This is a genomic window from Marinobacter zhanjiangensis, assembly GCF_014651935.1.
GTDB lineage: Bacteria > Pseudomonadota > Gammaproteobacteria > Pseudomonadales > Oleiphilaceae > Marinobacter > Marinobacter zhanjiangensis.
The window spans coordinates 55,141-111,192 of the sequence record NZ_BMXV01000009.1 but is presented as its reverse complement, the minus strand read 5'-3'; the positions used below and the strand labels follow the sequence as shown (position 1 = coordinate 111,192).

At 61.5% G+C, this 56,052-nt stretch carries 54 protein-coding genes (2 of these 54 cut by a window edge); 28 read left to right on the top strand and 26 right to left on the bottom strand.

Translation table 11 applies throughout. The annotated features are described in order from the left end of the window. A protein-coding gene (locus tag IE079_RS17115) for an ATP-binding protein (protein WP_189578072.1) crosses the window boundary here: on the top strand, positions 1-2,402 show its 3' portion. Its footprint begins 379 nt before the window's first position; the window shows 2,402 of its 2,781 coding nt (coding positions 380-2,781); its start codon lies beyond the left edge, outside the window; the stop codon is at positions 2,400-2,402. 18 nt (positions 2,403-2,420) lie between these two features. Here the strand turns inward: IE079_RS17115 and IE079_RS17110 are convergent, their stop codons facing one another. Then, positions 2,421-2,786, bottom strand: a complete 366-nt coding sequence (locus IE079_RS17110; RefSeq protein ID WP_189578071.1) for a hypothetical protein — start codon at positions 2,784-2,786, stop codon at positions 2,421-2,423. A 217-nt stretch (positions 2,787-3,003) separates the two neighbouring features. Here IE079_RS17110 and IE079_RS17105 point away from each other — a divergent pair, with 217 nt between their 5' ends. Then, entirely contained in the window at positions 3,004-3,627 is a 624-nt protein-coding gene (locus IE079_RS17105) for a hypothetical protein (protein WP_189578070.1), read from the top strand. Between the two features lie 59 nt (positions 3,628-3,686). Here IE079_RS17105 and cls read toward each other — a convergent pair whose 3' ends face one another. Continuing rightward, positions 3,687-5,117, bottom strand: coding sequence for a cardiolipin synthase (gene cls / locus IE079_RS17100; RefSeq protein ID WP_189578069.1), 1,431 nt, complete (start codon positions 5,115-5,117; stop codon positions 3,687-3,689). Positions 5,118-5,238: 121 nt separating this feature from the next. Between cls and IE079_RS17095 the strand changes: the two genes are divergently transcribed. The 4 genes from IE079_RS17095 (at position 5,239) to IE079_RS17080 (ending at position 8,783) form a co-directional block, all read left to right on the top strand. Then, on the top strand, positions 5,239-6,033 hold the full coding sequence (locus IE079_RS17095) for an alpha/beta fold hydrolase (RefSeq protein WP_189578068.1): 795 nt from the start codon (positions 5,239-5,241) through the stop codon (positions 6,031-6,033). A gap of 43 nt (positions 6,034-6,076) precedes the next feature. Beyond that, positions 6,077-7,189 carry an SMP-30/gluconolactonase/LRE family protein gene (locus IE079_RS17090; RefSeq protein ID WP_189578067.1) on the top strand — a complete coding sequence of 371 codons (1,113 nt, stop codon included), beginning with the start codon at positions 6,077-6,079 and terminating at the stop codon, positions 7,187-7,189. A 20-nt stretch (positions 7,190-7,209) separates the two neighbouring features. Continuing rightward, positions 7,210-7,695, top strand: coding sequence for an acyl-CoA thioesterase (locus tag IE079_RS17085; RefSeq protein ID WP_189578066.1), 486 nt, complete (start codon positions 7,210-7,212; stop codon positions 7,693-7,695). A gap of 110 nt (positions 7,696-7,805) precedes the next feature. Beyond that, positions 7,806-8,783, top strand: coding sequence for an NADP-dependent oxidoreductase (locus IE079_RS17080; RefSeq protein WP_189578065.1), 978 nt, complete (start codon positions 7,806-7,808; stop codon positions 8,781-8,783). Here the strand turns inward: IE079_RS17080 and tcdA are convergent. The 4 genes from tcdA to speA form a co-directional block, all read right to left on the bottom strand. After that, complete coding sequence (gene tcdA / locus IE079_RS17075) at positions 8,771-9,568, bottom strand: tRNA cyclic N6-threonylcarbamoyladenosine(37) synthase TcdA (RefSeq protein WP_189578064.1); 798 nt, start codon at positions 9,566-9,568, stop codon at positions 8,771-8,773. The genes IE079_RS17080 and tcdA overlap by 13 nt on opposite strands. Positions 9,569-9,689: 121 nt before the next feature. Further along, complete coding sequence (locus IE079_RS17070) at positions 9,690-10,325, bottom strand: ChrR family anti-sigma-E factor (protein WP_189578063.1); 636 nt, start codon at positions 10,323-10,325, stop codon at positions 9,690-9,692. Further along, entirely contained in the window at positions 10,322-10,921 is a 600-nt protein-coding gene (locus tag IE079_RS17065; RefSeq protein WP_189578136.1) for a sigma-70 family RNA polymerase sigma factor, read from the bottom strand. Before IE079_RS17065 ends, IE079_RS17070 begins: the two co-directional genes overlap by 4 nt. Positions 10,922-11,069: 148 nt before the next feature. Next, positions 11,070-12,971: a biosynthetic arginine decarboxylase gene (gene speA / locus IE079_RS17060; protein ID WP_227712573.1), complete on the bottom strand. Its 1,902-nt coding sequence runs from the start codon at positions 12,969-12,971 to the stop codon at positions 11,070-11,072. Positions 12,972-13,141: 170 nt separating this feature from the next. Between speA and speE the strand changes: the two genes are divergently transcribed. Then, positions 13,142-14,023 (top strand): polyamine aminopropyltransferase, encoded by an 882-nt coding sequence (gene speE, locus IE079_RS17055; RefSeq protein WP_189578062.1) that lies wholly within the window; start codon positions 13,142-13,144, stop codon positions 14,021-14,023. 110 nt (positions 14,024-14,133) lie between these two features. On the opposite strand, the gene amtB is transcribed toward speE, so the two are convergent. Beyond that, positions 14,134-15,399 (bottom strand): ammonium transporter AmtB, encoded by a 1,266-nt coding sequence (amtB, locus tag IE079_RS17050; protein WP_189578061.1) that lies wholly within the window; start codon positions 15,397-15,399, stop codon positions 14,134-14,136. Between the two features lie 73 nt (positions 15,400-15,472). After that, entirely contained in the window at positions 15,473-15,811 is a 339-nt protein-coding gene (glnK, locus tag IE079_RS17045) for a P-II family nitrogen regulator (protein WP_008173268.1), read from the bottom strand. A gap of 420 nt (positions 15,812-16,231) precedes the next feature. On the opposite strand from glnK, the gene IE079_RS17040 reads away from it, so the two are divergent. The 3 genes from IE079_RS17040 to trmB all read left to right on the top strand — a co-directional run bounded on the left by IE079_RS17040 (position 16,232) and on the right by trmB (position 18,927). Next, a complete protein-coding gene (locus IE079_RS17040) occupies positions 16,232-16,498 on the top strand; it encodes an accessory factor UbiK family protein (protein WP_189578060.1) in 267 nt (88 codons plus the stop codon). Between the two features lie 66 nt (positions 16,499-16,564). Then, positions 16,565-18,082, top strand: a complete 1,518-nt coding sequence (locus IE079_RS17035) for a YifB family Mg chelatase-like AAA ATPase (protein WP_189578059.1) — start codon at positions 16,565-16,567, stop codon at positions 18,080-18,082. 119 nt (positions 18,083-18,201) lie between these two features. Continuing rightward, on the top strand, positions 18,202-18,927 hold the full coding sequence (gene trmB / locus IE079_RS17030; RefSeq protein WP_189578058.1) for a tRNA (guanosine(46)-N7)-methyltransferase TrmB: 726 nt from the start codon (positions 18,202-18,204) through the stop codon (positions 18,925-18,927). Positions 18,928-18,952: 25 nt separating this feature from the next. Here the strand turns inward: trmB and IE079_RS17025 are convergent, their stop codons facing one another. From IE079_RS17025 to IE079_RS16980, 10 genes are all read right to left on the bottom strand, one after another. Further along, positions 18,953-19,489, bottom strand: a complete 537-nt coding sequence (locus IE079_RS17025; RefSeq protein ID WP_189578057.1) for a hypothetical protein — start codon at positions 19,487-19,489, stop codon at positions 18,953-18,955. Then, positions 19,486-20,631 carry a radical SAM family heme chaperone HemW gene (gene hemW, locus IE079_RS17020; RefSeq protein ID WP_189578056.1) on the bottom strand — a complete coding sequence of 382 codons (1,146 nt, stop codon included), beginning with the start codon at positions 20,629-20,631 and terminating at the stop codon, positions 19,486-19,488. The genes IE079_RS17025 and hemW overlap by 4 nt, the downstream gene beginning before the upstream one ends. Then, complete coding sequence (gene rdgB, locus IE079_RS17015) at positions 20,631-21,227, bottom strand: RdgB/HAM1 family non-canonical purine NTP pyrophosphatase (RefSeq protein ID WP_189578055.1); 597 nt, start codon at positions 21,225-21,227, stop codon at positions 20,631-20,633. Before rdgB ends, hemW begins: the two co-directional genes overlap by 1 nt. Positions 21,228-21,246: 19 nt before the next feature. Beyond that, positions 21,247-21,687 (bottom strand): DUF4426 domain-containing protein, encoded by a 441-nt coding sequence (locus IE079_RS17010; RefSeq protein WP_189578054.1) that lies wholly within the window; start codon positions 21,685-21,687, stop codon positions 21,247-21,249. 2 nt (positions 21,688-21,689) lie between these two features. After that, positions 21,690-22,289, bottom strand: coding sequence for a methionine biosynthesis protein MetW (metW, locus tag IE079_RS17005; RefSeq protein WP_189578053.1), 600 nt, complete (start codon positions 22,287-22,289; stop codon positions 21,690-21,692). Next, positions 22,286-23,434 carry a homoserine O-succinyltransferase MetX gene (metX, locus tag IE079_RS17000; RefSeq protein WP_189578052.1) on the bottom strand — a complete coding sequence of 383 codons (1,149 nt, stop codon included), beginning with the start codon at positions 23,432-23,434 and terminating at the stop codon, positions 22,286-22,288. Before metX ends, metW begins: the two co-directional genes overlap by 4 nt. Before the next feature lie 124 nt (positions 23,435-23,558). Further along, positions 23,559-25,523 (bottom strand): dynamin family protein, encoded by a 1,965-nt coding sequence (locus tag IE079_RS16995; protein ID WP_189578051.1) that lies wholly within the window; start codon positions 25,521-25,523, stop codon positions 23,559-23,561. Positions 25,524-25,785: 262 nt separating this feature from the next. Next, the gene (locus tag IE079_RS16990) at positions 25,786-26,355 is read right to left on the bottom strand and encodes a YggT family protein (RefSeq protein WP_189578050.1); all 570 of its coding nucleotides are present in this window, start codon (positions 26,353-26,355) and stop codon (positions 25,786-25,788) included. Between the two features lie 48 nt (positions 26,356-26,403). Next, a complete protein-coding gene (gene proC / locus IE079_RS16985; protein WP_189578049.1) occupies positions 26,404-27,240 on the bottom strand; it encodes a pyrroline-5-carboxylate reductase in 837 nt (278 codons plus the stop codon). Between the two features lie 56 nt (positions 27,241-27,296). Beyond that, positions 27,297-28,007, bottom strand: a complete 711-nt coding sequence (locus IE079_RS16980) for a YggS family pyridoxal phosphate-dependent enzyme (protein WP_189578048.1) — start codon at positions 28,005-28,007, stop codon at positions 27,297-27,299. 112 nt (positions 28,008-28,119) lie between these two features. Here IE079_RS16980 and IE079_RS16975 point away from each other — a divergent pair, with 112 nt between their 5' ends. The 3 genes from IE079_RS16975 to IE079_RS16965 all read left to right on the top strand — a co-directional run bounded on the left by IE079_RS16975 (position 28,120) and on the right by IE079_RS16965 (position 31,908). Then, the gene (locus tag IE079_RS16975) at positions 28,120-29,154 is read left to right on the top strand and encodes a type IV pilus twitching motility protein PilT (protein WP_189578047.1); all 1,035 of its coding nucleotides are present in this window, start codon (positions 28,120-28,122) and stop codon (positions 29,152-29,154) included. Between the two features lie 68 nt (positions 29,155-29,222). Next, positions 29,223-30,344, top strand: a complete 1,122-nt coding sequence (locus IE079_RS16970; RefSeq protein WP_189578046.1) for a PilT/PilU family type 4a pilus ATPase — start codon at positions 29,223-29,225, stop codon at positions 30,342-30,344. Between the two features lie 190 nt (positions 30,345-30,534). Continuing rightward, on the top strand, positions 30,535-31,908 hold the full coding sequence (locus IE079_RS16965; protein ID WP_189578045.1) for an OmpP1/FadL family transporter: 1,374 nt from the start codon (positions 30,535-30,537) through the stop codon (positions 31,906-31,908). Between the two features lie 7 nt (positions 31,909-31,915). Here the strand turns inward: IE079_RS16965 and IE079_RS16960 are convergent, their stop codons facing one another. After that, positions 31,916-32,290: a hypothetical protein gene (locus IE079_RS16960; RefSeq protein WP_189578044.1), complete on the bottom strand. Its 375-nt coding sequence runs from the start codon at positions 32,288-32,290 to the stop codon at positions 31,916-31,918. Between the two features lie 226 nt (positions 32,291-32,516). After that, positions 32,517-35,240, bottom strand: a complete 2,724-nt coding sequence (gene polA / locus IE079_RS16955) for a DNA polymerase I (protein ID WP_189578043.1) — start codon at positions 35,238-35,240, stop codon at positions 32,517-32,519. A gap of 87 nt (positions 35,241-35,327) precedes the next feature. Between polA and IE079_RS16950 the strand changes: the two genes are divergently transcribed. Together IE079_RS16950 and IE079_RS16945 are read left to right on the top strand one after the other, a co-directional pair. Beyond that, positions 35,328-35,678, top strand: a complete 351-nt coding sequence (locus IE079_RS16950; protein WP_189578042.1) for a DUF2782 domain-containing protein — start codon at positions 35,328-35,330, stop codon at positions 35,676-35,678. 379 nt (positions 35,679-36,057) lie between these two features. Beyond that, on the top strand, positions 36,058-36,606 hold the full coding sequence (locus IE079_RS16945; protein ID WP_189578041.1) for a hypothetical protein: 549 nt from the start codon (positions 36,058-36,060) through the stop codon (positions 36,604-36,606). Positions 36,607-36,702: 96 nt separating this feature from the next. Here the strand turns inward: IE079_RS16945 and IE079_RS16940 are convergent, their stop codons facing one another. Both IE079_RS16940 and pyrE read right to left on the bottom strand, forming a co-directional pair. Continuing rightward, positions 36,703-37,353 (bottom strand): DUF4124 domain-containing protein, encoded by a 651-nt coding sequence (locus IE079_RS16940; protein ID WP_227712572.1) that lies wholly within the window; start codon positions 37,351-37,353, stop codon positions 36,703-36,705. Between the two features lie 128 nt (positions 37,354-37,481). After that, complete coding sequence (pyrE, locus tag IE079_RS16935) at positions 37,482-38,120, bottom strand: orotate phosphoribosyltransferase (RefSeq protein WP_189578040.1); 639 nt, start codon at positions 38,118-38,120, stop codon at positions 37,482-37,484. An 82-nt stretch (positions 38,121-38,202) separates the two neighbouring features. On the opposite strand from pyrE, the gene IE079_RS16930 reads away from it, so the two are divergent. Then, complete coding sequence (locus IE079_RS16930; protein WP_189578039.1) at positions 38,203-39,012, top strand: exodeoxyribonuclease III; 810 nt, start codon at positions 38,203-38,205, stop codon at positions 39,010-39,012. Positions 39,013-39,141: 129 nt separating this feature from the next. Here IE079_RS16930 and rph read toward each other — a convergent pair whose 3' ends face one another. Next, on the bottom strand, positions 39,142-39,858 hold the full coding sequence (gene rph / locus IE079_RS16925) for a ribonuclease PH (RefSeq protein WP_189578038.1): 717 nt from the start codon (positions 39,856-39,858) through the stop codon (positions 39,142-39,144). A gap of 186 nt (positions 39,859-40,044) precedes the next feature. Here rph and IE079_RS16920 point away from each other — a divergent pair, with 186 nt between their 5' ends. The 5 genes from IE079_RS16920 (at position 40,045) to ridA (ending at position 44,863) form a co-directional block, all read left to right on the top strand. Further along, entirely contained in the window at positions 40,045-40,911 is an 867-nt protein-coding gene (locus IE079_RS16920; protein ID WP_189578037.1) for a YicC/YloC family endoribonuclease, read from the top strand. A gap of 130 nt (positions 40,912-41,041) precedes the next feature. Beyond that, positions 41,042-41,689: a guanylate kinase gene (gene gmk, locus IE079_RS16915; RefSeq protein ID WP_189578036.1), complete on the top strand. Its 648-nt coding sequence runs from the start codon at positions 41,042-41,044 to the stop codon at positions 41,687-41,689. 100 nt (positions 41,690-41,789) lie between these two features. Next, entirely contained in the window at positions 41,790-42,002 is a 213-nt protein-coding gene (rpoZ, locus tag IE079_RS16910; protein WP_189578035.1) for a DNA-directed RNA polymerase subunit omega, read from the top strand. A 196-nt stretch (positions 42,003-42,198) separates the two neighbouring features. After that, positions 42,199-44,364 carry a RelA/SpoT family protein gene (locus tag IE079_RS16905; RefSeq protein WP_189578034.1) on the top strand — a complete coding sequence of 722 codons (2,166 nt, stop codon included), beginning with the start codon at positions 42,199-42,201 and terminating at the stop codon, positions 44,362-44,364. A 112-nt stretch (positions 44,365-44,476) separates the two neighbouring features. Beyond that, positions 44,477-44,863, top strand: coding sequence for a deaminase RidA (ridA, locus tag IE079_RS16900; protein ID WP_189578033.1), 387 nt, complete (start codon positions 44,477-44,479; stop codon positions 44,861-44,863). A gap of 43 nt (positions 44,864-44,906) precedes the next feature. On the opposite strand, the gene IE079_RS16895 is transcribed toward ridA, so the two are convergent. Further along, positions 44,907-45,782, bottom strand: a complete 876-nt coding sequence (locus IE079_RS16895) for an NAD-dependent epimerase/dehydratase family protein (RefSeq protein ID WP_189578032.1) — start codon at positions 45,780-45,782, stop codon at positions 44,907-44,909. Positions 45,783-45,834: 52 nt separating this feature from the next. On the opposite strand from IE079_RS16895, the gene IE079_RS16890 reads away from it, so the two are divergent. The 3 genes from IE079_RS16890 (at position 45,835) to IE079_RS16880 (ending at position 50,384) form a co-directional block, all read left to right on the top strand. Next, entirely contained in the window at positions 45,835-46,797 is a 963-nt protein-coding gene (locus tag IE079_RS16890; RefSeq protein WP_189578031.1) for a hydrogen peroxide-inducible genes activator, read from the top strand. Between the two features lie 9 nt (positions 46,798-46,806). Next, positions 46,807-48,882 carry an ATP-dependent DNA helicase RecG gene (gene recG / locus IE079_RS16885; RefSeq protein ID WP_189578030.1) on the top strand — a complete coding sequence of 692 codons (2,076 nt, stop codon included), beginning with the start codon at positions 46,807-46,809 and terminating at the stop codon, positions 48,880-48,882. Between the two features lie 134 nt (positions 48,883-49,016). Next, a complete protein-coding gene (locus tag IE079_RS16880) occupies positions 49,017-50,384 on the top strand; it encodes an aminoacyl-tRNA deacylase and HDOD domain-containing protein (RefSeq protein ID WP_189578029.1) in 1,368 nt (455 codons plus the stop codon). Between the two features lie 367 nt (positions 50,385-50,751). Here the strand turns inward: IE079_RS16880 and IE079_RS16875 are convergent, their stop codons facing one another. Further along, the gene (locus tag IE079_RS16875; protein WP_189578028.1) at positions 50,752-51,210 is read right to left on the bottom strand and encodes a DUF2489 domain-containing protein; all 459 of its coding nucleotides are present in this window, start codon (positions 51,208-51,210) and stop codon (positions 50,752-50,754) included. A gap of 183 nt (positions 51,211-51,393) precedes the next feature. Here IE079_RS16875 and IE079_RS16870 point away from each other — a divergent pair, with 183 nt between their 5' ends. The 4 genes from IE079_RS16870 to IE079_RS16855 all read left to right on the top strand — a co-directional run bounded on the left by IE079_RS16870 (position 51,394) and on the right by IE079_RS16855 (position 55,502). Then, complete coding sequence (locus IE079_RS16870) at positions 51,394-52,089, top strand: lipase secretion chaperone (protein ID WP_189578027.1); 696 nt, start codon at positions 51,394-51,396, stop codon at positions 52,087-52,089. Then, positions 52,086-53,675, top strand: a complete 1,590-nt coding sequence (gene lnt / locus IE079_RS16865; RefSeq protein ID WP_189578026.1) for an apolipoprotein N-acyltransferase — start codon at positions 52,086-52,088, stop codon at positions 53,673-53,675. Before IE079_RS16870 ends, lnt begins: the two co-directional genes overlap by 4 nt. Before the next feature lie 215 nt (positions 53,676-53,890). Next, positions 53,891-54,559, top strand: a complete 669-nt coding sequence (locus IE079_RS16860) for an SGNH/GDSL hydrolase family protein (RefSeq protein ID WP_189578025.1) — start codon at positions 53,891-53,893, stop codon at positions 54,557-54,559. 124 nt (positions 54,560-54,683) lie between these two features. After that, positions 54,684-55,502 (top strand): formylglycine-generating enzyme family protein, encoded by an 819-nt coding sequence (locus IE079_RS16855; RefSeq protein WP_189578024.1) that lies wholly within the window; start codon positions 54,684-54,686, stop codon positions 55,500-55,502. An 11-nt stretch (positions 55,503-55,513) separates the two neighbouring features. Here IE079_RS16855 and IE079_RS16850 read toward each other — a convergent pair whose 3' ends face one another. Next, on the bottom strand, positions 55,514-56,052 hold the 3' portion of the coding sequence (locus tag IE079_RS16850) for a lipase secretion chaperone (RefSeq protein ID WP_189578023.1). 535 nt of this gene lie beyond the right edge of the window; 539 of the gene's 1,074 nt are visible here — the last part of the coding sequence; its start codon lies beyond the right edge, outside the window — the gene reads right to left on this strand; the stop codon is at positions 55,514-55,516.

Here is a 56,052-nt window from a genome sequence, read left to right as displayed (position 1 = left end):
AGCTGACCTACGGCATCTTTGCCGACCCGGGCGATGCCGGTATCCGGCGGCTGACGGACCTGGAGCGGCGGCGGGTGGCTCTGGTGGGCAAGGACAGCAACCAGTATGCGCTGCTGGATTCCGTTGATAACTTTACCCCGGTGCCCGTGGCTACCATCAGCGAGGCGGTCAGCATGGTGTTGTCGGGGCAGGCCGATGCTTTCGTGGGCCCCGTGCCGGTGGTGGCGGACTACCTGCAGTCGGCACTGATCAATGGCGTCGGGCTGATTGTGCTGCTCGACAGCAACCCGGTGGATGTGGTGGTGGAGGTAAAAGAACAGCGGGCCGAGCTGGTGCCGATCATCAACCGCACTATCGAATCCATCAGCCATAGTGAGCACCGGCGTATTCGTACCTCCTGGTTGCCGGACCCGGTGGTGGAGCGGAATTCCGGTGAAGGTCTGGCGCTCAGCTCGATGGAAAATGAATGGTTGCGGCAGCACGGTCCGTTGCGCGTCGCCTATCGTGAAAACTGGCCACCGTTCGAGTTCACCGAGAACAACAGCCCCCGGGGTCTGGTGCCGGATCTCGTGCAGCGACTGGGAACCGGCCTTGGCGCCGATGTCGAAAGCCGCTCGGTGTCGGACTGGGCCACAGCGGAAAAGATGCTCCGCAACGGCGACATCGACGTGTTGCCGGCGCTTCCGCGAACCCCCCGCCGGGAAGAGGACTTCCTGTTTACCCGGGCCTATCTCACCCTGCCCATTGTGGTGGTGATCCGCGAGGATGGCCGCTTCATCGGTGATCTGCGGGAGCTGCGTCAGGAGCGGGTGGGGGTGGTCAGCCAGCACGCTGCCCATGACTACCTGCTGATCAATCACCCGGACCTCAATATCTATCCGGTCAATACCGTGCAGGACGGCTTGCTGGCGCTGTCCAATGGCGACCTGGACGTGATGGTGACGCATATCCCCGGGGTCAGTTACACCGTGGCCAAGCTGGGGCTGTCGAACCTGCGCATAACCAGCATCACGCCCTACGAGTACGAGTTTCGCATGGCGGTGAACCGCAAGCGGGGGGAGCTGGTGCGGATTCTCAACAAGGGGCTGGGCACCATCGATACCGCCGAAAAGGACGCTATCTATAATCGGTGGGTGTACCTGGATATCGAGCAAGACCGGGACTACACCGCCATCAAGCGGGTGGTGCTGATTGCGGTGGTGGTGGTGCTGATCTTCCTGTACTGGAACCGCAAGCTGTCACGGGAGGTAGACGAACGCATCCGCTCCGAGCACGCGCTGCGGCGCAGTGAGGACGAGCTGCGGGCCGCCAAGCTGGAAGCGGAGCGGCTGGCGCGGGAGGCGGAGAGTGCCAATCGCGCCAAGAGCGAGTTCCTCGCCAATATGTCCCACGAGATACGCACGCCGATGAACGCGGTGATCGGCTACAGTGACCTGCTCAGCAAGACGGTTACCGACCCGCGCCAGAACCATTACCTGGAGGCTATCCGTGCCAGCAGCCGCAGCCTGCTGATGCTGATCAACGATATCCTCGACCTGTCCCGCATCGAGGCCGGAAAGATGCGCCTGGAGTTTGGCCCGGTGAGCCTGCGTCGCCTGTTACAGGACGTTCGCCATATCTTCGACCTGCGGGCACGGGAGCACAATGTCAGCCTGGAGGTGAGCGTGGCTCCGGATATGCCGGCAGGGATGATCCTGGATGAAACGCGCCTGCGTCAGGTGCTGTTCAATCTGGTTGGCAATGCCATCAAGTTCACCCATGAGGGCGGGGTCACGGTGCGTGCCGAGGTGGCTGACATGGAGCGCCGGGGCGAGGAAGACGTCTGCCGCCTGACCATCGCCGTCACCGATACCGGCATCGGCATTGCCGAGGACCAGCAGGGCCGCATCTTCGATGCCTTCGAGCAGCAGGAAGGGCAGAGCAGCCGCAAGTATGGCGGGACCGGTCTGGGCCTTGCCATCAGCCGCAAGCTGGCGCGGATGATGGGCGGTGAGCTCAGTGTCGAAAGCGTTCAGGGGAGAGGTTCCACTTTTGTGCTGGTGCTGCCGGAGGTGGAGGTAGTGCCAATGGACGATGATCCCGGGGACGAGCCGGAGGTCAGCCAGGCGCCCATGACGGAAACCCTGGACATGCAGGAGCGAAGCTGGCTCAGGGAACAGTTGCGGGAGGACTTCGGCGACGAATGGCGTACCGTGCGCGAAAGCGGCGACCCGGAACAGATGCGGTATTTCGCCGCGCGGGTGCTCAGCTGGGGGCAACGCTACCGGTCACGGGCGGTAACCCGCTACGCGGAAAAACTGATGGCTGATGTGGATGCGTTCAACCTGGATGCGGTCAATACCGCTCTGGAAGCCTTCCCGACCCTGCTGGGCACTGAACCGGACGCCAGCGGCAAGCCGTGAAACGCACGGGAAAGCGCTTCAGGGGATGCAGTCGTACTGATAGTGGCGGTCGAAGGCCACACTCACCATGTCATAGCCCTGATGGCTCAGGCCACGGATCAGCTCCGGGTTGCCCAGCAGGGTCATGCAGACCTTGTGGACCAGGGCGACCCGGGTTTCCCTGGATTGTTCCCGGCTGCTGCGAAAGTCCACGATCAGGTATTTGCGATCAACCCCGGAGGCTTCCGGAATATCGGTGCGCTCGACGCTGTCGAAGCCGATGTAGGTCAGTTCTTCCTGGGAAAACAGCCCGTTCATCAGCATATCGATATTGTCGGCATTGGCCAGCAGCGGCGTGATGCCAAGCAGGCATCCTGTCAGGTAGGCCAGTGAACGGTTGACCATGCCGAATCTCCTGTTACATTCCTTTACGAAAATTATCTCAAAAAAATGGGATAAGGTCGGCAAAACAGGCCGTATTTTTCAACGTTTCACAAATAACAGGTCAGGATGACCTGTTGCGTGCCATTTTCTGACGTGGGGCGCTAAACTACAGGAATAGACATCCCCAGTCATCAAGCTGTGCCAGAGTGCGACAGATGGCAATCGCAAGGATCAGAACATGTTTCAGTTGATTTTCCGGGGCGAGTGTCAGCCCGGCACCGACATTGAGACTGCCCGCAATAATGCCCGTGCCCTGTTCAAAGCGTCTGTTGAACAGGTCGACCGTATGTTCAGCGGGCGCCCGGTGGTTATCCGCAACCGGCTGGAACAGGATCAGGCGGAAAAATACCGTTCCGTACTGGCCCGTCACGGCATGGTCGCCCATGTCGAGCCCATGGAGGAGAGCCAGCCGGCCAGTCCCCCGCCCAGGCCAGCCCCGCAACCAGAAACCAGTGAGCAGGCGGCACCCGCCACGCAGCCTGCCGGTGCCGCGAACCGTGACCAGGCGGCTGCCGGTGCCGGACCGGCAGTGGAGCCGGGTGATCGCCTGCCGGTCGCCGGTGACAAGGTGGATGACCTGTTGGCGGGCTCCAGCCTTGGCCTGGAACCGACAGGTGTCCGGTTGAGTGAAGAGCGGCACGACCCCGCCCCCATGTTCCAGCATCTGGATGAATGGACCCTTGCGCCAGCCGGCACCGATCTGGGAGTCAAGCGTGACACACCGCCACCAGTAGTGCCGGACGTCAGTCATCTGTCACTGGCGGAAGTCCCGGACGAGAAGGAGTCTGGCGAACAGTCGTGAAGCTTCCCGCGGCGGTGGTGTCGGCGTTGCAGTGAGCCGTTCAGGGAAGGCTGTCGGTGCTATAGCAGCGGTGCCATCAGGCGGGCGGAGCGGCAGGCAAGCCGGAACAGCAGTGAGCGGTCCTCATAGTCCGCCCGTTCCAGTTGCCGGCTCCTGGCCAGGTCCGCTTCCAGCATTGCTTCCACATCCGCCACGAAATCCGGCGCCGTGGTCAGTGCCGCGATTTCGAAGTTCAGTCGCATGGACCGGTTGTCCAGGTTGGCGGTGCCAACGGCTGCGTAGCGGTCGTCCACCAGTACCACCTTCTGGTGCAGGAAGCCGGGCTGATACTGGCAGATCCTGATGCCGCACTCGTTGGCGGTTACCAGGTAGGAGTAGGCCGCCAGGTGAATCAGCAGGTGGTCGGCCTTTTCGGGGATCAGGATACGTACGTCCACGCCCCGCATGGCTGCCAGTTGCAGGGCATTGATAATCTGGACATCCGGCACGAAGTAAGGTGACGCGATCCACAGCCGATCACGTGCATTATTGATGCAGTTAAGGAAGAACAGCGTGCAGGTTTCCCAGCGGTCGGCCGGACTGCTGGGGAGAATCAGCACCTGCTGGTCGCCGGTCTCGGCGCGTCGGGGCTGCCAGTTCAGCTCCGGGTTTGCGTCGGCGGCCCAGTTCCAGTCCTCCAGCCAGGCCAGTTGAAGCCCCAGTGCCGCCGGGCCCTCAACCCGGCAGTGGGTATCCCGCCACACTTCTTCGCCCGGCTCCCTTGCCAGGTACTCGTCACCCAGATTGATACCCCCTACGAAGCCGACCCGTCCGTCACAGACCAGGATCTTGCGATGATTGCGGAAGTTGATCTGTAACCGGCGCCGGCGGACGTTGCCATTGCCGAAGGAGGTGACTTTGGCTCCGGCGGTTCTCAGGGCCTTCAGGTAGTGACCCGGCAGCAACAGGCTGCCGATGTCGTCATACAGGAAGTAGACCCGCACGCCCTGGGCCAGCTTGCGCCTGAGAATGTTGAGGATGCGGGCCCCGACCCGGTCGGAACGAACGATGTAGAATTCCAGCAGAATATAGTCGGTGGCACTCTCCATGGCATCGAACAGGGCTTCGAGCGTGGCCTCGCCATTCTTCAGCAGCGTACAGTGATTGCTACCGGTGAAGGGTTGTCTGCCGAGCTTGCTGAGTACGCGCAGTTCATCAACACCATTGGGAAAGTCCGGGTACGGGATACCCTCGGCCTGATGTTCGTATTGGCTCAGCAGGGGGTCCAGGGTCTGGTCGTTCATGCGCCGGGCCCGGACGTAGCCCGAGAAGCGATTGCGACCGAACACCAGGAAGAGTGGCACGGCGATCCATGGCATGCCGATCAGGCCGATAACCCAGCCAATGGCGCCCTGGGCAGTGCGGTAGCTGAGCAGGATGCGGTAGATGCAGAAAAGGGCTACGCCATAGAGCGCGGTGACAACAACGGCCAGTAGTGAAAAATCCGGCATGTACTGTACTCTTGCAAACAGACCTTGCAACAATAGCAAACCCGGACAGCTCCTGTATGGCCCCTTCCATTAATGGGCCAGTGCCGGACCATTCACCATGAACAGTCAGGAAGAGGTAAGGATGAGCGTCAGGTTACATCACCGGATCACCGGCGAAGGCAGGCCCCTGCTGCTGCTTCACGGCTTGTTTGGCTCCCTGGAGAACCTGGGCAGTGTCAGTCAGAGGCTGCAGGATGGCTGGCAGGTTCACGGGCTGGACCTGCGCAATCACGGCCGGTCGCCTCATACGGAGTCCATGGATTATCCGGCCATGGCCGAAGATGTGATCGCCTACCTGGATGAACAGGGTATCGACAGGGCCTGTCTGCTTGGCCACTCCATGGGTGGCAAGACCGCCATGCAGGTGGCTCTCACTTTCCCGGAGCGGGTGGAGCGGCTGATCGTGGCGGACATCGCGCCGGTAACCTATCACCCCCGCCATGACGCCATCCTGGAAGGCATGAAGAACCTGGATCTCTCCTCCGTCAGTTCCCGCTCGGATGCCGACCGTGCGTTGAAGGAGTATGTAGAGGTACCCGAAATCCGCATGTTCCTGCTGAAGAACCTGGAACGGGTGCCGAAGGACGAGAAAGACGATAACCCGGACACTTTCCGTTGGCGCCTGAACCTGCCGGTCATCGACGCGTGTTATCAGAAGCTGGCAGATGCCCCGGAAGGTGACGGGCCCTTTGACGGGCCGGTACTGTTCCTCAAGGGGGCCGATTCCGCCTACATCCAGCGCAAGCACCACGACCGCATTCACTCCCTGTTTCCCGAAGCCCGCATCGAGGAAATCGACGGCACCGATCACTGGCTGCATGCCGAGAAACCGGACGAGTTCGCCCGCCTTTGCCGGGAGTTTCTGACATCCTCATAAGAGTGCGCTGGTCCGGCAACACAACCGGTACAGGAACCGTTCCATGAAATGGCTGCTGATACTGTTACTGATCGTGTTTCTGCTGCTGGGGAGCTTCCTGCTCAGCCCTTCGCCGATCGACAGTCATGGCTGGCAGCCACCATCGCCGCCCGCCCTGAGTGGTGCTTTATCACCCAATGAACGGCTGAGGTTATCGGATATCCTGGCCAGGGGGCAGCTGGAGCACCCCGAGGATACGGCGATGGACGACCAGGGCCGACTATACACCGGCACTGCCGATGGCTGGATCATGCGGCTGGAAGCGGATAGCGAAAGTGACCCGCAGCGGTGGGTCGAAACCGGCGGCCGCCCCCTGGGTCTGGTTTTTGACCACAACGGCAATCTGATCGTCGCGGACGCGGAACGGGGCCTGCTGGAGGTGTCCCCCGCCGGCGAGGTAAGGATGCTGACCCGTGAGGCGGAGGGGCTGCCCTTCCGGTTGACGGACGGTGTCGACGTGGCGCCGGACGGGATGATCTACTTCACCGACGCCAGCTCGCGTCATTCGCTGGCCGACCACCAGCTGGACATGCTGGCCATGCGCCCCAATGGCCGTCTGCTCAGCCACAACCCGGCCACCGGACGGACGCGGGTATTATTGCGCAACCTCTACTTCGCCAATGGTGTGGTGGTGTCCCCCGGCGCTGATTTCCTGCTCGTGGCGGAAACCCCCCGATACCGATTGCTGAGGTTCTGGCTCACCGGCCCGAAACAGGGGCAGGCGGAGGTCTTTGCTGATAATCTGCCGGGCTTTCCCGACAATCTGGATGTGGACCGCAGGGGGCGGTACTGGGTCGCCCTGCCGTCGCTGCGCCAGCCGGGGCTGGATTTCCTGCACCGGCACCCCTGGCTGAAAGACCTTGTGGCAAGGCTGCCGGAGTCCCTGAGGCCGGGTGCCGGCCATTACGGGCTGGTGCTGGCGCTGGATGGTGAAGGCAACGTCATCACCAGCCTGCAGGATACCCGGGGGGATTACCTGTGGGGCCTCACGTCGGCCCGGGTCCACAATGGCGAACTGTTTTTCGGCAGCCTGTACAGCAAGCGCCTGGGGCGGCTGCCTTTGTCGGCGGTACCCGGCCTCGAAGAGGCTGAGTCACCGCGAACCGGCAACCTCTGATCTGAAGGAGTATGTGGTTCATGAAAGATAACAAGGGTGCCCCGCTGGCCTGGGACCTGCCCGACCCGTTCACCCTGACCATTGACGTAGGCGACGATGACACCGACCGCCTGGGTCATGCCAATAACGTGGTCTATGTGCGCTGGCTGGAGGATATCAGCTGGGCCCACATAGAGAGTGAAGGCATGACCTGGGCCCTGCACGAACAGACCGGCAAGGCCATGGCCATTACCCATACCGGAATCGATTACCTGGCGTCGGCCAATGCCGGCGACCACCTGGTGCTGGGCACCTGGTTCACGGATTTCGACGGCCGTATCCGCTCGGCCCGGCAGTTCCAGCTTATCCGGCCGGCGGACGGCAAGACCCTGGTGCGGGCCGTGTCCACCCACGCCTGCGTCACTATGGCCTCACAGCGGCCGTCGCGGGTACCGCCGGAATACGCGGAAATCTTCCACCGTATCCGGGTCGAGGGCGGCTATACCTTCGCCGGAGCCGCAGGTTGACCGGGTTTCTGCTAGTCTGACAGGTCAGGGTGGCGGACCACGAGGGCGCCGGCCCGCTCCGGCTCTGGCCGGAGCGTCATTTTTCCCGGGGTTCCGGTTGGGAGGCTGTCATGGATCCACAAGAGGTCACGACCATGAAACACCTGGTTTATCATCAGTTTGGCGAGCCCGATGTGCTGGTGGTGGAGGATGCGCCGATACCGGAGCCCGGTCCGGAGGATGTCCTGGTACGGGTAGTGGCCGCCGGCCTCAACCCCATTGACTGGAAGACCCGGCGTGGGTTGGGTTTCGCCGCCCGCCAGATCGAGAACCGACTGCCCTGGACGCCGGGTTATGACATGGCCGGCGAGGTGGTCGCGGCAGGGGCCAGGGTGTCTGCCCTGGTGCCCGGTGACCGGGTCATGGGTATGGTGGGCTTCCCGACCAATGGCGGTGCCTGCGCCCAGTATCTGGCGGTGCCCTCGGCGGAGCTGGCCATCGTGCCGGAGGAGCTGGAGCTGGTGTCGGCAGCGGGGTTGCCCCTGGCAGGGCTGACCGCCTGGCAGGCATTGTTCGATGTGGGTGAGCTGGAGCCCGGACAGAAGGTGTTGATCCATGCTGGCGCTGGTGGCGTCGGGCACCTGGCGGTGCAGTTCGCGCTGGTGCGCGGGGCCCACGTGATTGCCACCGCGTCCGCTGATAACCGGGACTTCCTGGCCGGTCTGGGGGTGCATGAGGTTATCGACTACCACCAGGTGGACTTTGCCGACGAATGCTACGGCCTTGACCTGGTGCTCGACCTGGTCGGCGGCGACACCGGCAAGCGCTCACTGCATACCCTCAGCGAACATGGCATGCTGGTCACCATTCCAACGGTCACCGCCGACGAGATTGTCAGCGAGGCGGAACGTATGGGGCTCAAGGCCCACGGCATGACGGTACGGCCGGATGTATTCGAGCTCGAGGAAATCCTTGAGCTGATTGAGGACGGTGATGTGAAGGTGCATGTGGACGGTGTATTCCCGCTGACCGACGCCGCCGCGGCCCACCACCTGCTGGAGGGGGGCCATGTGCGCGGCAAGCTGGTGCTGGAGCTTCAGGAAGCCTGAGCGGCCTTGCGGGCAATGCGGTTGATCAACCGTGAGGCCGCAATAAAACCGAAGCTGGCGGTGACCGGTGATGACGCGCCGAACCCGGTAGCGCAGTCCAGTCGCACCGGGCCGGCGGTGTCCGGCTTCTGATGGCAGACTTCGCCGTCCGCCGCCGGATAGATGAGCTGCTCGGTGGAATAGACGGCCTCTACCCCGAAGCGACGCTTGGGGTTGCGGGAGAAACCGTATTCCCGCCGCAACAGGTTGCGGATCTTGGCCAGCAGCGGATCCTGGGTGGTGCGGCTGAGATCCGCCACTTCAATCCGGGTGGGGTCGATCTGGCCGCCGGCACCGCCGGCCACCACCAGCGGAATCTTGCGGCGCTTGCAATGGGCAATCAGCGCCGCCTTCGACTTGACGCTATCAATGGCGTCCACCACCCCATCCATGTCCTCATTGATCAGATCAGCCACGTTAGCCATGGTCACAAAACCGAAGTGGATCCGGATATCCGCCTGTGGATTAATGGCCCGCAGCCGGTCGGCCACGGCATCGGTCTTGGTACGACCATACTCGCCTTCCAGGGCATGGAGCTGGCGGTTGGTATTGGACACACAGACGTCATCCATGTCGATCAGGGTAATCGTGCCAACGCCACTGCGGGCCAGCGCCTCCGCCGCCCAGGAACCCACGCCTCCCAGACCGGCCACCGCGATATGGGACCGGCGGAAAGCTTCGCTGGCACGTTGCCCGTAAAGGCGCTCAATGCCGCCGAAGCGGAAGCTGTAGTCGTCACTGCTCATGGAAATGCCGTATCAACTGTTGCATGAAAGCGCGTATTCTACAGCATCAGAGTGCGGTCACTAGCGGGGATTTCACTGAGGAGAAGGGAGCTGACCCCGGGCTACCGGAGCCAGCCGGGAGTCAGCGGATAAACGGGTTCAGCAGGCGGCCAAAGGTGCCGGTGAGCTTGAGCGGGGCACTGAGAACCGACAGCGTAATGCAGTCATCACCTTCCAGGGCCACGGGTTTGTGCTCGTCTTCCTGCCCCAGCACGACAAAGTCCCACTGGTTGAACACGCCCCGGTTGTCGGAAAAGGCGCCCTGCAGCACCAGGGTGGTTTCCTCTCCCCGATGGGTGTGGGCCGGTGCCTTGCCGCCGGCGCACAGTTTCTGCAGTATCACCTGGTCCTTCTGGCCGGGGAAGCGGTCGGTGATATCCAGCACACTGACGTCCCGCAGCTGACGCTTCCATGGCAGCCCATCCAGATCATCACCCAGCAACTTGCTGAGGGGCGAGCGGGGAGGCGTGCGGGGTGTCGGTTGTGGCGCTGGCTCGCTGTCGATACGGGCCAGGATACTGTCGAAGGTGGATTCCGATACGCTCACCTGAGACTGCTGCTCCATCATTACGGCGCCAAGGCTGTCCAGGGCATCCACACGGCTGCGACAATGGGCGCACTTGTCCAGGTGAAGCCGGATGCACAGGGCATGGGGCTCGCTCAGGTTGCCTGCGCTGTATTCCATCAACATCAGGCTGTCAGGGTGATGACGGGTCATACGTTCTGATCCTGCAAAATGACCTTGAGCTTGTTCAGTGCGAGTCTGACGCGGCTTTTGACGGTGCCCAGGGGTATGTCGAGTTCGTCGGCCACCATCTGGTGTGACTTCTGCTCCATGTACACCTTGGCGATCACCGTAATCTGTTCCTCGGGCAGGTGACGAAGCGAGTCCCTGACCCGGCGCTCGGACATCAGCCGATGCAGTGAGGTGACCGGTTCATCTTCATTGTCGCCGGGAATCTGCCACAAGTCTTCGGTTTCCACCTGAATTTCCGCACTGGTGCGCTTCATCTTGCGCAGCATGTCAATGCGCTGGTTACGGGCGATGGTGAAAATCCAGGTGGACGCGGCCGCCTTGCGCCAGTCGTACAGACAGGAACGACGCCAGATGGACACGAAGACTTCCTGTACCAGTTCCTCGGCATGGCTCGACATGCCATTGGCCATGGCATAGTACTTGATCTGCGGGCCAAAGTGCTCGAACAGAGCATGGTAGGCCTGACGGTCCTGGTGCTTGCCGACTTTCTCGAGAAGCTGACTCCAGGGATCCTTGCGGCCCTCTGCCCGCGAAGGTTTCTGGTCCAGTGTGGTCACCGGGCGCTCCTTGACGGCATGAGCTGACGTGTTATTCATCATGATTGTAGCACTCGTCCAGCGATTGTCAGTAGCCGGATGTACGCCCCGATCATGGAGCCGGATCAGGATAATGCTGAATTTTTTCCACCGGCTGCCGGCAGACAGCCTATTCCTCCAGGTAGGTGTAGCCCTGCAAGCCGGCTTCCAGTTCCCGCAGTAGTGGTTCCTGTTCATGAGCGGGCAGCCCACTGGCCAGGAAGCGGCGTTGGTAGGCCTCGATCAGGGCCTCGGGGTCGAAGTTCACATAGCGGAGGACATCTGACACCGTATCGCCTTCGGTGGGCTGGCTGATCTGGTAATGGCCGTCTCCGGTCAGGCGGACATCCACCGAATGGGTGTCGCCGAACAGGTTGTGCATGTCGCCGAGGATTTCCTGGTAGGCCCCGGTCATGAAGAACCCCATCAGCAGTGGTTCGCTGTCGTCGTGCTCCGGCAGGGGCAGGGTGGTTTCCACCCCCTGGCCGTCCACGTAGCGGTCAATACGGCCATCCGAGTCGCAGGTGATGTCCTGGATGACCGCGCGCCGGGTGATGGCACGGTCCAGGCCACTGATGGGCAGCACCGGGAATATCTGGTCGATACCCCAGATATCAGGCAGTGACTGGAACAGGGAAAAGTTCACGAACAGCTTTTCGGCCAGCTTTTCGTTGAGTTCATCGAGGATTTCCCGGTGGGCCCGGTTGGCGCTGTTGAGCTGTTGCTGCAATCGCCGGCAACTGGCGGTGTAGATGCGTTCGGCCTCAGCCCGGTAGGCCAGCGAAAGCACACCATGGGCAAACTGGGCGTGAACGTCACTCATGGCGTGAAGCAGGTCGTGGTAGATCTCGACCCGGGACCGGGGGTTGTCGCCATCGGTCAGGTGCCGGTAATCCCGCCACAGGTCGTGCACGGGACCCGGCGCATCCTCCGCCGGTGCCGACGGGGTGCGCGACTCCGGCTGCTCCCGGTCAATGACATTGGTCACCAGCACTGCATGGTGGGCCGTAAGGGCGCGGCCGGATTCGCTGATCAGGTCCGGGTGGGGCACACCGGCCCGGTCGCATTCCCCCTGCAGGGTGTGAATCACGTTCCAGGCGTACTCGCGCATGCTGTAGTTCATGGAGCAGCTGCTGCGGGAGCGGGTGCCCTCGTAATCCACCCCTAGGCCGCCACCGATATCCACCGTGTCCACCGGCGCGCCCAGCTGGCGAAGCTCACTGTAGAAACGGGCGCATTCGCGCAGGCCGGTCTGGATGTCACGGATATTGGCAATCTGCGAACCCAGGTGGAAATGCAGCAGCTGCAGGCTGTCCAGCGCGCCGGCGGCACGCAGTCGTTCCACCACATCCAGCACCTGGCCGGCGGACAGGCCGAATTTCGACTTTTCGCCGCCGGTGTTCTGCCAGTTGCCCTTGCCAATGGTCGCCAGGCGCGCGCGGATACCGATCAGTGGTGTCACCTGCAGTCGCCCGGCTTCCTCCAGGATCAGCTTCAGCTCGGAGGGCTTTTCCACCACGATAAACACCCGGTTGCCCAGCTTCTGGCCGATCAGCGCGGTGCGCACGTACTCCCGGTCCTTGTAACCATTGCATACGATGACGGCTCCGGGAGCCGACAGGGCCAGCACCGCCATCAGTTCCGGCTTGCTGCCGGCTTCCAGCCCGATCTGGCCATTGTCTGCCGCCGGTTGTGCCCGCAGGAGCTCCTCCACCACACCCCTTTGCTGGTTTACCTTGATCGGGTAAACCGCGGTGTAACCACCGCGATACCCGTGTTCGGCGGCGACATCGTTGAAGGACTGGCAAAGGGTGTTGACCCGATCATGAAGGATATCGGTGAAGCGGATCAGTACCGGTAAGGCAATACCCCGGCCGGTCAGCTGGCGGATCAGTTCCGGCAGACGAACATGAGTGTCACGAGCCTGACGGTGGGGCTGGACCAGCACCTCGCCATCGGTGCTGACATCAATATAGCCATCGCTCCAGTGGGGAATGTTGTACACCTGGCTGGCGGTGGTTTTGGTGGTCATACTGATATCCTGAATTGCAGAAAGGGCATGGTTGCCGGCGCGCCCATTGTAGGCTCCTTGCCCGCACTGTGGGAACCGGGAAATGGCGGCGACCCCGGTGTCAGAATTAGTGCTTTGGCTGGCGGCTGCCCGACTCTACAATGGCGCCATCGATCAAGGGAGGTTTGGCAATGAGTACACTGGACAAAAACTGGTTCACTGAAGTTTTCCAGGACCAGGGCACGGCGTTTTCCCTGCAGGTGAAAAGCAAGCTTCATGAAGAGCAGACGGATTTCCAGAAACTGGAAGTCTGGGAAACGGAAACCTTCGGTAACCTGATGGTGCTGGATGGCTGCGTCATGCTCACCAGCCGCGACAATTTTCTCTACCACGAGATGATGACCCATCCGGCGCTGTTCACTCACCGTGACCCGAAACGGGTGGTGATCATCGGCGGCGGTGACTGCGGCACTCTCAAAGAGGTGCTCAAGCACCCGGACGTGGAAGAAGCCTGGCAGGTGGAAATCGATGAACGGGTAACCAAAGTGTCCGAGAAGTACTTTCCGGAACTGTGTGAGTCCAATCGCGACCCCCGCGCCAATTTCTTCTTTGGCGATGGCATCCAGTGGGTACGTGACCAGCCGCCCGGAACGGTGGATGTGATTATTGTCGACAGCACCGACCCGGTGGGGCCGGCGGAAGGCCTGTTTGCCCTGGATTTCTACCGTGACTGCATGATTGCACTGCGTGAGGGTGGCATCGTTGTGCAGCAGAGCGAATCGCCGCTGCTGCATACCGACAGCATCATCCGCGATATCCACAGAGATATGAAGGAAGCCGGCTTCGATCACGTTCATACCCTGCCGTTTCCGCAACCGGTATACCCTACCGGCTGGTGGAGCTGCACCATGGGGGGCAAGGATGTGCATACCAGCTATTTCCGGGAGGAAGACGCCGCTGATCGCCCGTTCGTGACCCGCTATTACAACGAGGGCGTCCACCGTGGTGCGCTGGCCATGCCCCAGTTCATGGCGGAAGCCCTGGAAGATCCGGTCAGGCCGGCTGAGGGCTGATCCGACCGCCAGAAAACAGGCAAAAAAAGAGGGCAGCCAATGGCTGCCCTCTTTTGTTTCGATCTCCTTGTTCTGCAAGCCGTCCGCAAGGACGGCTTCAGGTCGGAGGATTACTTGCTGGAGACGAACTCCGGGTAGGCTTCCATGCCACACTCGGACAGGTCGACGCCTTCGTACTCTTCTTCCTCGGTCACGCGGATGCCCATGACTGCCTTGAGGATGCCCCAGACAATCAGGCTGGCCACGAAGACCCAGATGAAGATGGTGAGTGCGCCAATGATCTGGCCGCTGAAGGTGGCACCGTCGTTGGTGACCGGCACCAGCAGCAGACCCAGCAGACCACAGACACCGTGGGCGGAAATGGCACCAACGGGATCATCAATGCGCAGCTTGTCCAGGGTCACGATGCTCAGTACCACCAGAATGCCGCCCAGGGCGCCCCAGATGGTGGCGACCAGTGCACTCGGGGTGGAAGGCTCGGCGGTAATGACCACCAGGCCGGCAATGGCGCCGTTCAACAGCATGGTCAGGTCAGCCTTGCCGAACATCACACGGGCGGTGATCAGGGCAGCGATGGCGCCGCCAGCGGCAGCCGCATTGGTGTTCAGGAAGACCATGGCCACGGAGTGCGCGCTGGCGACATCGCCAAGCTTGAGCACGGAGCCACCGTTAAACCCGAACCAGCCCATCCACAGGATCAGGGTACCGAGAGCTGCCAGGGGCATGTTGGCACCCGGGAAGGCACGAATCTCGCCATTGGGGCCGTACTTGCCTTTACGGGCGCCCAGCAGGATGACGCCCGCCAGGGCTGCAGCCGCGCCAGCCATGTGTACGATGCCGGAACCGGCAAAGTCGGAGAAGCCCAGGTCACCCAGGTTGTACATGCCGAACACATCGGCACCGCCCCAGGTCCAGGCGCCTTCCATCGGGTAGATGAAGCCGGTCAGGACCACCGCGAAGATCAGGAAGGACCAGAGCTTCATGCGCTCGGCCACGGCACCGGAGACGATGGACATGGCGGTTGCAACGAACACAACCTGGAAGAAGAAGTCGGAGGCACCGGAATAGATGGAGCCACCCTCGAAGTCGCCACGGTCGGCGAATTCACCCATGACACCGCCGACGTCAACGTCGCCCATGCCGCTGAGGAAGATGTTACCGCCGTACATGATGGCGTAGCCGCAGATCATGTACATGGTACAGGAGACCGCGAACAGGGAGACGTTCTTGGTCAGGATTTCGGTGGTGTTCTTGGCACGAACCAGCCCGGATTCCAGCATGGTAAAACCAGCTGCCATCCACATGACTAATGCGCCACACACCAGGAAATAAAAAGTATCTATTGCGTACTGTAAGTGAAATACACTGTTTTCCATTGGAAGCCCTCCGCACGAGGCTTAACAGGATGTTGAATTTTTTGCGTTGGCCTGACTGCTTAAGCGTTCGGGATCAGACGGCCTCTTCGCCGGTTTCGCCTGTCCGGATACGGATTGCCTGTGCCAGTTCCGTCACGAAGATCTTGCCGTCACCAATCTTGCCGGTATTGGCGGCCTTGGTGATGGACTCGATCACCTGGTCCAGCAGGTTGTCACCAATGGCGACTTCCACCTTTACCTTGGGCAGGAAATCCACTACGTATTCAGCCCCGCGATAGAGCTCGGTATGCCCTTTCTGACGCCCGAAACCTTTCACTTCGGTTACGGTTACGCCCTGAACGCCAATCTCGGATAGTGCCTCTCGGACATCATCCAGCTTGAAAGGCTTGATGATCGCTGTCACAAGTTTCATTGCTGTCTCCTTGGAGTTAGCCGTCCCGGCTTTCTGACCACAGTGCCGTGGATCGACCGGGTTCGGGATGCTGCCACCTCGCACACCAATTGTGCGGATTGCGTACAAGGCTTATAGCATCGTGTGTGCCAACGCAAAAAAAGTCTTTATAATCAGTGTAGTAATTTGTCGGTGAACCAAAATGGGTCCAAAGTGTGCGCTATTATGGCGCAGGCAGGCCGAGAGAGAACCAAAATGGTGCAAATGCTCGGGGCAGGTGCGCCGTCATGGCGTTGGGCTCCTCGGCCCGACACTCACTCATAGTATGGCAGGGACCGGGCTGTGTTACACTCCCGGGGCATGAAACCTGGCCCCGGGACACCCTGTGCAGGCGGGCTGGTGGCCACCGGGCAACCCTGCAAGGCAATGGAGTAGAGAACGGTGAAGACCCCTAACGATCTGCTGGGGCAAGTCCAGCAACAGTTTGGCCAGTTCGTTCCGGACATGGCCCGTGCAGCCCGGGAGGACGTGGAAAATCACGCCCGAGCCGCGGTGATGTCGGTTGTTTCGAAGCTCGAACTGGTTACCCGGGAGGAGTTCGATGCCCAGCAGGCGGTACTGCTGCGCACCCGTGAGCGCCTGGAGCAACTGGAAAAACGGGTCGCCGAACTGGAGCAATCGCCCGGCGACGACCGTTCACAGGACTGAAACCCGCCCCGGATGACGGCACAGGCAGTACCGTCGGGGCCCCGAAAAATGTCAGGGATGACCCGTATGCTTGCCACTATTCATACCCGTGCCCGGCTGGGTGTCAGCGCCCCGCCGGTGACTGTTGAAGTGCATCTCTCCAGTGGCCTGCCGGCCCTGTCCATCGTGGGATTGCCGGAAACCGCGGTTAAGGAGAGCAAGGACCGCGTCCGCAGCGCCCTGCTGAACGCCGGTTTCGAGTTCCCCGCCCGTCGTATCACCATCAACCTCGCCCCGGCGGATCTGCCCAAGGAGGGTGGCCGCTTCGATCTGGCCATCGCCCTGGGAATTCTGGTGGCCTCCGAGCAACTGCCCCCGGGTTCCCTGAGTCACCTTGAATGTCTGGGAGAACTGGCGCTGGATGGCACCCTGAGGCCGGTTCGCGGGGTGTTGCCGGCGGTAATTTCAGCCAGGAACGCCGGTCGTCGCATCCTGGTACCTGCCGACAATGCCGCCGAGGCGTCGCTGGCCGGCGATGACGATGTGCTGGCCACCGATCACCTGCTGCGGGTGTGCGAACATCTGGCGGGCACCAACAGGCTATCTCCCCTGCCGCCCATGGCGCCGGCCAGCCGACCTCCGAACGGTCCGGACCTGGCCGATGTCAGGGGCCAGCACGTGCCCCGGCGGGCCCTGGAAATCGCCGCCGCCGGCGGGCACAACCTGTTGTTGTTTGGTCCCCCGGGTACCGGCAAGAGCATGCTGGCAAGCCGGATTCCGGGCATTCTGCCGCCACTGGATGATCGTCAGGCGCTGGAGGTGGCCAGCGTAAGGTCGGTGGCCGGTCTGCCGGTGGGCGCCGATGGCTGGCGTCAGCCACCCTACCGGTCGCCCCACCACACGGCATCGGCTGTGGCCCTGGTCGGAGGTGGCAGCAGCCCGCGCCCCGGCGAGATCTCCCTGGCCCACAACGGCGTACTGTTTCTTGATGAGTTGCCCGAGTTCGACCGCAAGGTGCTGGAAGTGCTCCGGGAGCCTATGGAATCCGGTGAAATCGTGATATCCCGGGCTGCCAGCCAGGTGACCTACCCGGCCCGCTTCCAGGTGATTGCCGCCATGAATCCCTGCCCCTGTGGCTATCTGGGGCACCCGGCCATTGACTGTCAGTGCTCGCCGGCACAGGTGGTCCGCTATCAGGCCCGTCTTTCCGGTCCGTTACTGGACCGCTTCGACCTGCACGTGGAGGTGCCCGTGCAGGGTGGCGATGTGCTGCTGCAAGCCGGGCACGCGGCGGAAAGCAGTGAGCAGGTGCGCTCCCGGGTGGAGCAGGTGCGCCAGCATGCTGCGGCGCGGGGCAGTGCCAACGCCGGGCTGAGTGGTCGTGCCCTGGAGGCGTACTGTGCGGTGGATGATGGCAGCAAGGCGATGCTGGCCACTGCCATGGAGCGCCTGGGGCTGTCGGCCCGGGCGCTGCACCGCATCCTGCGGGTGGCGCGGACCATTGCCGACCTGGACGGGCAGGCGGATATTGACCGGCAACACCTGGTGGAGGCTCTGGGTTACCGCAAGCTGGACCGCAAGGCTGCCCGTGCCATGTCCGGGTAGGTCAGCGAATTAACCAAACGGGACACTTGTGTCAAGGCACACCAGAGCGAAACCTCACGAACGCCACGCGCTCTGTTAAACTGTAGCGATTCAGCGAATTGGACAAACCGGGGAATACCATGACTGACCCAGACAAGACAGCGGACAACGACAATGGTGAACAGGTGACCACCCGCCGCGGGGTGCGCAGTTTCGTGATCCGTCAGGGGCGCATGACCGATGGCCAGAAAAAGGCCTACGAGCGCCTGTGGCCGAAATACGGCCTGACCCGGGAGCAGGGCGTGATCGACCCCCGGGAGGTCTTTGGTCGCGAGGCCTGGCTGAACCTGGAGATCGGCTTCGGAATGGGCCAGTCGCTGGTGGAGATGGCGGAAGCCGCGCCGGAGCAGGACTTTATCGGCGTGGAAGTGCATCTGCCGGGAGTGGGCGCCCTGCTCAAGGAAGTGGACGAGCGGGGCCTGGAGAACGTGCGTGTCTACGCCATTGATGCCAACGATGTGATCGACCTGTGCCTGCCGGATGCGAGCCTCGATCGGGTGATGGTGTTTTTCCCCGACCCCTGGCCCAAGAAAAAACACCACAAGCGCCGGCTGATCCAGCACGATTTCGTGCAGCGCCTGCGTCACAAGCTCAGGGTGGGCGGTATCCTGCACCTGGCGACAGACTGGGAGAATTACGCCGAGCACATGCTGGAAGTGATGGACGGCTCCGAAGGCTTCCTCAACAGCCAGGATGATGGTGGCTATTCACCCCGCCCGGATCATCGGCCGGTCACCAAGTTCGAGAAGCGGGGCGAAAACCTGGGGCACGGCGTCTGGGACCTGCTCTACCGACGCACCAACTGATTGATCAGGCACCGGGAGCCCGTGATCAGGCCCGGGTAGGATGCATCGGGTGGCGACGGGCTGCCCGGATCACCACCAGGCCGGCAATGCCCAGAACCAGCGCCGTGTAGTTGGCCAGTGCCAGCAGGGTGGCAGACAGGCTCAGTCGGTCGCTGGGGGTTTCCAGGTTTGCCAGCATCAGCGCGTACTCGGCAATGTGGGCCAGGCCTGCGGTCACGAACAGACCTCGCACCCAGCGGCCGGTCTTGCGCTCGCGGATCCCCGGGCGGTCGACCAGAAGGTAGTTAGTGAACAGGATCAGCAGCGTGCTGTACAGCACCGCAAACAGGAAGCCGCTCCACAGGGAAGCCAGTGCCCAGCCCATGCCTGCGCTGGCCCAGCTCTGGGCAATGGCAGCGGCGCTTTCCCCGGTGCCGGCCAGCTGGAAGCTGAGCATGCCCTGGGGCGCCGTGGCCGTCTGCAGGGGCTGATTCAGCCCCAGCTGCAGTAGCAGCATGATAGCCGTGATAACGCCGAGCCAGCGAATCCTCACCGGGACCGGCGCTCTGGTGGTATCGTTCATGACAGAAAGCGCTCCAGCACACTGTTCAGGAACTGTCGCCCCCGCTCCGTGGCTTGCAGGCGGTGGGGTTCCAGTAGTCCTTCATTCCTTAGTGTCTCAAGTATTGCAGCAATTGTGGCCAGGGGTAAACCCGTGCGTTCGCTGAACAGCGACTCGTCCACGCCTTGCTGCAGCCGCAGGGCATTCATCATGAACTCCAATGGTCGCTCGTCCGCGTCAATGGCCTGGGTGCCGGCAGTGCGGCTGCCAATGCGGTTAAGATAGGCGTCCGGCTGTCGGGTCTTCCAGTAACGGATAACCTCGCCACTGGCCAGCGAGGCCTTGCCATGACCTCCGGCACCAATGGCCAGGTAGTCGCCAAAGGTCCAGTAGTTGAGGTTGTGCCGGGAGGCCTGCCCGGGCCGGGCCCAGGCAGACACCTCGTAGTCCCTGAAGCCGGCCCCGGTCAGCCGCTCCCGACCCGCCTGCCAGATTGCAAACAGGCTGTCGTCCTCCGGCAGGTCCGGGGGACGGCTGTAGAATTCGGTATTGGGTTCCAGTGTCAACTGGTACCAGGACAGGTGCGGGGTCTGCCAGGACAACGCCGCATCCAGGTCCACCAGCGCCTGCTGCGGGGTCTGCTCCGGCAGGCCGTGCATCAGGTCCAGGTTGATATTGTCGAAGCCAGCCCGGAAGGCCGACTCGATGGCGTGGTGGGCTTCGCGGTCGTCGTGGATGCGGCCCAGCCGTTGCAGTTGCTGCGGGTTGAAGCTCTGGATGCCGATCGACAGCCGGTTGATGCCGGCCTCACGGAAGCCCCGGAAGCGGGCCTGCTCGACAGTGCCCGGGTTGGCTTCCAGGGTGATTTCGGCATCCGCGCTGAAGGTCACCAGCTCGCGCAGGCGCCGGAACAGGGACTGGAAGAACGCCGGCGACATCAGCGATGGTGTGCCGCCTCCGATAAAGACCGTGGAAACGGGCCGCTCACGAGCCAGTGGCAGATCATGGCGAAGATCCTCGACCAGTGCATCCAGATAGGCCTGTTCCGGCAACTCGCCGGTAAAAGTGTGGGAATTGAAGTCGCAGTAGGGGCACTTGCGGACGCACCAGGGCACGTGGATATAGAGCCCCAGGGGCGGGCAGGGCGCGCCGGGACCGGCCATCACGGCTGGTCCAGCAGTTCCGTCAGTTGTCGCAGGGCCCGCCCGCGATGGCTGACCCGGCTTTTCTGTTCGCGGCTGAGTTCGGCCGCGCTACAACGGTATTCCGGCGCGAAGAACACCGGGTCATAGCCAAACCCGCCATCGCCCCGGGGCGCCGACAGGATGCGTCCTGGCCAGCGGCCATGGCAGATCACCGGAGTCGGATCGTCGGCGTGGCGCAGGTAGACCAGCACACAGTGAAACTGGGCCGACCGGTCGCTCTCCGGTACGTTGGCCAGAGCCTTCAGCAATGCCTGCACATTGTCGTCGTCACTGGCGTCTGGACCGGCATATCGTGCCGAGCGAACCCCGGGTTGGCCGTTCAGGGCGTCCACTGCCAGGCCGGAGTCATCGGCCAGTGCCGGCAATCCGGTTTCCCGGGCGGCGTGGCGAGCCTTGAGCAGGGCATTCTCGATAAAGGTGACGGCGGGCTCTTCGGCTTCACTGACGCCCAGCTCGCCCTGGGCGACCGGCTCCAGGCCCAGGGGAGCCAGCAGCTCGCCGAGCTCACTGAGTTTGCCCGGGTTGTTGCTGGCGAGGACCAGTTTCTGGGGCATGAGGCCTCCTGGATGATCTTCAGTCATTGAACAGGGACTGCGAGAAGCGGATGGGCAGATCCTGATCGTGGCCACTGGGGCGGGCGGTAATCTGGAAGGTCATCAACTCGCCAGCCTGGTACTGGTACTGGGCGATGAAGTAGACCGCATCACCTTCCTGGATACGGCGGAAGCCCAGGAAGGTGGGCTGACCGATGTCGTTGAGCACCTTGCCTTCCACCTGACCGGCAACAGTGCTGAGGGCGCCGTTTTCCCCTTCGGTCATGATGGCGATGTTGACGATACCGATGCCCTTGCTGCGTTGCAGGTCGTTGGCGGCAGCGACTTCCTGGGGCAGGAAGGTGCTGGGGAACACGGAGTAGTGGACCTGGTATTCCCCGAAGTCTTTGAACTTCTCCTCTGCTGCCGCAGGGCCGACGATGGTCAGCAACAGCAGAGTCAGTGTGATTGCGAATTTCATGGTCAGTCTCCCCGGGTAATGCGGTAGATGGCTATCTGGCCCAGAAAGTTGGGCCACAGGCGGCTTAGCCAGCGGTCCTGGTGTTCGCCGTCCACTACCGTACGATTACGGATACGGAAGTTTTTCTGATGACACAGTGCCTCAAAATCCTTGAATGTGCACAGGTGGATGTTGGGGGTGTCGTACCAGTGGTGGGGCAGGGTCTCGGATTCCGGCATTCTTCCCCGCCGCATCAGATACCAGCGTAGTCGCCAGTGGGCGAAGTTGGGGAAGGTGACAATGCCCTCGCGCCCCAGACGCATCATTTCGTCCAGCACCACGTCCGGGCGGCGGACCGCCTGCAGGGCCTGGGTCATCAGTACGGTGTCGAAACTGTCGTCGTCGAAGTTGGCCAGCCCCTGGGTGTCCAGGTTCTGTTCGATGACCGGTACGCCCCTGGCCAGGCACTCGGTAATATGGTCCGGGTTGATTTCCAGGCCAAAGCCGGTGGTCTGCCTTTCTTGCTGCAGGTACTGCAGCAGGGTGCCGTCACCACAACCCAGATCCAGTACATGGCTGCCGGGGCCGATCCATTGCTGGATGATCTCCAGGTCCGCTCTCATGCGCCTACCTCCCGTGCTACCCGCTTCATATAAGCGGTGAATACGGCATTGTACCGGGGTGTCGGTATCAGAAAGGCGTCGTGCCCCCAGGGCGCTTCGATCTCCGCGTAGCTGACCTTGCAGCGTGCCGCGATCATGGCGTTGACAAGTTCCTCCGAACGGGCCGGCGTAAAGCGCCAGTCGGAGCTGAAGGACAGTACCAGGAATTCACAGCGGGCTTTCGCCATGGCCTTGACCAGATCGTTATCGGTTTCGTACGCCGGGTCGAAGTAGTCCAGTGCCCGGGTCATCAGCAGGTAGGTGTTGGCGTCGAAGCTTTCGGAAAAACGCTCGCCCTGGTAGCGCAGGTAGCTCTCTACCTGGAATTCGGCATCGTAACCGAACTTGTAGGCCTGATCCCGCAGCTCACGGCCGAATTTCTCACCCATGGAGGCATCGGACAGGTAGGTAATATGGCCCACCATGCGGGCCAGCATCAGGCCGTTGCGGGGCAGGGTATCGTGCTCGTAGTAACGGCCGCCATGGAAATCCGTGTCGGAGGTGATGGCCCTGCGTGCCACTTCATTGAAGGCGATGTTCTGGGCGGTGAGCCGGGGGGTGGAGGCAATCACCACCGCGTGGTGGAGGCGGTCCGGGTAGCTGATGCTCCACTGCAGTGCCTGCATACCCCCCAGGGAGCCGCCCACCACGGCGGCCCAGCACTCGATGCCCAGCCGGTCAGCCAGTACCACCTGGCTGTCGACCCAGTCCTGCACGGTTACCACCGGGAAATCCGGGCCGTAGGGCTCGCCGGTGTCCGGGTTCAGGGTGCTGGGGCCGGTACTGCCATGGCAGCCGCCGAGGTTGTTGATGCTGACCACAAAAAAATGATTGGTGTCGATGGGCTTGCCGGGCCCGATACAGGTGTCCCACCAGCCCGGCTTGCGATCATCCATGGAGTGGTAGCCCGCGGCATGGTGGTGGCCGCTCAGGGCATGACAGATGAGCACGGCATTGGTGCGTTTGTCGTTCAGGGTGCCGTAGGTTTCCACTACCAGATCCCACTGCTTCAGGGTCTGGCCACAGGCGAGCGTCAGCGGCTCGTCAAAATGCAGTGTTTGTGGGGTAACGAGGCCTACAGAATCCGAAGGCAGGGAATCGGGCATCGATGCGGCAGAATCCTTGGTTGGTCATCTCTGAGCGTTTTCCAGACCTGTTCCAGTCTGGTGCAAGCCCTGCAGTTTAAAGGGGCCCCGGCAACGCTGCAACCGCGCCGTGGCCCCGGCAGGTTCAGGCAATACCCGAGATGTTGACCACTTTCTGCTGGCTCAGTGTCGGGGCGGGGCGGCGGATCTGGCGCTGCATGGCATCAGCCAGCTCCAGCTGCTTGCGCAGGTCGCTGATGGTGTTGGTCAGGCGCTCCCGTTCCGCCTTGCCGTCACGGTCACTGCGCACCATGTCGCGGATGCGTCGCACCTGGTGTTCTAGCAGCTGCTTCTGTTCCATGGAGTACTGCATGATGGGCAGCAGGGCTTCGCCGGGCCAGCGCTCCACATCACGACGGACGCGCTCGTGCAGGGTGCGGGCCTCGGTCACCATGACCTGGAAGAAACGGCGGATCAGCTGGTTCTGTTCCCGCAGCAGGTTGCCGGGTGCACGACGGAAGCGCACGGCCCGTTTACGCAGCTCGCGCACGGCGATGATGTGGCGCCCAGCCCGCAGGGGGATTGGCTCCAGATGGCGGGCACGGGTGTCCTGGTTGTAGCGGCGATAGATGGCCTCCACCATGCGCTCCGCCAGGCGGCCCTCGGCCAGCAGGTTCTGCAGGTCGTTTTCCAGCAGCTCGAAGAAGTGGTCCATGGCCTGGCTCATGCCAGCGGAGGTCCAGCTCTTTTTCATCATGTTATGGACAGCGGAGGCATGGGCGTTGAAGCGTTCTTCACTCACCATGTCCGTCAGTATGTCGCCCTGGGACTGCATCAGCCGGCGACTGGAGCGCAGGGTGATGAGCTTGCGGTAGTAGAAGTCATAGTCCGTCTGGGCTCTGTCCGCCAGTCGGCGCAGGGCCTGGCGGTCGACGGTATTACCGGTGCAGGCCTGGCGCTCCTCCTCCAGCCCCGCCAGCCGCGACTGCATCGCCGCCTGACTGTTCTGCAGCATGCCCAGCAGGTCGTTGATCAGGCTCTGGGTGATCAATTCTTCCTTTTGCTTCAGGATCCGGCCCACCAGCAGGCGCTCCAGTTCCGGCAGCTCACTGCGCTGAAGCAGGCCGTTATCGTCGCGGGCCTTGGCGGTTAGGCCCTGCTTGGCCGACACCGGGATGACGTCCTCATCCTTCAGGCCCAGCTGGCTGGCAGTGGTGTGCTGCACTCTCGCGATGCTTTGCCTGACCTCCTCGTCTGGCCGCAGCTCATCCCACAGGGAGTCGATCTTGTTCAGTACCGCGAACCGTCCCGCCCGGTGATCGGCGTTCTCGGTATCGATGTGCTCCTTCCAGATGGTCATGTCACTGGCCGTGACGCCAGTGTCGGCGCTGAGCAGGAACAGGATGGCATGGGCCGCCGGCAACAGGCTGACCGTGAGTTCCGGCTCCGAACCCAGGGCATTGAGCCCCGGCGTGTCGAGAATACGCAGGCCGCGCTCGAACAAAGGGTGGCGGATGCTGATGCGGGCACTGCGCCAGGACGGGATCAGCACGTTACCAGGGGTGTCGCGGTCGGCCTCCAGCATGGCTTCGCTGAAACCGTAACGGCGTGCTTGCTGGGGGCTGACGCTGCGAACGCGGGACACTTCCGCGAGCACGGCCCGCATGGTGTCCGGATCGTCCTCGTCCAGTTCGTAACGGATCCAGTGTTCGGGGTGCCGGCGCAGCTCCTGCAGTGACAGCTCGCCCTCGCGAGTCTCGATGGGCAGCAGTTGCACGTAATTGCTGCCATTGGCCCGGTCGAAGAACAGCTCGGTGGGGCACATGGTGGTGCGACCCGCCTCGGAGGGCAGCATGCGCTGGCCGTATTCGGAGAAGAACAGGGCGTTGATCAGCTCGGTCTTGCCACGGGAATACTCACCCACAAAGGCAATGGTGAGCTCGTCCTCGATCAGCAGTTCCACGCCCCGTCGGATGCGTTCGCTGACATCGTCGGAGTACAGGTCGTTGTCCTGCAGCCAGAGCCGGTAACGGCTGATCTGGCGAATGAGTTCCTTCTTCCACTGATGGTAGGCTTCAACCTGGTGAGCCAGGATGGCTGGTCCGTTCATGGTACATGCCCTGTCCGCTTGGCAGGCGCCCGCCCGGGGCCCTGCGATGTCTGGTTACGCCGCCCGGTTCCTGGCCGGGCGGGTGTCAGGCCCCCGCATCGAGTCTCCGGGAAGTGCCTGCTGAATTGCGCCTGACATTGTCGCAGATTAACAATCGATAAGGTTTAGCGTATGTCGGATTTATTGTCAGATCTGTTAAACCGGTCACAGGCGCTTCAAGCGGACGCGGCGCCCGGGACCGTATCTGCAATCTAGAGCGGGATCAGACCGGCATGCCGACAGCGGCTCCCAGATGGTCCACTACCTGGCGGAGCACCGAGAGAATCAGGAACACGAAGATGGGGGACAGGTCGAGCCCGCCCAGGGGCGGTACGATATTGCGCACAGGGCGCATCACCGGCTCGGTGATCTGGGCCACCAGGGCGATGGCGGGGTGATCGCTCTGGGGAGCGACCCAGCTGATGATGACCATCGCCAGCACGGACCAGAAATAGATGTTCAGGATCAGGTCCAGCACATGCACACCGGACCAGGCCAGCAGGGATATCGGGTTGAGCCCGGTAATCGGGTAGCCGCTGGCCACCCACAGCAGGGCAAAGAACAGCGCGCTGACCAGCACTGCAAGCACCAGCGAGGCGCCGTCAACGCCGCCGATGCCGGGGATGACCTTGCGCAGGGGGCGCAGGGGCGCGTTGGTGGCCTTGACCACAAACTGCGAAATCGGATTGTAGAAGTCAGCTCGTGCCAGTTGCAGCATGAATCGCAGTAGCACCACGGTGAGGTAGAACATGGACACAAACTGCAGCACGGTGATGAAAATCTGGGCCAGCATTGGGGCAGTCTCTCCGTTAAGCCTTGGGGTCAGGGTGGTTGCCGGTCGTTATCGTTTGCCGTCGGCCAGCTCTTTGGCCATCTCGCGGGAACGGCTCATGGCCGCCTTGTAGGCCTTTCCCACGAGCGGGCGCAGGCCGCCATCCTCGAAGGTATGAATGGCCTGCTCGGTGACGCCGCCGGGGGACATGACATTGCGCTTGAGCTGCGCCGGGTCGTGCTCGCTGCGGGCCGCCATCTCGGCCGCGCCGGCCATGGTCTGGATGGCCAGTCCACGGGCGGTGTCCGCGGGAATGCCGGCCTCGCTCGCCGCCGCTTCCAGTGCTTCCAGCATCAGGAAGAAGTAGGCCGGGCCGCTGCCCGAGAGTGCTGTGACCGCGTGCAGCTGGTTTTCATCCTCCACCCAGAGTGCCTTGCCGATACTGTTGAAGATGGACTCGACGGTGTCTTTCTGGTCGTCGCTCACCTCGTCGTTGGCAAACAGCCCCGCAGCGCCCATGCCTACCAGCGAGGGAGTGTTGGGCATGACCCGCACCAGCGGCAGTCCGCCACCCAGCCAGTTGTCGAGGGTGTCGGCGGTCAGCCCGGCCGCGATGGACACCATCAGTGGCCGGGTGTTCTGGACAACCGGTGCAATGTCTCCGCAGACCTCGGCCATGATCTGGGGTTTCACGGCCAGGATCAGCAGGTCTGCCTGCTGGGCGCAATAGCGGTTATCGGTGGTAACGCTGACGCCGAACTTGTTGCGGATGGTCTGCAGGTGCTTGTCGTCTGGCGCGCTGACCCAGATGCCGCCGGCCCGGAAGCCGCTGTCCAGCATCCCGCCAATAATGGCACTGGCCATGTTGCCCGCGCCGATAAAGCCGATCGTCGGTGATGTGCTCACAGTTCACTCCGCGTCATAAAGTTGTGATGGCAAATGATACCAGTTAAATCGTGCGCTTACCCACCAGCCCCGTAGTCCCTGGCACCGAATATCGCGGTACCGACACGCACCAGGGTGGCGCCCTCGGCGATGGCCAGTTCCAGGTCGCCGGACATACCCATGGACAGGGTGCCCAGCGTACCGTTGATGTCTGGCTGCCGGTTGAGCCGGCCCAGAGCGGTGGCCAGGGCCCGGAAACTGTCCCGCAGGCTGTCCTCCGGCTGGTCCGGGTCGGGTATGGCCATCAGCCCGCGCAGGTTCAGCCGGGGCAGCTTGCTGACGGCGGCCGCCAGCTCGGGCAGATCCTCCATTCGGCACCCCGACTTGCTGTCTTCATTGTCTACGTTTACCTGCAGGCAGACGTTCAGCGGCGGCAGGTTGTCCGGGCGTTGCTCGCTCAGGCGCCTGGCAATCTTGAGCCTGTCCACACTGTGCACCCACTGGAAATGTTCGGCGATGGCGCGGGTCTTGTTGGACTGAATGGGGCCGATAAAGTGCCATTCCAGCTCGGGCAGATCCGCCAGTGCTTCGATCTTTTCCAGGCCTTCCTGCAGGTAGTTTTCTCCGAACGCCCGTTGGCCTGACGCCGCTGCTTCCCGAAGATCCCGGGGCGGTCGGGTCTTGCTGACTGCGAGCAGATTCACACTCCCGTCGGCCCGTGCGGCTGCCTTTGTTGCTTTTTGTATGCGTCGGGTTACGCTCCCGAGGTTGTCTGCTATGCTGCTCATGATAATTTCTGACTGCCGCTGGCTGTGCTGCTACAAGGGCCTCACGTTAACCCCGGGGTGTGGAAAAACCAAGCGGGCCAGGGCATAAAAGAACGGCCTTCCGAGGAACCCTATGGATATTACTGAACTGTTGGCCTTCTCGGCCAAACAGGGCGCGTCTGACCTGCACCTGTCCGCCGGGCTGCCCCCCATGATTCGTGTCGATGGTGATGTGCGCCGGATCAATCTTCCGCCGATGGAACATAAAGAAGTCCACGGGCTGATTTATGACATCATGAACGACAAGCAGCGGAAGGATTTCGAAGAGTTCCTGGAAACCGACTTCTCCTTTGAAGTGCCGGGCGTGGCCCGCTTCCGGGTCAACGCCTTCAACCAGAACCGGGGAGCCGGCGCCGTATTCCGTACTATCCCCTCCAAGGTGCTCACCATGGAAGATCTGGGCATGGGCCAGGTTTTCAAGGATGTATCGTCGGTGCCCCGGGGCCTGGTGCTGGTGACCGGGCCCACCGGCTCCGGCAAGTCCACCACGCTGGCGGCCATGATCGACTACATCAACGATTCCCGCTACGAGCACGTACTGACCATCGAAGATCCCATCGAATTCGTGCACGAATCCAAGAAGTGCCTGGTGAACCAGCGGGAAGTGCATCGTGACACCCTGGGTTTCAGTGAAGCCCTGCGTTCGGCCTTGCGGGAAGACCCTGACATTATCCTGGTGGGTGAGCTGCGGGACCTGGAAACCATTCGCCTGGCGCTGACCGCGGCGGAAACCGGTCACCTGGTGTTTGGCACCCTGCACACCACCTCGGCGGCCAAGACCATTGACCGGGTGGTGGATGTGTTCCCGGCGGAAGAAAAGTCCATGGTCCGCTCGATGCTGTCGGAATCCTTACAGGCCGTCATCTCCCAGAGCCTGATGAAAAAAATGGGGGGTGGCCGCATAGCGGCTCACGAAATCATGATCGGTACCGCAGCAATCCGTAACCTGATCCGCGAAGATAAGGTGGCCCAGATGTATTCCGCCATCCAGACCGGCGGTTCGCTGGGCATGCAAACGCTTGATCAGTGTCTCCAGCGGCTGCTGCAAAAGGGTCTGATCAGCCGGGAAGCGGCCCGGGCCAAGGCCAAGATTGCAGACAACTTCTGACACTGATCGTGACATGGGCGCCCCGTTCCGGGCGCCGGCAAACGTGACTGAATGCTGGGTGTACTCTGATGGAATTTGAAAAACTGCTGCGATTGATGGTTGAAAAGGGCGGCTCCGACCTGTTTATCACGGCCGGGGTGCCGCCCAGCATGAAGGTCAATGGCAAGGTGCTGCCGGTCACCAAGAACGCCCTGACCCCGGAGCAGACCCGCGAGTTTGTCTACGGGTCCATGAACTCCAAGCAGCAGGCGGAGTTCGAGGACAGCCACGAGTGCAACTTTGCCATCAGTGCCCGGGGCATCGGCCGTTTCCGGGTCAGTGCCTTCTTCCAGCGCAACCTGTGTGGCATGGTGCTGCGTCGCATCGAGACCACGATCCCTCAGGTTGATGAGCTCAACCTGCCCGAGATCATCAAGGATCTGGCGATGACCAAGCGCGGCCTGATCATCTTCGTGGGGGCCACCGGTACCGGCAAGTCCACCTCGCTGGCGGCGATGCTGGGGCACCGTAACCGCAACAGTCGCGGTCATATCATCTCCATCGAGGACCCCATCGAATTCGTGCATCAGCACCAGGGCTGTATCGTCACCCAGCGGGAAGTCGGCATTGATACCGACAGTTTCGAGACCGCCCTGAAAAACACCCTGCGTCAGGCGCCGGACGTTATCCTCATCGGTGAGATCCGCACCCGTGAAACCATGCAGTACGCGGTTCAGTTCGCGGAAACCGGTCACCTGTGTCTGGCTACCCTGCACGCCAACAACGCCAACCAGGCCCTGGACCGGATTATCCAGTTCTTCAATCCGGACCAGCACAATCAGACCTGGATGGACCTGTCCCTGAACCTCAAGGCGATTGTCGCCCAGCAGCTGATCCCCACGCCGGATGGCAAGGGCCGGCGGGCGGTTATCGAAGTGCTGATCAACACACCATTGGTGTCGGACATGATCCGCAAGGGCGAGGTACACAAGCTCAAGGAGCTGATGACCAAGTCCACCGAGTCAGGTATGCGGACCTTCGACCAGGCCCTCTATGAACTCTATTCCGAAGGTGCCATTACCTACGAGGATGCCCTGGCGCACGCTGACTCCGCCAACGACCTGCGCCTGTTGATCAAGCTCGGCACCGATGCCAAGGGCTCGGACCAGCTGTCGTCCTCGGTGGATAAACTGTCGATCCAGAACGATTGACCACTCTTCCTTGTCACAGTGCCCCATACCGGACCGGGTGTGGGGCCATTGCCTTCCTGCATGCCAGTCTGTGTAATATCTGCTTCTGGCCCAATACATTGATAATTCGTATGTTTAATATAAGCAGGGGATATTAGAGGTCGCTGATTGGTGCTGCGTATACTCCGCGCGCGTTCATAGAGGAGATACCATGCACAAGATACAAAAACCATTCACCCGCGCTACCCGTTTCGTTTCAGTGACGGTGGCGCTTATCCCCACCTGCGCGTTTGCCGGAGGCTTTTCGCTGAATGAGCAAAGCGCCAGTGCCATGGGTAACGCCAACGCCGGCGCGGCTGCCAACCCCGAAAATGCCACCACCGTGCTGTTCAACCCGGCGGGCATGAGCCAGTTGTCCGGCACCAACCTGTCGTTCGGTGCAGCGGTTCTGGACATTGATGCCAGGGCCAAGGGCGACTCTATCTCGGTGACCCGCGAGAAACCGTCGGTGCCGGTGCGGTCTGCCTCTGATGGTGGCGACATTGCCGATCCTGCCATTCTGCCCAATCTGTACCTGACCCACGAAATCAACGATGCTATCGATGTCGGCTTTGGTATCCATGCGCCCTATGGCCTGGCTGCCGACTACGACAACGATTTCGCCGGTCGCTATTTTGCCGACAAGACCGAGCTTACTGCTATTGCCTTTACGCCGGCGGTTTCCGTCAGTAACGGGCAGGGGCTCTCAATGGGGGCCGCGTTCAATATCATCTACGCCGAAGGGCGACTGAGCCGCTATCAGGATCTGAGTGGCTCGGCGGGAGCCGGGGCACTGACCCTGCCGGAGCCCTATGCCGACATCGAGGGTGACGATGTGGCTGTGACTTTCCGTGTGGGTTTCCTTTATGAGCTTTCTGACCGGACCCAATTCGGCCTGACGGCCCAGACCGGCACCGAACTTGAGCTGGAGGGAGATGCGGAAATCAGTAATGTGCCCGTGGGGCCCAACTTTGCGCAGACCACGACCCTGAACGAGAAGGTCACGGTGCCGCTGGCCATTCCGGAAACCATTACCGTCGGGGCACGCCACCGGCTGACCGACGATGTCACCCTGCTGGCAGGGGCAACCTACGCCAAGTGGAGTCGTTTTAAGGAGCTGGATATTATCAGCCGTGATTCTGATGGGGACTTGCCTGGTGGGCCCGGCACGGTCATCACCCATATCACGGAAAGGTGGAAAAACACCTGGCAGTTCAATCTGGGCGGCACCTGGCAGGCGACGCCGGCCTGGGCGCTCAAGGCCGGCTACGCCTGGGACGAGTCTCCGGTGGATGACTATGTTACGGCCCGGATTCCCTCCGAGGACCGTCATTGGCTCACCCTCGGGACCCAATGGCGCGATGCTGCCAGTGGCTGGACGGTGGATGCCGCCGTGGGCACCCTGATCTTTGCGGATGACGCTGAGGTTGATGACCGCGAGTACAGCCACAGCAGCCCGACTGTGCCCTCATCACAAGCCGGTTATCAGGCGACCTACGAGCTCAGCGCATGGAGTGCTTCGCTGCAGCTCAGCAAGGCATTCTGAGCGCCCGCTAGCCAACAACCCGCCCCCGGTAGATGACCTTCGTCTTCCGGGGGTGACTTTCCTCTCGTTCATCCTGCGCGCTTTTCATTGCCGGTTCGGCATCCGCAATCGGCTGGCCGCGATAGGTTCTTTTCGTGACGGGCTCGCTTCTGGTCAGCGCATCCGCCAGCTCCGGTACGGCTTCCTTGAGTTCAGTCCAGGTCCGGTTCAGGGTGTCGGAGCGGGACTTTCCGGCATAGCTCTCCAGCTGCTCCACCAGCGATTCCTCGTTCAGGTGCACCTTGACCCCGAATTCCATCTGGATCAGCCGGCGGCACTGCTGCACCTTTTTCATGGTAGACGGGTTGAACAGCCAGTTACGTTCACTTGCCAGAGATGCCATGGAAGCCTGCCTCATGTCTGGAAACGGATAAGTAACTATTTTTAAAGCCAGAATCGTGCCATGCGCCGGACATTCCGCGATACGCTGCCAATGGTTGCCGGGGTTACAGGTCAATAACGTGAGGCGCCCTGGAAGGCCGAGGCGGGGCAAGGTAATGGTGCGCGCCATGCCGGGAACGCACCGGTTCAGGGCCCGGCGCGCTCCCGCTGGTTTACCTGTCGGGTAATCAGTGGGCCTCGTCCCAGTTGTCGCCCACGCCGGCCTCCACCAGCAGCGGCACCTTCAGCTCGGCAGCCGCGGACATGCGCTTTTCCAGGCCCTGGCAGATGGTATCCAGGGCCGTTTCCTTTACCTCCAGAATCAGTTCGTCGTGGACCTGCATGACCATCCGTGCGTCCTCGGCATGGTTGGCCTGCAGCCAGTCTTCCACAGTGACCATGGCCCGCTTGATGATATCGGCGGCGGTTCCCTGCATGGGCGCGTTGATGGCAGTGCGCTCGGCAGCCTGCTGCATCTGCTTGTTACGGGCGTTGATCTCCGGCAGGTACAGCCGGCGGCCGGCGAGGGTCTCCACGAAGCCGTCGTCATGGGCCTGTTTGCGGATCCGGTCCATGTACGTCAGTACGCCGGGGTAACGCTGGAAGTAGCGGTCGATGTAGTTCTGGGCAACCTTGCGATCTATCTCAAGCTGCCGTGACAGGCCGAAGGCCGACATGCCGTAGATCAGACCGAAGTTGATGGCCTTGGCGCTACGGCGCTGGTCAGAGGTGACCTCGTCCACGCTGATGCCGAAGACCTCGGCGGCGGTGGCCCGGTGGATGTCTTCCCCTTTTTCAAACGCCGTCAACAGCCCCTTGTCACCGGACAGGTGGGCCATGATGCGCAGTTCGATCTGTGAGTAATCAGCGGCCACCAGTTTGTAGCCCTCGGGCGCCACGAATGCCTGGCGGATGCGCCGGCCCTGCTCGGTGCGCACGGGGATGTTCTGCAGATTGGGTTCCGATGATGACAGGCGGCCGGTGGCGGTGACCGCCTGGTGGTAGGAGGTGTGGACACGCCCGGTGCGGGGGCTGATCAGTGCCGGCAAGGTGTCGGTATAGGTGGACTTGAGCTTGCTCAGGCTGCGGTGCTCCAGGATCAGCCGGGGTAACTGGTGTTCATGGGCCAGTTCCTGCAGCACCGGTTCCGCCGTGGAGGGTGCGCCTTTGGGGGTCTTCTTGATGACCGGCAGCCCCATCTTGTCATAGAAGATGGCCTGAAGCTGCTTGGGGGAACCCAGGTTGAAGGTTTCTCCGGCCTCTTCGTGGGCTTCTGTCTCCAGCTCCGCCATGCGCTCGGACAGCTCCTGGCTGTGCTTTCTCAGGGTTGAGGCGTTGATCAGTGCACCGCGCTGTTCGATGCGTGACAGTACCGGTACCAGAGGCAGGTCAATGTCCCGGTAGACCGCCTCGAGCCGCCCCGTCTCCGCCAGCTTCGGTCGCAGCTGCCGATGCAGCCGGAGGGTGATATCCGCATCCTCGGCGGCGTACTCGGAGGCCTGCTCAAGGTCGACCTGATTGAAGGTCAGCTGTTTGGCACCCTTGCCGGCAATATCCTGGAAACTGATGGTCTTCTCACCCAGATACTTGAGGGCCAGGCTGTTCATATCGTGGCGGGTAGCGGTGGAGTTCAGTACATAGGACTCCAGCATGGTGTCTTCGGCGATGCCTTCCAGGGAAATGCCGTGGTTGGCCAGCACGTTCTTGTCGTACTTGAGGTTCTGCCCCACCTTGAGGCATTCAGGGTTCTCCAGCAGGGGTTTGAGTTTTTTCAGTGTGGCATCGCGGTCCAGCTGCTCCGGTGCGCCCATATAGTCATGGGCCAGGGGCAGGTAGGCGGCATGGCCCGGTTCAATGGCGAATGATACGCCGACGATTTCCGCGTCACTGTAACGGAGGCTGGTGGTTTCCGTGTCGAAGGCAAAGAGATCGGCCTGTTCCAGCCGGGCCAGCCAGTCGTCCAGCTGCTCGTCGGTCAGAAGGGTGTCGTATTGGCGCTCGGGTGATGTCTCACCCGGGTTGTCCGACGTTTGTTGTTCGTGGTTGTCATTGTCGCCGGTGTACTCCGCGATCCAGGCCTTGAACTCGTGCTCACGGAACAGATCGAGCAACTGTTCCCGGTCTTCCGGTTCCGGGCAGACTTCCTCGATACCGAAGTCCAGCTCCACATCCGTGCGGATGGTGGCCAGCTCACGGCTCAAGGGCAGGTGTTCCAGGGCATCCCGCAAATTGTCGCCGATCTTGCCGCCTATCTCGTCGGCATGGGCCATCAGGTTGTCGAGGTTGCCGTACTTCTGCAGCCATTTGACGGCGGTTTTTGGTCCGCACTTGGTGACGCCGGGAATGTTGTCCACGGTGTCGCCCACCAGCGCCAGGAAATCGACCACCTGTTCCGGGGCGATGCCGAACTTTTCGACCACACCCTCCCGGTCCATCCGGGTTTCGGTCATGGTGTTGATCAGTGTGACGTGGTCGCTGACCAGTTGTGCCATGTCCTTGTCACCGGTGGAAATGACGACGTCGACTCCCTTGCTGGTGGCCTCGGTGGCCAGGGTGCCGATGACGTCATCCGCTTCCACGTCCGGGATGATCAGCAGCGGAAGCCCCATGGCGCGTACAATGTCGTGGATCGGGGCAATCTGGACCCCGAGCTCTTCGGGCATCGGTGGACGGTTGGCCTTGTACTGCTCATAAAGCTCATGGCGGAAGGTCTTGCCCTTGGCATCAAAGACCACGACCACTTTCGACCCCGGGAAGTCCTGTTCAAGCCGCCGCAGCATGCTGGTCACGCCCTTGATGGCTCCGGTGGGGTGCCCCTTGCTGGTGGTGAGTGGGGGCAGGGCATGAAAGGCCCGGAACAGGTAGGAGGAACCGTCGACAAGGACAACGGGAGGCGTCTTCTGCTGATTCATATCAAGGGGAATCCGGAATCTGTTTGAAGGTTCGGGTGGCTTGTGTAACGCTTTGAACATGCGCCCAATCTGAACACAGAGGTTATCATGAAAACGCTCTCCGTCTCCCTGTTGACGCTATCCATGCTGGCGGCTTCTTCCGCTGTTTCGGCGCAGGATACCTCCGGTTCGCCCCTTGACGAAAAACCCGAGATGCCGGCCGAACCGGTAATCATCCCCGACTATGAGCCCGCGGCTGATGCGGCATCGGAAATCGTGATCCGCCCGGGCGAGGATGTGGTGTACTACGAATACCGTGTAAACGGCGAGATCAGGGAAATCAAGGTGGTGCCGGATGCCGGCCCCTCCTATTACCTGGTGCCGGTCGAAGGCGGCGGCTGGATCCGGGAGGGGGAAACCTCTTTGCTGGTTCCGAGCTGGGTGCTGTTCCGCTGGTAGGGAGACGTCCGGGATCCGCGCCCCGGACTCGTTATTGCGCTGGCCCGGCAACCTCCGGCCTGTCTTTTCCGGCGGGCACGTCCTGAGCTGCGCCCGCGCTGCCGTCCGGCTGCTCACCCTCTGGCACCGACCATGGTCGGGAAGTTGCCCCCCGGATGCCACTGCGAACGAAACAGTCGGGATTATGAGTAACGGGCAAGTGGTCTCAAGTGACCGTTCTGTAAATTGCTGGCTGGTTGACCAAATTCGTTCAGGACCGGAATCAGTGCCGATTAGTGTGAACACTCTAACTTTTCACCCTAGAGTGATAGTCACAAAGCCGGAGAGCATGATTTCCCGGCTGATGATTTTACCGGACACACATAAAAGGAGTGTCAACATGAGCAAATTGAGAACCTGGCAGGAACAGCTTCAGGATATGGTAGACAAGGGTATCGATGCCGCCGAGAAAACGCAGAAGCAGATTTCGGCGCGGCCTTTCAAATTGGCGGAAAGGGTAGAAACCGAAGTTCGCCAGCACCGGGTCAAGAACCTTCGCAAGAGTTACGAGGGTGCCACTGGCGCCGTTTTTGACCAGCTGAGAAGCTTCAACAGCCGTGTTGGCAATTTCGCGGCGGATCTCGTGGCCCGTCTGGAAAAGGAAACTGCAGACACGGCGCGCACAGTCAGCAAGACTGCTGATGAAGTGGCTGATGACGTTTCTTCCACTGCCAAATCGACCGCCACCGAAGTGTCCGATACGGCACAGAAGAGCGCCAACAAGGTTTCCCGTGGCGCCCAGGCTACCGCCAAGGATGTTTCCAGCGCTGCTGACACCGCAAGCGAGGAGGTATCCAAGGCGACCCAGAGCGCACGGAAAACCACCACTCGTGCCAAGTCCGGCACTCAAAGCCAGTCTTCAGGCAGCAAGAGCACAACCAGCGCCTGAAGCGGGGTTGGTTGTGCCAAAAGGTCCGGCCAGGCCGGACCCAAAAAGGCCACCTCAACGGGTGGCCTTTTTGCGTGTGGCTGATCGGGAACAGGCCTACGGATTGGTTTCGGTGCTATCAGCTTCCAGTGGCAGCGTTCGCTCCTGTTCGGTAATGATTTCCAGTCGCTCAATATCTGCCCGGTATTCTGCCTGGATCTGTTCGATTTCCCGGGCCTGTGTGTCAATCTCGGCCTCGATATCCTGGATTTGCGCCTGCAGGCGTTCGATCTTGTCGAGGGTGGCGTCAGGAATCTCCCGCCCGGAACGTTCCAGGTTGGCGGCCCGGGACTGCTCCGCATCCAGTTGCGATTCGGTCACTGAGATGTTGCCGCGCTTGAGCTGAATCAGACCCTCAAGTTCATCAACCTTGCGGTGGAGGGCACGAACGGCGTCGTCCGGGTGGCGGTACCGGCGCAGCAGGGCTTTGTCGCGTACGCGCTGCTCTTCGGCTTCCTGTTGTTTGCGCTCTTTTTCGGCCCGCTGGCGCAACTCTTCCTCGGTGGGTGCCGCATCAATGCGCTCGACCACCCGGCCCTGACTGTTGAGGATTTCGTAACCGCGGGTAGAGGCCTCCTGGGGGACGGTACTGCTGATCACCATCCGCCCGTTGTCGTCCTTGTACCGATACATTCTGGCATCCGCCAGGCTGGACATCAGCAGGCAGCTGGCAGCAAGAACACAGGTTGTCAGTTTTTTTGCTTGCACCGGTTACACCGTCTATTGAATCAGCATCTGTATTGAACAAGATCATACCAGACATGGTAGTGGCTGTTCCGGGCTGTTTCACACGCCTGAAACGTGGTGGACTCACCTGCCCGGGAACCCGGCCCGGTTCAGACGCCGTATTGGGCGCGATAGGCCGCTATGCTGTCGGCATGCCCGGCAAATTCCGGGTGCCCCTGGATGTACTCGAGCACCTGTTCCAGTCGGATAATGCTTATGACAGGAATGCCATAACTCCGTTCCACCTCCTGGATCGCGGAGAGGTCGCCGTTGCCCCGTTCCTGACGATCCAGGGCCACCAGGACGCCGGCCGGGGTTGCGCCAGCGGCTTCGATAATAGCCATGGATTCGCGGATGGCCGTGCCGGCGGTGATAACGTCATCGATAATCAGCACCTTGCCTTCAAGGGGAGCGCCCACGATGTTGCCGCCCTCGCCATGATCCTTGGCTTCCTTGCGGTTGAACGCCCAGGGCCGGTTGTCCCCCTGCTGCGCCAGTGTCATGGCTGTGGTGGTGGCCAAGGGAATGCCCTTATAGGCAGGGCCGAAAATAATGTCATACTCCAGCCCGCTTCGGGTGAGAGCGGCGGCGTAGGCTTCGCTCAGACGCAACAGGTCATGGCCGCTGCTGAACAGCCCGGCGTTGAAAAAGTATGGACTGGTGCGTCCTGACTTGAGGGTGAATTCACCGAAACGGAGTACCTCCCGGTGAATGGCAAACTCGATGAAATCGCGCTGGTAGTCGTGCATGGCAAGGCTTCTGGCGGGGTCTGGTTCTTTCAAATACGTGTAAAACCGGTATCATACACACAAACTGAATCAGGGAATACGTATGCGTGTAGTATCAATCAGCGTCAGTGGCCTCGAACAGGCGGTCGAGAAAGGTTTTTTTGACTGGATCGCCGACCAGAACGCCGACGTCATCTGTGTTCAGGATCACCGCATGCGGGTCTACGAGATAGAAGACCGAAACCTGATTCCGGAAGGTTACGAAGCCTATTTTATCGACGGCGAGCTGGATGAGCATGGCGGTGTGGGCATCTACACCCGCCACTTCCCCAAGGCCATCATGTACGGCTTCGCCAGTGAACAGGCGGACCGTGAGGGCCGGTTCATTCAGGCCGATTTCGACCGGGTCAGTGTGGCCAGCGTACTGGCGCCCTGTGCCCTTGGGCGCGAGGACGAGCTGCTGGGGGACGAAAACGACCTGACGGTACTGGATCACAAGGATGAGTTCATGGATGCGTTCGCCCTGCACATGCAGAAAACCCTGCGCAAGCGCCGCCAGTTCATCTTCTGTGCCAACCTGCAGACCGCTCAGCATGTGACCGATGCCAGCCCTGTCTATCATCAGCTTGATGTATCCGGGTTCCTGCCCCATGAAAGAGCCTTTCTGGACCGGCTGTTTGACGAGATGGGCGCCATCGATGCCTTTCGCGAGATCAACCGGCAGAGCAACCAGTTCACCTGGTGGCCGGAGTGGGATGGCGGCGAGCGCAAGAACGTCGGTTTGCGCGCCGACTACCAGATGCTGACCCCCGGCATCCGCAAGACCATCCAGGACGGCTGGATTGATGATGCCACCCGCTTCTCTGACCATGCTCCACTGATCATGGATTACGATATCGAGATCGGCTTCTGACCGGTCCGGGAAACAAAAAAGCGCGCCGGGATTCCCCGCCGCGCTTTTTTTGTGGCCGCATCCCCGTGGCGGACGCGGCCGGGCAACAGTGACCGTTCCCGGTGATGGTGCCCGTTCCCCGTCCGGGCTCTACTCTGCCAGGACAGCCTTCTGGATCTCGAACAGCTGCTCGATACCCTGTTTTGCCAGGGTCAGCATGTTGTCCAGCTCTTCCTGAACAAACGGAGCGCCCTCGGCGGTGCCCTGGATTTCGATAAACCCACCCTGGTCCGTCATGATCACGTTCATATCGGTTTCCGCCGTGGAGTCTTCCGGGTAGTCCAGGTCCACCACGGGGGTGCCCTGATAGACGCCGACCGACAGTGCAGCGACCATCTGCTTCAGTGGCGACTTTGCCAGACGTCCTTCCTTTACCAGATGGTTGAGGGCGTCCACCAGCGCCACGCAGCCACCGGTGATCGCGGCAGTGCGAGTGCCGCCGTCGGCCTGGATGACGTCACAGTCAATGGTGATGGAGTGTTCGCCCAGGGCCTTCAGGTCCACCGCTGCCCGCAATGAGCGCCCGATCAGCCGCTGGATTTCCACGGTGCGTCCACCCTGTTTGCCCCGGGCCGCCTCGCGGCCCATGCGGCTGCCGGTAGAGCGGGGCAGCATGCCATACTCGGCGGTGATCCATCCCTGCCCCTCGCCGCGCAGGAATGGTGGCACCTTGTTTTCCACAGAGGCGGTGCAGATGACCCGTGTGTCGCCGAATTCCACCAGCACGGAGCCTTCCGCGTGACGGGTAAAGTGACGGGTGAGCCTGATGTCTCTGAGCTGATCGGGCTGTCTTCCGCTCGGTCGCATAACTGATCCTTCTGAAACTGGAAATTGAGCAGGGCCGGTCAGCGGCTGCGGCTGCCGGCAGTGCGGAAAAGGGTCCGGAGTATAGCACGGGCAGGGTGCCCGGGCTTGTTCGTGACATGGGCAGGATTTACCGACACCCGAACTGATAGACTATAGCCAGTTGTTACTGACCAACCCGGAGTCACCATGATCAGAAGCATGACCGCTTTCGCACGCCAGGAGACCCAGGGAGAGTGGGGTGGCCTGACCTGTGAGATCCGCACCGTCAACCACCGTTATCTGGAACCCTCTTTCCGTCTGCCGGAGACGCTGCGGGAGCTGGAGAACGCTTTCCGGGAGCATCTTCGCAAGACACTGGGGCGCGGCAAGGTGGATGTCGGCATGCGACTGCAGTCATCGGAAACCGCCGATGCCGGCCTGATGGTGAACGAGCAGCTGGCTGATTCACTCAATGACGCCATTAACCACGTCAACCGGATGCTCGACAACCCCGCTCACATCAGTGCCATTGATATCCTCCGCTGGCCGGGCATGCTCGAGCGGCAGGAGCCCGATCTGACCCCGGTCAAGGTGGCTGCCGACGAACTGTTCCGCCGCACCGTGGAAGATCTGGTGCTGGTACGGGAACGGGAAGGTGAACGGCTGCGCCCGCTGTTCGAAGAGCGGCTGGATGCCATGGCTGAACGGGTTGCCCGGGTGCGAGAGCGTATGCCGCAATTGCTCGAGGCACAGGCGGACGTGCTGCGGGAGCGGTTCCGGGCAGCGTCGGTCGAGCTGGACCCGGACCGGCTCAGTCAGGAAATGGTGCTGCTGGCGCAGAAATCCGATGTCGCCGAAGAGCTGGACCGCCTGGATGCCCATCTGGGCGAGATTCGCGACACCCTGCAGCGCAATGACGCCATCGGCCGTCGGCTGGACTTCCTGATGCAGGAGCTCAACCGTGAGGCCAATACGCTCAGCAGCAAGTCCATCGATGCGGATGTCACCCGTACCGCCGTGGACATGAAAGTCTACATCGAACAGATGCGGGAGCAGGTGCAGAATCTGGAATGATCGTGGCACAGGCGCCACCCCCTGAAGCCGGGGTGGGCGAGCCACGCCTGAATCCGTATAATTGCGCACTCTTTAACCGGGGTGCGCAGATGCCCCTTCCGCAAGCCCGTTCAACAGCAGTGCAGCCCTTATGAATCAGCCCGTCGAGAAAGGCACCCTGTACGTGATCTCCGCGCCCTCCGGTGCCGGCAAGACCAGTCTTGTGGGTGAGATGATCCAGGCGGACCCACGTCTGGGTGTTTCCGTTTCCCACACGACCCGGCTCATGAGGCAGGGGGAGCAGGACGGTATCAACTACCATTTCGTCACCCGGGACCAGTTCGAGGCCATGATCCTGCGGGGCGAGTTTCTGGAGCATGCGGATGTGTTCGGTAACTACTATGGTACCTCCAGGGTCTGGGTTGAGCAGACGCTTGCCCGGGGGCGGGACGTGATTCTGGAGATCGACTGGCAGGGCGCGGCACAGGTGCGCCGACTGCTGCCGGATTGCGTCGGCATCTTCATTGTGCCGCCATCTGCGGCCGTACTGCGTGCGCGTCTGACCGATCGTGGCACCGATGCGCCGGAAGTGGTCGAGCGCCGCCTGGATGAAGCAGCTGAAGAATGCCGGCATGCGCTGGAGTTCGATTATCTGGTGGTCAACGACGATTTCGGTGAGGCCCTGTCCCAGTTGTTGTCCATCGTGACCAGCCAGCGGTTGCGCATTGATCGTCAGGAAATCCGCCACCAGGGCCTGCTGTCCGAGCTGATGGCAGGCGATCACGGCCATCACGGATAGGCTGTGTACATTGTGACCGCTTGGCAGTAAACTGCACGGTCTGGTAAAGCGCCCGCTCAGGCGGGTCACATCGTAATCGTTTATCTTAGTCGGGGAAGACATGGCACGAGTTACCGTTGAAGATTGCCTGGAGAACGTGGACAACCGTTTCCAGCTGGTGATGCTGGCGACCAAGCGCGCCCGTCAGCTAGCCACCAAAGGCTACGAGCCGCTGCTGCCGGAAGAGAACGACAAGCCGACCGTCATCGCTCTGCGTGAGATAGCGGAGGGTAAGGTAACCCGTGACCTGTTGAAGGAAGAAGACGAGGACTGAGGTCTCTGAGGTTACTGGTCGCGGGTCTTCCGCAAAAAGACCATTGAAATTCGCCCCGATGGATTTATAGTGGAAAGCAGGTGCATCGCATGTGTGCATGCTTTCCCGGCGGGGGTAAAGGAAAAACCCGAATGTTCGCATTCGGGTTTTTTTGTCCGCCGTTCATAAAAGACCCTACGGAGGCGCGGTGTCGCAAGTGGCTGCTGTAGCAGAGCAGGAACGAACGGTCGAAGACCTGACGGACAGGCTCAGCGATTATCTGGATAGCAGTCGCATCAATCAGGTGCGGCGGGCCTACTATTATGCCGAACAGGCCCATGAAGGCCAGATGCGCCGCAGCGGCGAGCGATACATTACCCATCCGCTGGCGGTGGCCACCATTCTGGCGGACATGCGGCTCGACCATCAGAGCCTCATGGCAGCCATGCTCCATGACGTTATCGAAGACACCGGCATTCCCAAGGATGCCCTGGTGGAACAGTTCGGTGATTCAGTGGCAGAGCTGGTGGACGGCGTCTCCAAGCTGACCCAGATCGAATTCCGTACCCGGGCCGAGGCCCAGGCGGAGAACTTCCAGAAGATGACCCTGGCCATGGCCCGGGATATCCGCGTCATCATCGTCAAGCTGGCAGACCGGCTGCACAATATGCGCACCCTGGGCCCCATGCCCTATGAAAAGCGCCAGCGCATTGCCACCGAAACCCTCGATATCTACGCGCCCATTGCCAACCGGCTGGGTATGCACCGGGTCTGTACGGAGCTGGAAGACCTGGGGTTCGCATCGCTGTACCCCATGCGAGCCAGGTATATCTCCAAAGCCGTGTCCAAGCTGCGCGGCAGTCACCGGGAGATCATCGACGACATCCGCGGCAGACTGGAGGAAAAGCTACAGCAGCGGGACCTGCCAGGGCGTATCCTGGGCCGGGAAAAGCACCTGAACTCCATCTACAACAAGATGAAGTTCCGCCACAAGTCATTCCACGAGATCATGGACGTCTATGCGTTCCGGATCATCACCGACACCGAGGATGACTGCTACCGAATCCTGGGTGCCGTGCACAGTCTGTACAAGCCCCTGCCGGGTCGCTTCAAGGACTACATCGCGATGCCCAAGGCCAATGGCTACCAGTCGTTGCACACCACCCTGTTCGGCATGCATGTGAACATCGAGATCCAGATCCGTACCGAGGAAATGGAGCAGATCGCCAATGACGGCATTGCGGCCCACTGGATGTACAAGCATGAACAGTCGCCGGTGACCTCGGCCAACCAGAAGCGGGTGGATCGCTGGGTCCAGGGCCTGATGGAGATGCGCGAGCGGGCCGATGACTCCCTGGAGTTCATCGAGCACGTCAAGACCGATCTGTTCCCCGACGAAGTGTACGTGTTCACCCCCAGAGGCAAGATTCTGGAGTTGCCCTCCGGCGCCACGCCCGTCGATTTCGCCTATGCCATCCACACGGATATCGGCAATGCCTGTGTGGCCTGCCGTATCAATCGTAATCTGGGTTCCCTCAGCCAGACGCTGCAGAGTGGCCAGACGGTGGAGGTCATTACCGCGCCCAATGCCCGCCCCAATCCGGCGTGGCTGAGTTTCGTGGTCACTGCCAAGGCCCGTAGCAGTATCCGTCATGCCCTCAAGGCGCAGCGTCGTACCGAGTCGGTGGAACTGGGCAAGACCCTGCTGAAGAAATCCCTGCACGGCTTTGGCCAGAAGCTGTCGGATCTGGGGCAGAAACAGATCAACGCCGTGGTAAAACATAACCAGGTGGCGAACTTTGACGACCTGCTCGGCGATATCGGCCTCGGCAACCGCATGTCCTATCTGATTGCCCGCCAGCTGGTGGCCGGGGAGCCCGGCGCCGAAACCAGCTCGCTGGATGTGGGCAAGGTGCCGGACGACGGTGAACACAAGCGTGGCGCTGTCACGATTCGCGGCACAGAAGGGCTGTTGGTGCGTTTTGCCAGCTGTTGCAAGCCGATTCCGGGTGACCCGGTGGTGGGCGTAATGGATTCCGGCCACGGCCTGGTCATCCACAGTGACACCTGCCCACGCCTGCCGGAAAGCACCGAAGACCGGGCCCACCTGACCCATCTGAAGTGGGCCAAGGACATCACCGACGAGTTTTCGGTAGAGCTGCGGGTGGAGCTGGAACGCCAGCGCGGTGTGATTGCCGAGGTGGCCAGTGCCGTCGCGGTGGCAGACGGCAATATCGAGCGCATCAATGTAGAGGAGCAGAACGCCCGCCTCAGCGTTGTCAGCCTGGTGGTTCACGTCAACGGTCGCCGGCACCTGGCCCGCGTTATGCGCCGGATTCGCAATATCCGGGCGGTTACCCACATTACCCGCATCCGCAGCTGACCACGAACCCGTCTTTTCCCGCCGTGTGGAGGCATCTGCCACCATCCTGTTGACAGTGTCACTGCCCCGGCGGCAGCATATTCTTTTAACAGCAACGCAGGATCAACCTGACATGAGCAACAAGTCGATCATCCAGACTGACTCCGCCCCGGAGGCTATCGGTACCTATTCCCAGGCGGTGAAGGCGGGGGATACCGTTTACCTGTCCGGGCAGATTCCGCTGGACCCGGAGACCATGGAAGTTGTGTCCGGTGATTTTGCCGACAAGACCCGCCGGGTGTTCGATAACCTGAATGCTGTGTGCGAGGCCGCCGGTGGTCGCCTTCAGGATATCGTCAAACTGAATATCTACATGACCGATCTGGCTAATTTCGCCACCGTCAACGAGGTGATGGCGACCTATTTCCAGGAACCCTACCCGGCCCGTGCCGCCATTGGTGTAGCAGCGCTGCCCAAGGGGGTTCCGGTGGAAATGGATGCAGTGATGGTTATCAGCTGACCCCACCGGTCAATCCGCGATTCAGGCAGGCCCCTTCGGGGGCCTATGCTTCCTTCAGGGCACGGATCATGGGCCGGTAGCCGGCCCGGAAATCCGGATAAGTGAACTCGAAGCCACTGTCCAGCAGGCGCTGGTTGTTGCAGCGCTTGCTGCCGCCCCGGCCCCCGCGGCGTCCGTCGGGGCTGGGAGGCCGGCAGGGTATCTGCCCGCGAATCCACCTGACCACTTCGTCAAGCCGCACCGGTTCACAGTCACTGGCCAGATAGCAGGACTCCAGCGGATTACCGGCCAGGGCCTTCCTGATCAGGTGAACACACACTGCCTCGGCATCCTGCTCGTGGATGCGGTTGGTAAAGGGGCCGGGCGAATCCGGGTTGAGCTCTCCGGCCACCACGGATTCCAGGAACCGCCCCCGGTTTGGACCGTAAATACCACTGAAACGGATCACCGTGGCGGGCAGCCCGCTGTCCAGGGCCAGCTGTTCCCCCTGCAAAACCCGCTCCCCGCTGAAACGGCGAGGTGCGACCGGGCTGAGTTCATCGACCACTGAATCGTCATCCTGTCCATAGACGCTGGTGCTGCTGATAAAGAACAGTCGCTTCAGGTTGCGGGTGTCTGTGACCGCGAGCAGGTTCGCCAGTCCGTCCACGTAGGCGCCCCGGTAACCGGCATCGTCATAGGTGGAGGGTGTCAGGCAATAGAGGATGATATCCGGGGCGTCCGGCACGGCACTGGCCAGTTCCGCCTTGTCCATCAGGTCCGCCGGGGCGGGGTGGACCCCGTGGGGAATCGCGGAAACGGTACGACGGATACCCCATACCTCGCCGATGTCCGTCAGTGTGCTGGCGACAGCACCTCCGAGGGCGCCGCAGCCGGCGACCAGGATGTGGGGTGGATACTGGTCTGCAGAGATTGCCATAGTCAATTTCAATCCTTATGCTTGAGTCCATAAAGAGCAATTGGAGCCTGTGATGACCCTGACCGAATTACGCTACATTGTCACGCTTGCCAGGGAAAAGCACTTCGGGCGAGCGGCCGAACGCTGTCATGTCAGCCAGCCCACGCTCAGCGTTGCCGTGAAAAAGCTCGAGGAGGAGCTGGGCATCCCGTTGTTCGAGCGCAGCAAGAGCAGCATTCGGGTGACCGAAACCGGCCAGCGGATCATCGAGCAGTCCCAGCGGGTACTGGATCAGGTCGGTGTTATCCGGGATATGGCCCAGGATGGCAAGAACCAGCTGAATTCGCCCCTGAGAGTGGGGGCCATCTACACGATCGGCCCCTACCTGTTTCCCCATCTGTTGCCACAGCTGCGGCGAGCGGCCCCCGAGATGCCCCTGTATATTGAGGAAAACTATACCGGGAGTCTCCGCCAGAAGCTCCGTCAGTCGGAGCTGGATGCCATTATCATCGCGCTGCCCTTTGAGGAGCCCGAAGTGGTGACCCTGCCGCTGTACGACGAGCCCTTTGTGATCCTGTTGCCCGGTGGTCACCCGCTGGCAAGGGAAGAATCCCTGACCGCCGAACAGCTCGCCAATGAGCAGCTACTGTTGCTTGGCCCGGGGCACTGTTTCCGTGACCAGGTGCTGGAATCCTGCCCGCCTCTGGTGGAGGCTGTGACCGAACGCAATGCCGGCGCCCGTGGGCCGTCACTGGTGACGGAAGGCAGTTCCCTGGAAACCATCCGGCATATGGTCGCTTCCGGTCTCGGCGTTACCATCCTGCCGCTCTCTGCCGCCACCTCAATGACCTATGATGAAGACATCCTCGCGGTACGGCCGTTTTCCGCGCCGGTGCCTTTCCGCACCGTGGCGCTGGCCTGGCGGGTAACCTTCCCGCGTCCCAAGGCGATCGATGTACTCTCGCTGGCCGCCAGCCAGTGTCGCGTCATCGAAAAGGCGGGGCAGCAGAAACCGGCCCTCGTCGCCGGGGCCTGACCCGTCGCCATGGCGTCACTGGAAGACCTGCCCGTTACCACCCTCAAAGGCGTTGGCGCTGCGCTGGCAGGCACGCTCGCCAAACTGGGCATCCACTCACTGCAGGATTTGCTGTTTCATCTGCCGCACCGTTATGAAGACCGTACCCGGGTGATCCCTATGGGCAGCCTGAGGCTCGGGGACACTGGCGTGGCGGAAGGCATCGTCATGCGCGCGGAGTTGGTGATGGGTCGCCGTCGAAGCCTGCAGGTCACTCTCAAGGACGACACCGGCTTCCTGGTAATGCGGTTCTTCCACTTTTCCGCCGCCCAGAAGAATCAGCTGACCGAGGGTGCCCGGGTACGTTGTTACGGCGAGGTGCGACCGGGGCGGGCAGGCTTCGAGTTCTATCACCCGGAATACCAGGTTAATCCGCCACCCATGCCACCGGCGGAAGAGGCCACCCTGACGCCGGTCTACCCCCTGACCGAAGGTATCCAGCAGCCCCGGGTCCGCGGTCTCTGCCGCCAGGCCCTGGAGTATCTCAGGCGTTACCCGATTCGTGACTGGCTGCCGGAATCGTTGCTGGCGGACTACCAGCTGCCGGACATCACCGCGGCCGTGGCTCTGGTGCATGCACCGCCGGCGGATGCTCCGGTTCACCTGTTGATGGAGGGGCGCCATCCGGCCCAGCAGCGGCTGGTGATGGAGGAATTGCTGGCCCACCAGCTGAGCCTGTTGCTGGTGCGCCAGCAGATTCAGCAGCGGCAGGCGCTGCCACTGCTACCCACCGGCGACCTGGTGGAGCGTTTTCTGGACCAGCTGCCATTCAGCCTGACGCCGGCCCAGGGCAGGGTGGTTTCCGACGTCCGCCAGGATTTGAGCCAGCCACTGCCGATGTTGCGGCTGGTGCAGGGGGATGTGGGCTCGGGCAAGACGGTGGTCGCCGCCATGGCGGCCCTGCAGGCGGTGGCGGCCGGTGCCCAGGTGGCGCTGATGGCGCCCACGGAGATCCTCGCGGAGCAGCATTTCCGCAATTTCGTGCAATGGCTGGAGCCGTTGGGCCTGGAGGTGGTCTGGCTGTCCGGCAAGGTCAAGGGAAAGGCTCGCATCGAGGCACTGGGCCGGCTTGCTACCGGACAAGTAAGCCTGGTGATCGGTACCCACGCGCTGTTCCAGGGCGATGTGGAATTTGACCGGCTGGGGCTGGTGATCGTGGACGAGCAGCACCGGTTTGGTGTGCACCAGCGCCTCGCTTTGCGGGACAAGGGCGCCGAGGGGCGTATGGCGCCCCACCAGCTGATCATGACAGCCACGCCGATTCCCCGTACCCTTGCCATGAGTGCCTACGCCGATCTCGATACGTCGGTAATCGACGAGCTGCCGCCGGGGCGCAAGCCCATTGAAACCATAGTGATCCCGGAGGCGCGGCGGGATGAAGTGATAGAGCGGGTGAGAAAGGCCTGCGCGCAGGGCCGGCAGGCCTATTGGGTCTGTACCCTGATCGAGGAGTCCGAAGCGCTGCAGTGTCAGGCGGCTGAAGTGACCGCCGAAAACCTGCGGGAGCGGCTGCCGGAACTGGGTGTGGGGCTGGTCCATGGTCGCCTGAAAGGCGCCGAAAAGGCGGGGGTGATGGAACAGTTCAAGAACGGCGACCTCGATCTGCTGGTGGCGACGACGGTGATCGAGGTGGGTGTGGATGTGCCCAATGCGTCGCTGATCATCATCGAGAACCCCGAGCGCCTGGGGCTGGCCCAGCTTCACCAGTTGCGGGGGCGTGTCGGCCGTGGCGAACAGGCGAGTTTCTGCGTGCTGATGTATCAGGCACCCCTGTCCCACAACGGCAGGGCCCGCCTTCAGGCATTGCGGGACAGCCAGGATGGTTTTGTCATCGCTGAGAAGGATCTGGAAATCCGCGGGCCGGGGGAAGTGCTGGGCACCCGCCAGACCGGGATGATGCAGTTCCGGCTGGCGGATTTCGAGAGAGACCGTGGCTGGATTGAAACCGTAAAGGACATAGCCCCCGGTATTATGAGGCATCCGCGGTCGGTGGACGCGCTGGTGCGCCGCTGGCTTGGTGAACGGGTACGTTACGGCGATGTCTAAGTGCCGGACCCCAGACAGCCACCGTATAATATTCACGACTACGGGCCTGCCAGCCGGACCCGTTTGAGCCACAATACATTGAGAGTCTCGGAGCAGATCCTGACAACAACTGAACCACGGGGCGGGAGAACAACATGGAAATGCCCGGCACAATCCGGAAACTGCTAGAAGCATCAGCCATCAATGCGCAGCCGGAGACCACGGCTGCGCCAGCGGAAGTGCCGACTCTGCGAATGGTACTGCTTGGTGACAATCAGGGGCAGATCCAGGTGATCTGTCGTAATGATGATCTGCTGGACCTTGCGGATCTGAACCAGCAACTGGGGCGTGACCTTCATCTGGTGTCCCAGAGTGACTATGCCCGTGTGCGGCGGCAAACCGGTCTTCACGAGATACCCGCCCTGCCGACACTCACTGGCTGGCCCACCATTGTTGACGCCCGGGTCGGACAATGCGACCGGGTAGCCATCGAGCCGGCCGGAGACAATACCCGTCTGGTGCTCACGCAGGCTGACTTCCGGGCGCTGGCTGGCAAGGCCGAGGAGCGCGCCTTCAGTGTGCCCCTGAGTGACATTCAGGTGAATCTGGAATCGCCGGAGAAAGATCGTGAGCAGGTCTTTACCGCGATCCAGCGCTTTACTGGCCTGAGAATCCGCCAGCGCCTTGAAGACACCCTGGAATTGCCGCCGCTGCCGGAGACCGCGCAACGCATCATTCACTTGCGGGTCAATCCCAATGCGGTCATGGGAGACCTGGTGGATATCGTGGAAAGTGACCCGAGCCTGGCCGCGCAGGTGGTCAGCTGGGCCTCGTCGTCGTTTTATGCCGCTGCCGGCCAGGTACGGTCGGTGCATGATGCCGTGTCCCGTGTCCTGGGCTTTGACCTGGTGATGAATCTGGCCATGGGGCTATCCCTGGGGCGGACGTTGAAACAGCCGGACGACCATCCCCGGGGTTTCGTGGGTTACTGGCAACAGGCCATCTGGCAGGCCCAGGCTGCGGGGGTTCTGGCCGCCATGATGCGTGGCCGTGAGCGGCCGGCTTTTGGTCTGGCCTACCTTTCCGGCCTGTTGCACAATTTCGGTTATCTTGTGCTGGCGCAGGTCTTCCCGCCCCATTTCCGGCTGGCCTGCCGTAACTGGGAGGTCAACGAGCACGTGGATTCTTCTCTGGTGGAGCATCATCTGCTGGGCGTGACCCGGGAACAGCTTGCCGCCGAGTTGATGTCTAACTGGGGCATGCCTGACGAGGTTATCGTTGCTCTCAGGCACCAGAAACACCTGGACTACCGGGGGCCGAATGAGACCTATGCCCACCTGCTCTGGCTGGGGCGCCAGCTTCTCAACGAGCGGGGACTGGGTATCGGGCCAAGGGAAACCATCCCGGATGCGCTCTATGCCCACCTGGGGCTGGCCCCCGCTGCGGTGGAAGAGAGGTTTGATGAGCTGGTGGCATCGAAAGATTCGGTAGTGGCCATGGCGGGAATGATGAGCAACGGCTGACAGGGAGCACCCGGGTGGCGACTTCAGGCTGCCGATCAAAAAAAGCCGGCCCTTGGGCCGGCAAGCTCACCCGCTTGTTGCAGATCACGACACGCTCGAGTCAGACGTGCCGGTAACACACTGAACGCTTGCTGGTACAAACAAGCGCAAAAGGTAGCTTGTCTTTAACTCTAGCCAACTGACCGGAATTTGCTCGCCCGAGGCGGGGCTGAAGTCCCTTTTCAGCTTGCTATTCGTTACAAAGCGCATAAAAGTGCTTTGTTTTCAATCAGCCAGTGCACAGTCTCGCTTACAAAATGTTACAAAAAATGATACCGGGTCTCGGGAGCGGGGGGAATCGCGCCTGCCGGGCCTGCCAGGGCGCCTGTCAATCGAAGCGGTGATGCCGGATGGCAGTGGCAGCGCGGCGGATGGCATCCGAATGGGCCTGCTCCAGGGCGAACCGTTCTTCGTCCATCTTGCGCACGAAGCGGGAGTCTGTCTGCTGCCTTGCCTGGTGGGTCGGCATATGCTGGATCTGGTCGTGGATCTCTAGAAAGACCTGATAGGGTGGTTGCTCCAGCAATTCCGGAGCGACGTGGTCCAGTAATCCCTTGATTCTCAGGCAGGCTTCCGAATACTCCACCTGGTTTTCTTCCACAGCCATCGCCAGTATGCGGATACTTTCGATCATGCTGTCCCTTCGGTCGGCCTGGAATGCCTGCGCGCGGTCTTCCTTGCGCCGATGTTCCCGGAGCAGCCGGCTGTGCCTGACAATGAAGACCAGCAGGAGGGTAATGGCCGCCAGGCCAAGAACGATCAGACTCCATTGCAACCACTGGGGCATGGACGGGCTCCGGTCAGATAAGATGTGTTTTCAGGAAGCACCAGTGTAAACGGATTTCCGTCAGCTTGCAGAGAACGGCCGATGACAGGGTCATTCCGGTGTGTGAACTCGGTCATCACGGCAACGGGCCGGCAATGGTTATGATGTCTGCCTGCTTTCACTCCGGTTCAGGATGATGATGCCATGACTACCGCCAACAGGGAGTTGCTGCCCCGGGACAGCTGGATGCCGGCCATAGCCATGCTGGCGGTTGCCCTGCTTGCGGTAGCGGCACTGCTCAACGGGATCGGAAACGTTGGCGTGATGGCGCCGCCTCATGCGGGCGGAGGCCGGCACGTTGAACTGCCGGCCCTGACTTCTGCCGAGCAGTTCTCCTTCGCCGGGGCAGATCGGGCGATCAAGCGCCTGAAGCTTCCGGAATCGGGCCGGGCGGAGCGTTTTGAAGCCTACGAACAACTGCTGCTGGCACTGGCGGAGAGTCTGCCGGTAACTCCGCAAAACGCCACCCTTGACCGGGCGGATCTGCTGCTGACGAAAAGCCTCCCTGTTGCGGCCGCGAATGAGGTGACGGCGGTTTTGCCGTCGTTCCTCCGTTACCGGCAGGCCGAAAAGACCTTGCTGGGCCTGTCCCCGGGAGCGCCGGGTGACATTGAGGGAGCGTATCTGCACCTGCAGCTTCAGAATGCACTGCGGAATACGATACTCGGCGAAGAGGTGGCGGCAAAGCTCTATGGCACCAGCTACCGCATGACCGAGATTCATCTGGTGCGGCGGATGCTGATGCAACGGCAGGATCTGGACGAAGACGAGAAGCGTCGTCTGATTCGTGAGCAGATGGACACGCTGATGACTGAGGACGCCCCGGGGGGCACTCGATGAGCCGCCGTGCTTCGTTGACCGGCTGGCTGCTTTCCCTGCTGGGCGCGGCGGCCACCGGAGTCATGCTGGCGGTGCCCTATAACTATGCGGGCTTCTATCCGCTGACCTGGGTGGCGTTGGTGCCGCTGCTGCTGGCGGCCCATGGTCGGGGGTATGGTGCCCACTATCTGCTGGGTCTGGTTGCCGGCCTGAGCATGTATCTGGTGGGAACTCCCTGGATGGTGGAATTCCTGCAGCGCCTGAAGGACTATTCGCTGGCACCGGCGATGGGCGGTGCAGCGGCGTACTGGTTGCTGTCTTCGCAATTGCTGGCGCTGTTGATGGTCAGTTATCGCTGGCTGCAGCGCTTTACCGGGCACCATGCCCTGTGGGCATTTCCCGTGCTTGTGGTGCTGTTCTTCGGCTGGTTCCCGGTCCTGTTTCCCCTCCAGCTGGGTGAAAGCCAGAGTGCCTTTTTACCGGCTATCCAGGGGGTCTCGCTGACCGGGGTCTACGGTCTGGACCTGATGATTGGCGTCAGTAACGCGCTGGTGGCTGCGGCGATGCTGCAACGGCTGGGCCGGGAGCCTGGGCTGGTCAGCCGTGGTACCGCCATCGCCGGAGTTGTCGGGGTAGTCGCGCTGATGGTGTGGTTGGGTTTTGGCTGGTGGGCGCTGGCGCACTGGGATCAACGGGCGGCACAGTGGCCCACGGTAGCGGTGGGGCTTGTGCAGTCCAACGAGACTCCAAGTGCGTCGGTACCTGATCCGGAACCGGGTTATGCCCGGGCCTGGCCGCCGGAAATGGAAGTGAGTGAGAAACTGGTGTCCGCCGGGGCCGAAGTGGTGCTGTGGCCGGAAACCCGTTACAAGGGCTACTTCGAGGTGGACCATGTGCCCGGGGCTTACCGGCGCAACGTAGCCGCACTGGGAGTGCCACTGGTGTTTCACGATGCTGAACAGCAGGGCAGCGGAGAGGACTTCCAGGAGTACAATACTGCCCTGTTTCTGGGGGCGGACGGCCAGCTGTCTGAGCGCTACCGCAAGCACCATCTGGTCGCTTTTGGCGAAACCCTGCCCCTGTCCCGGGAGTTTCCCTGGCTGGTGAGCTGGGCGGAACGTTTCCTGGGTGACTTCTTCGCCAATCTGACGCCGGGTTCGCAACGGGTTACCTTCCCGGTCAACGGGGTTCACCTGGTACCGGCCATCTGTTACGAAAGCGCCTTCCCCGGACATATTGCCCGGTCCGTGGCTGCCGCCCCGGGCAGCCCCCTGCTGGTGGTCCTGTCCAACAATGGCTGGTTCGGTGACTCACGTCAGCCATGGCAGCATGCCGGCGCCACGATATTGCGGGCGGTGGAGAATCGTGTGTCCCTGGTCCATGTCATCAATAATGGCCCGTCTACTATGGTCTCCCCCTCCGGCCGGGTGCTGGCGGCTACTGCCTTCCGGGAGCGGGCCGGGCTGCTCAGCCAGGTACCCCATACGCCGGCAGGCGAGGGCTTCAGCTCCTGGTTTACCCGCTGGCCCGAGTGGTTCTCCGTGGTATCGCTGGTTGCCCTGCTCCTGGGCGTGGTGGTCGCCCGGGTCCGTCGTGATAATCACTGATCCGCTGTTTCCCCATCCTGTGAAGCAGATCGCGTTCCATGGCGGCCGGAAAGCACGGAGCCCGGTGTTACCACCGGAATTGCGGTTCACGTTATAGCCACTCCCGCTGGCTGACCCATACACTTTTTCCTGCCTGAAGCGGTAGTCAGTAAGCTGCCCGCTGTGAGCGGCGAACTGACACCAAGACAAAAAATACAAGCAGGAGATTCGTTATCATGTTCAACAAAAACGTAAAACAGCTGGCATTCGCGGTTTTGGCCTCATGTGTGGCATTTAACGCCTGGGCCATCGGCGGTGGCGGCGGTTCCAGCGCCGACAAGATGATTGTTGGTGACTCCATCTTTGCGCTTTCGGGTGATATCCACAGCTACCTGGAAGACGATCTGGATGAAACCATCGACACCTACGCCCGCAGTGGTTGCCAGGTGAATGGCACCAGCCTGCTTTGCAGCAGTCGCTACACCATTCCCAACCAGTATGATAACGCCGACAAGGATGGCATCGACACCGTGATCATGAATGGCGGCGGCAATGACTTCCTGCTGGGTGACGGCGCTGATTGCACCACTCAGGCCTGTATTGAGGAAGTTCTGGCCGGTATCGAGCAGACCCTGGCGGGCATGTACAACGAAATGCAGAACGATGGCATCAGCGAGATCATCTTCCTGGGTTACTACAATGTGGAAGATCCCCAGGATGCCGCAATCAATGATCTTTCCATGGCCTACAAGGCCGCTAACTACCCGCAGATGGGTGTGGACTTCATCGATACCCGTCCCGCCTTTGCCGGTAATGAGAGCCGTTACATCTCGTCTGACGAGATCCACCCCACTGCCGCCGGCTCCCGGGTACTCGCCGATCTGATTCTGCAGGAACTTGACTGATTCAGTGGTGCGATAAAACCTGAAAGAAATCCGAATGCCGGTGGTCGGGTGCGATCACCGGCGTTTGTGCTACTGTCCGTGATGCAGGTATTCAGTCTGGCGACTCCGACCCCGGAACAGACCCATGCCAAAGCTATCAACACCGGTTCTACTGGCAGCCCTGCTGTCTTCAGGCCACGTTTCCGGTTCCGAACCGGAGCAGGTTACCAACATTCTGGGTATGTCCTTCAACAAGGTGCCTGCCGGTACATTTCTGATGGGCAGCGCGCCGGATGCCCCGGGACATGAGCCTGATGAGGTGCAGCGCCAGGTCACTATCTCCGAACCCTTCTATCTGCAGACCACACCGGTTACCCGGGGCCAGTGGCTGGAGCTGGTGGATGGCGTGCCGTCAGCCTTTCCCGAATGTGGCGACCAGTGTCCGGTCGATGGTCTCAGGGCGGACTGGGTGGACTGGTATATCAATGCCCTGAGCAAGAAGGATCCCGAATGGGATTATCGTCTGCCCACCGAGGCAGAGTGGGAGTATGCCGCCCGGGCCGGCACCGAGGGGCCCTACTACACAGGCGACTGCCTTGATGGCGAACAGGCCAATGTTTCCGGCAACAAAGTCCTGGCCGGGTGCGACTCCTTCCGTAATTCCGCCGGCCCTCAGCCAGTGGCTCAATACGAACCCAACCCCTGGGGCTTCCATGACATGCTGGGCAACACCTGGGAGTTGTGTGCCGACTGGTATGGGGCCTATGAGGAAGGGCCGGTTACCGATCCCGCGGGCCCGGGGGAGGGTGAGCATCGGGTGATCCGGGGCGGCAGCTGGCATTTTCAGGCGGTGCACGCCAGAGCGGCCAATCGGTTCCGGGCCATCAGCGATATTGCCGGCTTCCGACTGGTTGCCATTCCCGAAGATCGCGAATCAGCATCCGGGCAAAATGCAGTCGAATAATCCGGGCAGCATCAGTCCGAGAGTTCTGCCTTCAGGTATTCCGGCAGCCAGTTACTGGCGGCTTCCACTTCCTCGGCCGTAAAATAGGTATCCATCAGGGACTCAACCTGTCGGGCTTTCTCATCCTCGCTCAGCCCGGCGCTGAGAATGGTATCCCGTTGCTGCGAAAACTGGTCGTAGCGATTCTGCCAGTCCCGGGCATCAGTGCCAGTCAGGTCCCGGGCAGCGACCAGTCCCAGAGTCTGTTGCTCCAGATAGTCCTGGGTTTTGTCACTCAGCCCCATGGATTCCCAGCTCTGGCGCTCCGAGCGAAGCTTTTCCACAGCATCCGTGCCTTCGCTGTCTACCAGCAGTGCCCCGGAGTGAAGGTCCTCACGCAGGCGGGAGAGGGCCTGCTGCCGCTGCTCCCCGTCAAGGTCCGGATTGGTGCGCACTTCCTCCATGGCGATCAGGTAGCGCTGGTGGGCATCTTCGCCGGCAAACAGCTGGCTGGCGGTCAGCGGATCCATGTGCTGTCGGCGCAGTTCAATGGCGCGTTCCAGCTTGTCAC

Bases quoted from the DNA above. Each gene is read 5' to 3' on its own strand.
- IE079_RS17110 (WP_189578071.1), bottom strand. From the start codon at position 2,786: ATGGTCAACCGTTCACTGGCCTACCTGACAGGATGCCTGCTTGGCATC.
- IE079_RS17105 (WP_189578070.1), top strand. From the start codon at position 3,004: ATGTTTCAGTTGATTTTCCGGGGCGAGTGTCAGCCCGGCACCGACATT.
- cls (WP_189578069.1), bottom strand. From the start codon at position 5,117: ATGCCGGATTTTTCACTACTGGCCGTTGTTGTCACCGCGCTCTATGGC.
- IE079_RS17095 (WP_189578068.1), top strand. From the start codon at position 5,239: ATGAGCGTCAGGTTACATCACCGGATCACCGGCGAAGGCAGGCCCCTG.
- IE079_RS17090 (WP_189578067.1), top strand. From the start codon at position 6,077: ATGAAATGGCTGCTGATACTGTTACTGATCGTGTTTCTGCTGCTGGGG.
- IE079_RS17085 (WP_189578066.1), top strand. From the start codon at position 7,210: ATGAAAGATAACAAGGGTGCCCCGCTGGCCTGGGACCTGCCCGACCCG.
- IE079_RS17080 (WP_189578065.1), top strand. From the start codon at position 7,806: ATGGATCCACAAGAGGTCACGACCATGAAACACCTGGTTTATCATCAG.
- tcdA (WP_189578064.1), bottom strand. From the start codon at position 9,568: ATGAGCAGTGACGACTACAGCTTCCGCTTCGGCGGCATTGAGCGCCTT.
- IE079_RS17070 (WP_189578063.1), bottom strand. From the start codon at position 10,325: ATGACCCGTCATCACCCTGACAGCCTGATGTTGATGGAATACAGCGCA.
- speA (WP_227712573.1), bottom strand. From the start codon at position 12,971: ATGACCACCAAAACCACCGCCAGCCAGGTGTACAACATTCCCCACTGG.
- speE (WP_189578062.1), top strand. From the start codon at position 13,142: ATGAGTACACTGGACAAAAACTGGTTCACTGAAGTTTTCCAGGACCAG.
- amtB (WP_189578061.1), bottom strand. From the start codon at position 15,399: ATGGAAAACAGTGTATTTCACTTACAGTACGCAATAGATACTTTTTAT.
- glnK (WP_008173268.1), bottom strand. From the start codon at position 15,811: ATGAAACTTGTGACAGCGATCATCAAGCCTTTCAAGCTGGATGATGTC.
- IE079_RS17035 (WP_189578059.1), top strand. From the start codon at position 16,565: ATGCTTGCCACTATTCATACCCGTGCCCGGCTGGGTGTCAGCGCCCCG.
- trmB (WP_189578058.1), top strand. From the start codon at position 18,202: ATGACTGACCCAGACAAGACAGCGGACAACGACAATGGTGAACAGGTG.
- IE079_RS17025 (WP_189578057.1), bottom strand. From the start codon at position 19,489: ATGAACGATACCACCAGAGCGCCGGTCCCGGTGAGGATTCGCTGGCTC.
- hemW (WP_189578056.1), bottom strand. From the start codon at position 20,631: ATGGCCGGTCCCGGCGCGCCCTGCCCGCCCCTGGGGCTCTATATCCAC.
- rdgB (WP_189578055.1), bottom strand. From the start codon at position 21,227: ATGCCCCAGAAACTGGTCCTCGCCAGCAACAACCCGGGCAAACTCAGT.
- IE079_RS17010 (WP_189578054.1), bottom strand. From the start codon at position 21,687: ATGAAATTCGCAATCACACTGACTCTGCTGTTGCTGACCATCGTCGGC.
- metW (WP_189578053.1), bottom strand. From the start codon at position 22,289: ATGAGAGCGGACCTGGAGATCATCCAGCAATGGATCGGCCCCGGCAGC.
- metX (WP_189578052.1), bottom strand. From the start codon at position 23,434: ATGCCCGATTCCCTGCCTTCGGATTCTGTAGGCCTCGTTACCCCACAA.
- IE079_RS16995 (WP_189578051.1), bottom strand. From the start codon at position 25,523: ATGAACGGACCAGCCATCCTGGCTCACCAGGTTGAAGCCTACCATCAG.
- IE079_RS16990 (WP_189578050.1), bottom strand. From the start codon at position 26,355: ATGCTGGCCCAGATTTTCATCACCGTGCTGCAGTTTGTGTCCATGTTC.
- IE079_RS16980 (WP_189578048.1), bottom strand. From the start codon at position 28,007: ATGAGCAGCATAGCAGACAACCTCGGGAGCGTAACCCGACGCATACAA.
- IE079_RS16975 (WP_189578047.1), top strand. From the start codon at position 28,120: ATGGATATTACTGAACTGTTGGCCTTCTCGGCCAAACAGGGCGCGTCT.
- IE079_RS16970 (WP_189578046.1), top strand. From the start codon at position 29,223: ATGGAATTTGAAAAACTGCTGCGATTGATGGTTGAAAAGGGCGGCTCC.
- IE079_RS16965 (WP_189578045.1), top strand. From the start codon at position 30,535: ATGCACAAGATACAAAAACCATTCACCCGCGCTACCCGTTTCGTTTCA.
- IE079_RS16960 (WP_189578044.1), bottom strand. From the start codon at position 32,290: ATGGCATCTCTGGCAAGTGAACGTAACTGGCTGTTCAACCCGTCTACC.
- polA (WP_189578043.1), bottom strand. From the start codon at position 35,240: ATGAATCAGCAGAAGACGCCTCCCGTTGTCCTTGTCGACGGTTCCTCC.
- IE079_RS16950 (WP_189578042.1), top strand. From the start codon at position 35,328: ATGAAAACGCTCTCCGTCTCCCTGTTGACGCTATCCATGCTGGCGGCT.
- IE079_RS16945 (WP_189578041.1), top strand. From the start codon at position 36,058: ATGAGCAAATTGAGAACCTGGCAGGAACAGCTTCAGGATATGGTAGAC.
- pyrE (WP_189578040.1), bottom strand. From the start codon at position 38,120: ATGCACGACTACCAGCGCGATTTCATCGAGTTTGCCATTCACCGGGAG.
- IE079_RS16930 (WP_189578039.1), top strand. From the start codon at position 38,203: ATGCGTGTAGTATCAATCAGCGTCAGTGGCCTCGAACAGGCGGTCGAG.
- rph (WP_189578038.1), bottom strand. From the start codon at position 39,858: ATGCGACCGAGCGGAAGACAGCCCGATCAGCTCAGAGACATCAGGCTC.
- IE079_RS16920 (WP_189578037.1), top strand. From the start codon at position 40,045: ATGATCAGAAGCATGACCGCTTTCGCACGCCAGGAGACCCAGGGAGAG.
- gmk (WP_189578036.1), top strand. From the start codon at position 41,042: ATGAATCAGCCCGTCGAGAAAGGCACCCTGTACGTGATCTCCGCGCCC.
- rpoZ (WP_189578035.1), top strand. From the start codon at position 41,790: ATGGCACGAGTTACCGTTGAAGATTGCCTGGAGAACGTGGACAACCGT.
- ridA (WP_189578033.1), top strand. From the start codon at position 44,477: ATGAGCAACAAGTCGATCATCCAGACTGACTCCGCCCCGGAGGCTATC.
- IE079_RS16895 (WP_189578032.1), bottom strand. From the start codon at position 45,782: ATGGCAATCTCTGCAGACCAGTATCCACCCCACATCCTGGTCGCCGGC.
- IE079_RS16890 (WP_189578031.1), top strand. From the start codon at position 45,835: ATGACCCTGACCGAATTACGCTACATTGTCACGCTTGCCAGGGAAAAG.
- recG (WP_189578030.1), top strand. From the start codon at position 46,807: ATGGCGTCACTGGAAGACCTGCCCGTTACCACCCTCAAAGGCGTTGGC.
- IE079_RS16880 (WP_189578029.1), top strand. From the start codon at position 49,017: ATGGAAATGCCCGGCACAATCCGGAAACTGCTAGAAGCATCAGCCATC.
- IE079_RS16875 (WP_189578028.1), bottom strand. From the start codon at position 51,210: ATGCCCCAGTGGTTGCAATGGAGTCTGATCGTTCTTGGCCTGGCGGCC.
- IE079_RS16870 (WP_189578027.1), top strand. From the start codon at position 51,394: ATGACTACCGCCAACAGGGAGTTGCTGCCCCGGGACAGCTGGATGCCG.
- lnt (WP_189578026.1), top strand. From the start codon at position 52,086: ATGAGCCGCCGTGCTTCGTTGACCGGCTGGCTGCTTTCCCTGCTGGGC.
- IE079_RS16860 (WP_189578025.1), top strand. From the start codon at position 53,891: ATGTTCAACAAAAACGTAAAACAGCTGGCATTCGCGGTTTTGGCCTCA.
- IE079_RS16855 (WP_189578024.1), top strand. From the start codon at position 54,684: ATGCCAAAGCTATCAACACCGGTTCTACTGGCAGCCCTGCTGTCTTCA.